This is a genomic window from Tessaracoccus aquimaris (assembly GCF_001997345.1).
GTDB lineage: Bacteria > Actinomycetota > Actinomycetes > Propionibacteriales > Propionibacteriaceae > Arachnia > Arachnia aquimaris.
Genome location: NZ_CP019606.1, coordinates 171,193 through 228,317, shown reverse-complemented (window position 1 = coordinate 228,317; position 57,125 = coordinate 171,193). Strand labels below are relative to the sequence as shown.

The 57,125-nt window shown below is 69.1% G+C and carries 51 protein-coding genes, 1 tRNA gene and 5 pseudogenes (1 of these 57 running past the window's edge); 20 read left to right on the top strand and 37 right to left on the bottom strand.

What is annotated here, in order from left to right:
- Positions 1-91 precede the first annotated feature (91 nt).
- The 3 genes from nrfH to BW730_RS01015 all read right to left on the bottom strand — a co-directional run bounded on the left by nrfH (position 92) and on the right by BW730_RS01015 (position 2,073).
- Positions 92-487 carry a cytochrome c nitrite reductase small subunit gene (nrfH, locus tag BW730_RS01025; protein ID WP_226996961.1) on the bottom strand — a complete coding sequence of 132 codons (396 nt, stop codon included), beginning with the start codon at positions 485-487 and terminating at the stop codon, positions 92-94.
- A 177-nt stretch (positions 488-664) separates the two neighbouring features.
- Positions 665-1,348 (bottom strand): DUF6891 domain-containing protein, encoded by a 684-nt coding sequence (locus BW730_RS01020; RefSeq protein ID WP_077684683.1) that lies wholly within the window; start codon positions 1,346-1,348, stop codon positions 665-667.
- 221 nt (positions 1,349-1,569) lie between these two features.
- Complete coding sequence (locus tag BW730_RS01015; protein ID WP_237268010.1) at positions 1,570-2,073, bottom strand: RIO1 family regulatory kinase/ATPase domain-containing protein; 504 nt, start codon at positions 2,071-2,073, stop codon at positions 1,570-1,572.
- Between the two features lie 39 nt (positions 2,074-2,112).
- On the opposite strand from BW730_RS01015, the gene BW730_RS18920 reads away from it, so the two are divergent.
- Positions 2,113-2,409, top strand: a complete 297-nt coding sequence (locus BW730_RS18920) for a hypothetical protein (RefSeq protein WP_226996959.1) — start codon at positions 2,113-2,115, stop codon at positions 2,407-2,409.
- A 186-nt stretch (positions 2,410-2,595) separates the two neighbouring features.
- Here BW730_RS18920 and BW730_RS01010 read toward each other — a convergent pair whose 3' ends face one another.
- Together BW730_RS01010 and BW730_RS18730 are read right to left on the bottom strand one after the other, a co-directional pair.
- Positions 2,596-3,564, bottom strand: a complete 969-nt coding sequence (locus BW730_RS01010) for an alpha/beta hydrolase (RefSeq protein ID WP_077684681.1) — start codon at positions 3,562-3,564, stop codon at positions 2,596-2,598.
- Positions 3,565-3,567: 3 nt separating this feature from the next.
- Positions 3,568-3,794, bottom strand: a pseudogene (locus BW730_RS18730) (DUF3073 domain-containing protein).
- Positions 3,795-4,096: 302 nt separating this feature from the next.
- Between BW730_RS18730 and BW730_RS01000 the strand changes: the two are divergent.
- Both BW730_RS01000 and BW730_RS00995 read left to right on the top strand, forming a co-directional pair.
- The gene (locus tag BW730_RS01000; protein WP_077684680.1) at positions 4,097-6,310 is read left to right on the top strand and encodes an NADP-dependent isocitrate dehydrogenase; all 2,214 of its coding nucleotides are present in this window, start codon (positions 4,097-4,099) and stop codon (positions 6,308-6,310) included.
- A 71-nt stretch (positions 6,311-6,381) separates the two neighbouring features.
- Positions 6,382-8,547 (top strand): glycosyl hydrolase family 95 catalytic domain-containing protein, encoded by a 2,166-nt coding sequence (locus BW730_RS00995; protein WP_077684679.1) that lies wholly within the window; start codon positions 6,382-6,384, stop codon positions 8,545-8,547.
- Here BW730_RS00995 and BW730_RS19895 read toward each other — a convergent pair.
- Both BW730_RS19895 and BW730_RS19890 read right to left on the bottom strand, forming a co-directional pair.
- Positions 8,537-8,953 carry a biliverdin-producing heme oxygenase gene (locus BW730_RS19895; protein WP_158522443.1) on the bottom strand — a complete coding sequence of 139 codons (417 nt, stop codon included), beginning with the start codon at positions 8,951-8,953 and terminating at the stop codon, positions 8,537-8,539. The genes BW730_RS00995 and BW730_RS19895 overlap by 11 nt on opposite strands.
- The gene (locus tag BW730_RS19890) at positions 8,911-9,189 is read right to left on the bottom strand and encodes a biliverdin-producing heme oxygenase (RefSeq protein ID WP_145952666.1); all 279 of its coding nucleotides are present in this window, start codon (positions 9,187-9,189) and stop codon (positions 8,911-8,913) included. Before BW730_RS19890 ends, BW730_RS19895 begins: the two co-directional genes overlap by 43 nt.
- Before the next feature lie 145 nt (positions 9,190-9,334).
- On the opposite strand from BW730_RS19890, the gene BW730_RS00980 reads away from it, so the two are divergent.
- From BW730_RS00980 to proS, 6 genes are all read left to right on the top strand, one after another.
- The gene (locus BW730_RS00980; protein WP_077684676.1) at positions 9,335-10,126 is read left to right on the top strand and encodes an SDR family NAD(P)-dependent oxidoreductase; all 792 of its coding nucleotides are present in this window, start codon (positions 9,335-9,337) and stop codon (positions 10,124-10,126) included.
- Positions 10,123-10,620, top strand: a complete 498-nt coding sequence (locus BW730_RS18385) for a hypothetical protein (protein WP_077684675.1) — start codon at positions 10,123-10,125, stop codon at positions 10,618-10,620. The genes BW730_RS00980 and BW730_RS18385 overlap by 4 nt, the downstream gene beginning before the upstream one ends.
- A complete protein-coding gene (locus BW730_RS18380) occupies positions 10,521-11,063 on the top strand; it encodes an AMP-binding protein (RefSeq protein WP_335340891.1) in 543 nt (180 codons plus the stop codon). Before BW730_RS18385 ends, BW730_RS18380 begins: the two co-directional genes overlap by 100 nt.
- 303 nt (positions 11,064-11,366) lie before the next feature.
- Complete coding sequence (locus BW730_RS18910) at positions 11,367-13,172, top strand: glycoside hydrolase N-terminal domain-containing protein (protein WP_226996952.1); 1,806 nt, start codon at positions 11,367-11,369, stop codon at positions 13,170-13,172.
- Positions 13,173-13,237: 65 nt separating this feature from the next.
- Positions 13,238-14,668: a glycosyl hydrolase family 95 catalytic domain-containing protein gene (locus tag BW730_RS18905; RefSeq protein ID WP_226996951.1), complete on the top strand. Its 1,431-nt coding sequence runs from the start codon at positions 13,238-13,240 to the stop codon at positions 14,666-14,668.
- Between the two features lie 109 nt (positions 14,669-14,777).
- On the top strand, positions 14,778-16,187 hold the full coding sequence (gene proS / locus BW730_RS00960; RefSeq protein ID WP_077684673.1) for a proline--tRNA ligase: 1,410 nt from the start codon (positions 14,778-14,780) through the stop codon (positions 16,185-16,187).
- Between the two features lie 63 nt (positions 16,188-16,250).
- On the opposite strand, the gene BW730_RS00955 is transcribed toward proS, so the two are convergent.
- From BW730_RS00955 to purF, 8 genes are all read right to left on the bottom strand, one after another.
- Positions 16,251-17,099 carry a carbohydrate ABC transporter permease gene (locus tag BW730_RS00955; protein WP_077684672.1) on the bottom strand — a complete coding sequence of 283 codons (849 nt, stop codon included), beginning with the start codon at positions 17,097-17,099 and terminating at the stop codon, positions 16,251-16,253.
- The gene (locus BW730_RS18900) at positions 17,096-17,491 is read right to left on the bottom strand and encodes a carbohydrate ABC transporter permease (protein WP_237267978.1); all 396 of its coding nucleotides are present in this window, start codon (positions 17,489-17,491) and stop codon (positions 17,096-17,098) included. The genes BW730_RS00955 and BW730_RS18900 overlap by 4 nt, the downstream gene beginning before the upstream one ends.
- A gap of 14 nt (positions 17,492-17,505) precedes the next feature.
- Positions 17,506-17,823, bottom strand: coding sequence for a hypothetical protein (locus tag BW730_RS18895; RefSeq protein ID WP_226996948.1), 318 nt, complete (start codon positions 17,821-17,823; stop codon positions 17,506-17,508).
- A 133-nt stretch (positions 17,824-17,956) separates the two neighbouring features.
- Entirely contained in the window at positions 17,957-18,262 is a 306-nt protein-coding gene (locus BW730_RS18890) for a hypothetical protein (protein ID WP_226996946.1), read from the bottom strand.
- The gene (locus BW730_RS00945; protein WP_237267977.1) at positions 18,247-19,272 is read right to left on the bottom strand and encodes an ABC transporter substrate-binding protein; all 1,026 of its coding nucleotides are present in this window, start codon (positions 19,270-19,272) and stop codon (positions 18,247-18,249) included. The genes BW730_RS18890 and BW730_RS00945 overlap by 16 nt, the downstream gene beginning before the upstream one ends.
- Complete coding sequence (locus tag BW730_RS18885; RefSeq protein ID WP_226996944.1) at positions 19,248-19,589, bottom strand: hypothetical protein; 342 nt, start codon at positions 19,587-19,589, stop codon at positions 19,248-19,250. Before BW730_RS18885 ends, BW730_RS00945 begins: the two co-directional genes overlap by 25 nt.
- 283 nt (positions 19,590-19,872) lie before the next feature.
- A complete protein-coding gene (purM, locus tag BW730_RS00940; RefSeq protein ID WP_077684671.1) occupies positions 19,873-20,913 on the bottom strand; it encodes a phosphoribosylformylglycinamidine cyclo-ligase in 1,041 nt (346 codons plus the stop codon).
- Complete coding sequence (gene purF, locus BW730_RS00935) at positions 20,910-22,340, bottom strand: amidophosphoribosyltransferase (RefSeq protein WP_077684670.1); 1,431 nt, start codon at positions 22,338-22,340, stop codon at positions 20,910-20,912. The genes purM and purF overlap by 4 nt, the downstream gene beginning before the upstream one ends.
- A 33-nt stretch (positions 22,341-22,373) precedes the next feature.
- Here purF and BW730_RS18375 point away from each other — a divergent pair, with 33 nt between their 5' ends.
- The 5 genes from BW730_RS18375 to BW730_RS00915 all read left to right on the top strand — a co-directional run bounded on the left by BW730_RS18375 (position 22,374) and on the right by BW730_RS00915 (position 30,135).
- Entirely contained in the window at positions 22,374-24,197 is a 1,824-nt protein-coding gene (locus BW730_RS18375; RefSeq protein WP_158522442.1) for an ABC transporter permease, read from the top strand.
- Positions 24,119-25,777 carry an FtsX-like permease family protein gene (locus BW730_RS00930; RefSeq protein ID WP_158522441.1) on the top strand — a complete coding sequence of 553 codons (1,659 nt, stop codon included), beginning with the start codon at positions 24,119-24,121 and terminating at the stop codon, positions 25,775-25,777. Before BW730_RS18375 ends, BW730_RS00930 begins: the two co-directional genes overlap by 79 nt.
- A complete protein-coding gene (locus tag BW730_RS00925) occupies positions 25,774-28,419 on the top strand; it encodes an ABC transporter permease (protein ID WP_077684668.1) in 2,646 nt (881 codons plus the stop codon). The genes BW730_RS00930 and BW730_RS00925 overlap by 4 nt, the downstream gene beginning before the upstream one ends.
- On the top strand, positions 28,416-29,441 hold the full coding sequence (locus tag BW730_RS00920; protein WP_077684667.1) for an ABC transporter ATP-binding protein: 1,026 nt from the start codon (positions 28,416-28,418) through the stop codon (positions 29,439-29,441). The genes BW730_RS00925 and BW730_RS00920 overlap by 4 nt, the downstream gene beginning before the upstream one ends.
- A gap of 61 nt (positions 29,442-29,502) precedes the next feature.
- Positions 29,503-30,135 carry an ABC transporter ATP-binding protein gene (locus BW730_RS00915; protein ID WP_193432396.1) on the top strand — a complete coding sequence of 211 codons (633 nt, stop codon included), beginning with the start codon at positions 29,503-29,505 and terminating at the stop codon, positions 30,133-30,135.
- 236 nt (positions 30,136-30,371) lie between these two features.
- On the opposite strand, the gene BW730_RS00910 is transcribed toward BW730_RS00915, so the two are convergent.
- From BW730_RS00910 to BW730_RS00890, 5 genes and pseudogenes are all read right to left on the bottom strand, one after another.
- Positions 30,372-30,773, bottom strand: coding sequence for a DoxX family membrane protein (locus BW730_RS00910; RefSeq protein WP_077684666.1), 402 nt, complete (start codon positions 30,771-30,773; stop codon positions 30,372-30,374).
- Positions 30,774-30,925: 152 nt separating this feature from the next.
- Entirely contained in the window at positions 30,926-31,174 is a 249-nt protein-coding gene (locus BW730_RS18880; protein WP_226997176.1) for a TOBE domain-containing protein, read from the bottom strand.
- 381 nt (positions 31,175-31,555) lie between these two features.
- A pseudogene (locus BW730_RS18875) lies at positions 31,556-32,637 on the bottom strand (ABC transporter permease); the annotation flags it as partial.
- A gap of 110 nt (positions 32,638-32,747) precedes the next feature.
- Complete coding sequence (gene modA, locus BW730_RS00895; RefSeq protein ID WP_077684665.1) at positions 32,748-33,536, bottom strand: molybdate ABC transporter substrate-binding protein; 789 nt, start codon at positions 33,534-33,536, stop codon at positions 32,748-32,750.
- Positions 33,533-33,928 carry a TOBE domain-containing protein gene (locus tag BW730_RS00890; protein ID WP_077684664.1) on the bottom strand — a complete coding sequence of 132 codons (396 nt, stop codon included), beginning with the start codon at positions 33,926-33,928 and terminating at the stop codon, positions 33,533-33,535. The genes modA and BW730_RS00890 overlap by 4 nt, the downstream gene beginning before the upstream one ends.
- Before the next feature lie 79 nt (positions 33,929-34,007).
- Between BW730_RS00890 and BW730_RS00885 the strand changes: the two genes are divergently transcribed.
- Positions 34,008-34,511, top strand: a complete 504-nt coding sequence (locus tag BW730_RS00885; RefSeq protein WP_077684663.1) for a MogA/MoaB family molybdenum cofactor biosynthesis protein — start codon at positions 34,008-34,010, stop codon at positions 34,509-34,511.
- 55 nt (positions 34,512-34,566) lie between these two features.
- On the opposite strand, the gene BW730_RS00880 is transcribed toward BW730_RS00885, so the two are convergent.
- Positions 34,567-35,529 (bottom strand): hypothetical protein, encoded by a 963-nt coding sequence (locus tag BW730_RS00880; protein WP_077684662.1) that lies wholly within the window; start codon positions 35,527-35,529, stop codon positions 34,567-34,569.
- Positions 35,530-36,338: 809 nt separating this feature from the next.
- Here BW730_RS00880 and BW730_RS00875 point away from each other — a divergent pair.
- Entirely contained in the window at positions 36,339-37,223 is an 885-nt protein-coding gene (locus tag BW730_RS00875) for an alpha/beta fold hydrolase (protein WP_077684661.1), read from the top strand.
- Between the two features lie 89 nt (positions 37,224-37,312).
- Here the strand turns inward: BW730_RS00875 and BW730_RS00870 are convergent.
- Positions 37,313-37,385: transfer RNA gene (locus tag BW730_RS00870), tRNA-Pro, on the bottom strand.
- Between the two features lie 224 nt (positions 37,386-37,609).
- Between BW730_RS00870 and BW730_RS00865 the strand changes: the two genes are divergently transcribed.
- Positions 37,610-39,049, top strand: coding sequence for an HNH endonuclease signature motif containing protein (locus BW730_RS00865; RefSeq protein WP_077684660.1), 1,440 nt, complete (start codon positions 37,610-37,612; stop codon positions 39,047-39,049).
- A 207-nt stretch (positions 39,050-39,256) separates the two neighbouring features.
- Here BW730_RS00865 and BW730_RS00860 read toward each other — a convergent pair whose 3' ends face one another.
- Entirely contained in the window at positions 39,257-39,652 is a 396-nt protein-coding gene (locus BW730_RS00860) for a RidA family protein (RefSeq protein WP_077684659.1), read from the bottom strand.
- A gap of 123 nt (positions 39,653-39,775) precedes the next feature.
- On the opposite strand from BW730_RS00860, the gene BW730_RS00855 reads away from it, so the two are divergent.
- Complete coding sequence (locus BW730_RS00855; protein WP_077684658.1) at positions 39,776-40,738, top strand: helix-turn-helix transcriptional regulator; 963 nt, start codon at positions 39,776-39,778, stop codon at positions 40,736-40,738.
- Between the two features lie 35 nt (positions 40,739-40,773).
- Here BW730_RS00855 and moaC read toward each other — a convergent pair whose 3' ends face one another.
- The 14 genes and pseudogenes from moaC to BW730_RS00790 all read right to left on the bottom strand — a co-directional run bounded on the left by moaC (position 40,774) and on the right by BW730_RS00790 (position 55,007).
- The gene (gene moaC, locus BW730_RS00850) at positions 40,774-41,244 is read right to left on the bottom strand and encodes a cyclic pyranopterin monophosphate synthase MoaC (protein ID WP_077684657.1); all 471 of its coding nucleotides are present in this window, start codon (positions 41,242-41,244) and stop codon (positions 40,774-40,776) included.
- Positions 41,245-41,254: 10 nt separating this feature from the next.
- Positions 41,255-42,457, bottom strand: a complete 1,203-nt coding sequence (locus BW730_RS00845; RefSeq protein WP_077684656.1) for a molybdopterin molybdotransferase MoeA — start codon at positions 42,455-42,457, stop codon at positions 41,255-41,257.
- Positions 42,454-43,188, bottom strand: coding sequence for a HesA/MoeB/ThiF family protein (locus tag BW730_RS00840; protein ID WP_077684655.1), 735 nt, complete (start codon positions 43,186-43,188; stop codon positions 42,454-42,456). Before BW730_RS00840 ends, BW730_RS00845 begins: the two co-directional genes overlap by 4 nt.
- The gene (locus tag BW730_RS00835) at positions 43,179-43,604 is read right to left on the bottom strand and encodes a molybdenum cofactor biosynthesis protein MoaE (protein WP_077684654.1); all 426 of its coding nucleotides are present in this window, start codon (positions 43,602-43,604) and stop codon (positions 43,179-43,181) included. The genes BW730_RS00840 and BW730_RS00835 overlap by 10 nt, the downstream gene beginning before the upstream one ends.
- Positions 43,605-43,699: 95 nt before the next feature.
- Positions 43,700-45,090, bottom strand: a pseudogene (locus BW730_RS00830) (MFS transporter).
- On the bottom strand, positions 45,087-46,361 hold the full coding sequence (locus BW730_RS00825; RefSeq protein WP_077684653.1) for an MFS transporter: 1,275 nt from the start codon (positions 46,359-46,361) through the stop codon (positions 45,087-45,089). Before BW730_RS00825 ends, BW730_RS00830 begins: the two are co-directional and overlap by 4 nt.
- Positions 46,362-46,425: 64 nt before the next feature.
- The gene (gene narI, locus BW730_RS00820; protein ID WP_077684652.1) at positions 46,426-47,187 is read right to left on the bottom strand and encodes a respiratory nitrate reductase subunit gamma; all 762 of its coding nucleotides are present in this window, start codon (positions 47,185-47,187) and stop codon (positions 46,426-46,428) included.
- Positions 47,184-47,795: a nitrate reductase molybdenum cofactor assembly chaperone gene (narJ, locus tag BW730_RS00815; RefSeq protein ID WP_077684651.1), complete on the bottom strand. Its 612-nt coding sequence runs from the start codon at positions 47,793-47,795 to the stop codon at positions 47,184-47,186. The genes narI and narJ overlap by 4 nt, the downstream gene beginning before the upstream one ends.
- Entirely contained in the window at positions 47,792-49,372 is a 1,581-nt protein-coding gene (gene narH, locus BW730_RS00810) for a nitrate reductase subunit beta (RefSeq protein ID WP_077684650.1), read from the bottom strand. The genes narJ and narH overlap by 4 nt, the downstream gene beginning before the upstream one ends.
- Positions 49,372-53,081, bottom strand: a pseudogene (locus BW730_RS00805) (nitrate reductase subunit alpha). Before BW730_RS00805 ends, narH begins: the two are co-directional and overlap by 1 nt.
- 68 nt (positions 53,082-53,149) lie before the next feature.
- A pseudogene (gene mobA, locus BW730_RS18865) lies at positions 53,150-53,688 on the bottom strand (molybdenum cofactor guanylyltransferase).
- A 55-nt stretch (positions 53,689-53,743) separates the two neighbouring features.
- Complete coding sequence (locus BW730_RS00795) at positions 53,744-53,983, bottom strand: MoaD/ThiS family protein (RefSeq protein ID WP_226996938.1); 240 nt, start codon at positions 53,981-53,983, stop codon at positions 53,744-53,746.
- Between the two features lie 53 nt (positions 53,984-54,036).
- Positions 54,037-54,288, bottom strand: coding sequence for a GTP 3',8-cyclase MoaA family protein (locus BW730_RS20110; RefSeq protein WP_335340872.1), 252 nt, complete (start codon positions 54,286-54,288; stop codon positions 54,037-54,039).
- Positions 54,285-55,007, bottom strand: coding sequence for a GTP 3',8-cyclase MoaA (locus BW730_RS00790; RefSeq protein ID WP_335340871.1), 723 nt, complete (start codon positions 55,005-55,007; stop codon positions 54,285-54,287). The genes BW730_RS20110 and BW730_RS00790 overlap by 4 nt, the downstream gene beginning before the upstream one ends.
- Before the next feature lie 119 nt (positions 55,008-55,126).
- On the opposite strand from BW730_RS00790, the gene BW730_RS00785 reads away from it, so the two are divergent.
- Both BW730_RS00785 and BW730_RS00780 read left to right on the top strand, forming a co-directional pair.
- Entirely contained in the window at positions 55,127-55,783 is a 657-nt protein-coding gene (locus BW730_RS00785; protein WP_158522440.1) for a helix-turn-helix transcriptional regulator, read from the top strand.
- Between the two features lie 159 nt (positions 55,784-55,942).
- Positions 55,943-57,125, top strand: the 5' portion of a protein-coding gene (locus tag BW730_RS00780; RefSeq protein WP_158522439.1) for a metallophosphoesterase. Its footprint extends 290 nt past the window's final position; only the first 1,183 of its 1,473 coding nucleotides appear in the window; the start codon lies at positions 55,943-55,945; the stop codon falls past the right edge of the window.

Sequence of the window (57,125 nt, the reverse complement as noted above, 5' to 3'; positions counted from 1 at the left end):
TCCGCCGCCCCCCTTCTTGGGGGCCGGAGCCTGCTCGGGTGCAGTGCTGTCTTCTGGCTGCGTCTGGGGGCGTCGCTATCCGCCATGTCCCTCACCTTTTCCTGTGACCGACGTCGGAGTGGCATGCGGTGCAGTCGACCTGCTCGCTGCCTCTTGTCATTCGTATATCGCTGGTGAACTCGGAGTGACAGTAGAGGCACGCCTCATTGGTCACGGCCCGGTTGGAATCACGGATCTCGATGTTCTCGGGGTACTGGCCGGTGGTGAACTTCAGCCCGTGCCAGAACCCGTTGTCTGCCTTCACGAGGTACTTGGAGATGATGTTGTCGTGCGGCGCGTGGCAGTCGTTGCACGTCGCGACGTTGGAGTGGCTCCCCGCAAGCCATGCGTCGTAATGGCCTTCCATCACGTGGCAGTTGGCGCAGGTCGCCGGGTCGTTGCCGAGGTAGGAAATACCCCGCGCGTAGACGAAGGTGAAGAGGCCCACGCCGATGAGCGACCCACGACGAAGACACCCGCCGCGATGAGTAGGTTCTTCTTCGATATGCGGGACAACATGCGCTTGAGCCGTGCCATCTCTCCTCCTACGACGCATAGTAGTAGAGAGGGTGATGGTGGCTCAGCCGACCCCTCGATTAGCCGGGAAATTCGGCCAAAGGGTCAGTCAGACGCTGCTGAAGCGCTCGACGTTGCGCAGCAGGATGCGGGTCGCGAGGTCGCCGTCCCAGACCACCTCGACGCCGTGACGCTCGAGCACCGGGATCGCCTCGCGCATCAGTTCGACGGTGGTCCGCTCGTACATCGACTCCTTGTCGGCGTCGCTCATCGGTTCCCATTCCTCGAAGGGGATGTAGGCGTCAAGGAAGGTGCCGTAGTTGAGGTAGGTCGTGCCGGAACTGGCGATGCTGTCGGTGTCCTGCTGGTGGTAGGCGAGGTAGCCGCGCCAGGTGCGCGACTCGTCGCGCTCGTCGAAGATCTCGGCGCTCAGGCAGGTCCCGCAGCAGGTGAAGTCCTCCCGCCCGAGGATGCCGATCCCCGCCAACTCCTCGAAGGCCTCTGAGAGCGCCGACGTCGGCGCGCCCCCCAAATCGGCCTGCTGCTCGCGTCGACGGGCAACGACGTCGGAGACGAAGGCCTCCACCTGATCCTCGGTGAGCCCGCCCTGATCGGGGTGATCCTCACTGACGAGGTAGTCCTCGAGGCGCCACAGGTAGGAATCGATCTCGGTCTCGCCGCGCAGCACGGTCCCCCACACGATCCGTTCAACCTCGCGACTCTCCTCCGCATCGAGGTTCCAGTCGGCGGGGGCGGCGTAGCCATCGAACGGCACGTTCCAGGGATGCGTCATGGCCGCAAGTCTGTCAGTGGACCGGGGCATCTCAGGCCGCCGACGGCGACGGGTTTCGGACCCCTCGACAAGCTCGGGGAACGGGACCGCTCGGGGAACGGGACGGCTCGGGGAACGGGACGACTCGGGGAACGATCGAATCCTGAGCCCCGCACGCCCCCAGCACGTGACAGTTCGCGCCGGGGGCGTCGAGGGCCGTGCCGCGATCGGCCTCGGACGGCTCAGTACAGCACCGCCACCGCCTCGGCGAAGAGCGACTCGGCATCCGCCTGGGCTCGACGGGCGGCGAACCAGGTGGCGACGTTGACGATGTCCCTTCGCAGGTAGTCGAAGCCGTCGGGGTTGACCACGACGTCGACGAGTTGCGGCAGGTCGATCACGACGAGCTGACCGTGCGGCGAGCCGTCCACACCGGGGGCAACCAGCAGGTTGTACGGCGACAGGTCTCCATGGGTGTGACCGGTCGCCGCGAGGGCCAGGACGATCTCCCGGAACTGTCGCCACAACGTGTCCAGCGCCTCGGGGTCGGGGCGAACCTGGGCGAGCCGCGGCGCCGCGTTGCCCTCACCGTCGTCGATGAACTCCATCAGCAGTTCGTTCGAGTCGAAGCTGACCGGAAACGGGACCCGGACCGGGGACGGCTGCAACTGCACGAGTGCGCCCCACTCGGCGCGCGCCCACATCCCCGCGACGACGGTGCGGCCGAACGCGGTGCGGTTCGCGATCGCCCGCTGTTCGCGCGACTTCTTGTGACGACGCCCCGCTTGATAGCCATCGTCGCGGCGGAAAAGTCGGTGCTCGATCGATCGGTAGCGCTTGGCTGCGAGGAGGCAGGATCTGCCGTCAGGGCCGACCCGTTCGACAAGGTGGACGTCTGCCTCCTTGCCCGTCTTGAGGACGCCGAGGTCGGTGTCGAAGGCGTCGCCGCTGGTGATCAGCCAGTCGGGCCATGGTGCTGGGCCGCGGACGAGGCCGGGCTCGTCCCAGGTGGTCCACCTGTCGCCGCCGGGTGGGGCGCGACGGACACGTCCCAGACGGGGGTGGAGCGGTTGGTGTTGTAGTGGTGGTTCTCGGGCTCAGGCCACTGCGCCTGCGAGTGTGTCGAGGACACGGAAACTCCAGAAGGTCGAAGAGGATGCCGCCTCAAAGCGGCTGGAAATGGAACGCGCACGGGCGTCGACAAGGATCATCGCTCGACCTCCTCTCCGTAACTCTCGGTGGACCTCAGCGTCCACACGGCGATGCTATCAGGACGCGTACGCGCCGAGGAAGCGGCGGTACTGGTCGAAGACCCGGGCCCGCACCTCGGGGCGCGAGAGGACCAGGTCGTGCAAGCCGTCGGTGATCCGGGCCAGGACGACCAGGTTGCCGAGCCGAGTGGCGCGCTCGGCGATCCGGTCGACATCGAGGACCGTGTCAGCGCTCAGCATGTCGTCCTCCCAACCTCGGTGGAAGTTGGTGCGGGTCGAGGTCGCCAGGAGCACCGGGCAGTCGATGTGCAGCCCGGCCGCGACACGTGCGTGGCCCTGCATGATGGCCGAGAGCCAGCCGATCCGGACGTGGAACGCGGGATCGCCCTTCAGGTTGTGGTTGTACACCCACTCGCCGTCCTGGTCCGCGGCGATGGAGCGGCGGTAGAAGCCGTTGTCCGCCATCGGGACGACCGTCGTCGGAGCGACCGCGCCTGCCGCGCTGAACATCGGCTGCGCCGTCGGGCGGAGCATCGGGTTGGCCTGCAGTTCGAGCCACGGAGAGTTGAGGATCACCGCGGCGAACGTCTCCGGTCGCTCGTTGGCGTACAGGGCGCCGATCAGCCCGCCCGTCGAGTGGGCCATCAGGACGATCTCGTCGTGCCCGTCCGAACGGACCACCTCCAGGGCCGCGTCGAGTTCGACGAAATAGTCGTCGAGTCTCGACACGTAGCCCGCCAACTGCTTCGGACGCAGGGAGCGGCCGTAGCGGCGCAGGTCGATGGCGTAGAAGTCGTACCCGAGCGCGTCCATCTCGTCGCCGAGATGCGACTGGAAGAAGTAGTCGCTCCACCCGTGCACGTAGAACACGGCCCGTGACCTGCTTGGCGCCACCCGGCGCACCAGCGTCGCCACCAGCGTTTGCTCGGGTTCGAGTGCGTAGGTCGGTTCGTCGGGCAGTTCGATCGTGAACTGCTCGTAACCGTCAAGCTCCGAGTCGGGCGCCCACTCAGGCACGTGCGTCACGGGTCACGACGAGCGGCGCTCGTCGCCTGCATCGTCAGTGCCGTACTCGTCGTCGTAGTCCGCGTACTCCTCGGCCATGTCGGCATAGGAATCGGGATCTCACCGACGTCCGTGACACTCTCAGCGCCTCGGAGCTCTCGCTCCAATGACGCAAAATCGGTGTCTATCGAGCGATACTTCAGATCGCGAGCCACCTTGGTCTGCTTCGCCTTTGCACGGCCGCGCCCCATATCGGGTCGACCCCCTTGCCTTGTCCCTCGCGGACTTGCCGCGGAATCTGTCACTAACTCGTGGGTACAGGCTACCCAATCCGGCGTGTTAGTCCAAAGAACGCACGCCGTGGCGCGGCGTGCGTTCGCTCACAACCGAACCCACGTCGCCGTCGGCGTATCGGGCGGGACCCACGAGCCCGCGGCCACAGCCTATCGGGCCCCGCCGTCCGCCTAGCGGGACCCTGATTGGCGAGTCTGCGGGGTACCTGGCACGCCGGTAAGCTGTGCGGCAATCCACCACTCAGGAGTCGAAAACGAAAATGGGCAAGATCATCTACACCCTCACCGATGAGGCCCCCCTGCTCGCCACCTTCTCGTTCCTTCCGATCATCAACGCCTTCGCCGGCAAGGCGGGCGTCGAGGTCGAGACCCGCGACATTTCGCTTGCGGGCCGGATCTTGGCCCAGTTCGCCGATGTGCTCCCCGAGGAGCAGCGCGTCCCCGACGCGCTGACCGAGCTGGGCGAGCTCGCGAAGACCCCCGAGGCCAACATCATCAAGCTGCCCAACATCTCGGCATCCGTGCCGCAACTCAAGGCCGCGGTCGCCGAACTGCAGGCGCAGGGCTTCGCGATCCCGGACTACCCGGAGGACCCGTCGACCGACGAGGAGCGCGAGACCCGCGCCCGCTACGACCGCGTCAAGGGCTCAGCGGTCAACCCGGTGCTGCGCGAGGGCAACTCCGACCGCCGCGCGCCCGAGTCGGTCAAGAGCTACGCGCGCAAGAACCCGCACCGGATGGGCGCCTGGACGGGCGACTCCAAGACCTCGGTCGCCACGATGTCTGCCGACGACTTCCGCCACAACGAGCAGTCGGTCGTGCTGCCCGCTGACGACGTCCTGAGCATCGTCTTCACGGGCGCCGACGGCTCGGAGCGGACCCTCAAGGACGCGCTCCCTGTCAAGGCTGGCGAGGTCGTCGACGCGACGGTGCTGCGCGCCGCGGCGCTCGACGCGTTCCTCGCCGAGCAGGTCAGGGCCGCCAAGGAGTCGGGCGTGCTGTTCTCGGTTCACCTGAAGGCCACGATGATGAAGGTCTCCGACCCGATCATCTTCGGCCACGTCATCAAGGCCTTCTTCCCGGAGGTCTTCGCGGCCTACGGCGACGACCTGGCCGCCGCGGGGCTCTCCGCGAACGACGGCCTCGGCGCGATCCTCGGGGGCCTCGACGCCCTCCCCAACGGCGCCGAGATCCGGGCGGCCTTCGACAAGGGCCTGGCCGACGGCCCAGCGCTTGCGATGGTCAACTCGGACAAGGGGATCACGAACCTGCACGTGCCCTCCGACGTGATCGTCGACGCCTCGATGCCCGCCATGATCCGCCAGTCGGGCCACATGTGGGGCCCCGACGGCGCGGAGGCGGACACGCTCGCCGTGATCCCCGACTCGTCCTACGCCGGCGTCTACCAGGCGGTGGTCGAGGACTGCATCGCCAACGGCGCCTTCGACCCGCGCACGATGGGCACCGTCCCCAACGTGGGCCTGATGGCGCAGAAGGCTGAGGAGTACGGCTCGCACGACAAGACCTTCGAACTCGACGCCGACGGTATCGTCGAGGTCCGCAACGCGGCTGGCGAGGTCCTGATGAGCCACGACGTGCACGCCGGCGACATCTGGCGCGCCTGCCAGACGAAGGACGCCCCGATCCAGGACTGGGTCAAGCTCGCCGTCGGGCGCGCCCGCGCCACGGGATGGCCCGCCGTGTTCTGGCTCGACCCCGAGCGCGCACACGACCGCAACCTGATCGAGAAGGTGCGCACCTACCTGGCCGACCACGACACCGAGGGTCTCGACATCCAGATCCTGAGCCCGGTCGAGGCGACCAAGCTGTCGGTCGAGCGGATCCGACGCGGGGAGAACACGATCTCCGTGACCGGCAACGTGCTGCGCGACTACCTCACGGACCTTTTCCCGATCCTCGAGCTTGGCACCTCCGCCAAGATGCTGTCGGTCGTCCCCCTGATGGCGGGTGGCGGCCTGTTCGAGACCGGCGCGGGCGGCTCGGCCCCCAAGCACGTCCAGCAGTTGGTGGAGGAGGACTACCTGCGCTGGGACTCGCTCGGCGAGTTCCTGGCGCTCGCCGCGTCCTTCGAGCACCTGGCCCAGACCGAGGGCAACGACCGCGCCGCGATCCTGGCGGCGACGCTTGACCGCGCCACCGGCACGTTCCTCGACACGGACAAGTCCCCGACCCGCAGGCTCGGCGGCATCGACAACCGCGGCTCGCACTACTACCTCGCCAAGTACTGGGCAGAGGAGTTGGCGGCGCAGACCGAGGACGCCGAACTGGCGGCGATCTTCGCGCCGGTCGCCGAGTCGCTCGGGGCCGACGAGGACGCGATCGTCGCCGAACTGCTCGGCGTGCAGGGCAAGCCCGCCGACATCGGCGGCTACTTCCGCCCCGACCAGGCCAAGACGGCGGCCGTGATGCGGCCGTCGGCGACGCTGAACCAGATCGTCGACGCGCTCGCCTGATCGACCCTGGAAGGCCCGGCGACCCAAGCGGACGCCGGGCCTTCTTCTGCCCTAGAACCGAAGGTCGCACCATGTTCCAGCCCTCCGCTCCCCGCACCTCGGCCCGCACGCTCTGGTACGAGGCGCCCGCGCTCGCCTGGGACTCCCAGGCGTTGCCGATCGGCAACGGGAGGCTCGGCGCGATGATGTTCGGCGGCGTCGGCGTCGAAGTGATCCAGTTCAACGAACAGAGCCTGTGGAGCGGGGTCGCCGACTACGACAACGCCTCCGCGGGCCTGGCTGACGACGGCTACGACACGGGCGAACTCGGCTTCGGCTCGTACCAGAACTTCGGAACGCTGACCCTCACGTTCGACGGCGCCGCCGACGCGGCCGACTACCGGCGCGCGCTCGACCTGGACACGGGGCTGCACTCGACCTACGCCGTCGTCTCCGGGGCCGCCCGGCTCGGCGAGGCGTTCGCCTCGCGCGACGCCGACGTCGTGGCGGTGCGGTACCGCTCCGGGGCTCCGTTCGGCGTCACGCTGCGCCTCGACTCCGCGCAGGACGGCGCTCCGACGACGGCGACGCCAGGGCGACTGGCCTTCCAGGGGGCGCTCGCCAACGGGATGCGGCACGCGGCAGAGGTGCGCGTCGCCTCCGACGGCACGCTCACTGTCGACGGCGACCTGCTGAGGGTCGCCGACGCCACCGACCTGGTGCTGCTGCTCGACGCCCGCACCGACTACGCCATGGACCGTGCCGCGGGGTGGCGTGGCACCGACCCGCTGCCCGTGCTCGCCGCCTCGCTCGACGCGGCGTCCGCCCGAGGATGGGACGACGTCCGTAAGGCGAGCGCGGCCGACCTGGCCGACCTGCTCGGCACCGTCTCCGTCGACTGGGGATCGACCTCACCCGCGGTCGGCGACCTGCCCACCGACCGCAGGCTCGCCAGGTACCGCGACGGCGCCGCCGACCCCGAACTCGAGCAGGTGCTGTTTCACTACGGGCGCTACCTGCTGGCGTCCTCCTCGCGGCCCGGCGGGCTGCCCGCCAACCTGCAGGGGTTGTGGAACGACTCCAACACCCCGACGTGGGCGAGCGACTACCACACCAACATCAACATCCAGATGAACTACTGGGGAGCCGAGGTCACCGGCCTGTCCGGCAGCCACCGGGGCCTGATCGACTTCGTCGCCGCCATGGCGCCGTCGTGCCGCGATGCAACCCTTGCCGCGTTCGGGCCGGTGCGCGGGTGGACGGCCCGCACCTCACAGAGCCCGCTCGGCGGCAACGCGTGGGAGTGGAACACCATCTCGAGCGCGTGGTACATGAACCACGTCTACGAACACTGGGCCTTCGGCCGAGACGACGGGTACCTGCGCGGGGTCGCCCTGCCGCTGGTGCGGGAGGTCTGCGAGTTCTGGGAGGACCGCCTGAAGGCCCTTCCCGACGGCACCCTGGTCGCGCCGGAGGGATGGTCGCCGGAGCACGGGCCCCGCGAGGACGGCGTGATGCACGACCAGCAGATCGTCTGGGACCTGTTCCAGAACTACCTCGACCTGTCTGCCGCCGCTGGCGGCGAGGACCCGTACCGGGAGCGCGTCGCCGACCTTCAGGCGCGGCTCGCCCCGAACCGGATCGGCTCGTGGGGGCAGTTGCAGGAATGGCAGTCCGACCGCGACGATCCGGCCGACCTGCACCGCCACACCTCGCACCTGTTCGCCGTCTATCCCGGGCGTCAGATCACCCCGGCGACAACGGATCTCGCGGAGGCGGCGCTGACGTCGCTGGTGGCCCGCTGCGGCGCGCCCGACGGGTCGGTCACCGAGGACACCGTCGCGGGCGACTCGCGCCGATCGTGGACGTGGCCGTGGCGGGCGGCGCTGTTCGCGCGTCTCGGCGATGGGGAGCGCGCCCACGCGATGCTGCGCGGGCTGCTGAAGTTCTCCACGCTGGAGAACCTGTGGGCCGTGCATCCACCGTTCCAACTCGACGGCAACTTCGGGATCACGGGGGCCCTGGCCGAACTCCTGTTGCAGAGCCACGACGGCGTCGTGCGCCTGATCCCGGCGCTGCCAGGGGCGTGGGCCGAGGCCGGATCATTCCGGGGCCTCCGCGCGCGCGGTGGGCTGCGGGTGAGTGCGCGCTGGCGCGACGGCGTCGTCGAGTGGTTCGAGGTGGTGGCCGACCGACCGGGTTCGCTCTCGGAGGTCGACGTGATCGTCAACGGCGAGCGGCGCCGCGTCAGTCTCTGAGGGACTCCAGTTCCTCGAAGAGCGCCTGGTTGCAGCGGAAGGCCACGACGGCCTCCTCCACCGCCGCGTCGGACTCCTCGTCACTCAACGGCGCGCCGTCGAGCAGTTCGCGGTAGCGGTCCTTGCAAGGCTTCACCTTCTCGATGCCCTCGAACTGGTAGAAGGAGATGCCCGGCTGCCCCGACTCGATCCCGAGCGCGCGGCCGAAGATCGAGCCGAGCGCCTGGCCGCCGGACAGGTCGCCAAGGTAGCGGGTGTAGTGGTGGGCCAGCAGTCGCGCGGGCTGGTCCGCGACGTCGCGGATCCGCTCGGCGTAGGCGATGGCCGCCGGAAGCAGCGGCACCTCGGCCTCGCCGTCGGCGCTCAGCGCGGCCAGGTCGACGCGGAGCGCCTCGAGGCGCTCCAACTCGGGCGCGTGGACGCCCGCGAAGTGCGGTTCGTCGGCCAGCGCGCGCGATGCCCCTCGAGCGCCTCGTAGACGGCGACCAACTGCCGGGTCAGGCCCCGCAGGTCGTCGCGGTCGACGTCACCCTTGATGAGACGCGCCATCAGCGGGGTCTGCTCCGCCTCCTCGTGGACGGTGCGCGTCTCCTCGCGCAGGCGGGCTGCGAGTGCGGTGCGGTTCTGAACGCCGGCGGTCATCGCGACCACGTCCTCTCGTCGTATATTTGGTAAGGATTGCCTCACCTAATTGAGCTCCAGTGTGACACATGCAGGGACACCCTGTCTCCTTGATGGGGTACACGGTGTCGCTATCTGAGACCGGGGCGCCAGATAGCCTCTCCCCATGAACCGGAAACAGCCCCCTGACCTCGACGGGAAGGTCGTGGTCGTGACGGGTGCCAGTTCGGGAATTGGCCGCGCCTTCGTCGAACGCGCAGCCTGCCCGGGGGCGAGGTTCGTGCTCCTGGCACGGCGACGCGACCTGCTGGACTCACTTGCCGAGGAGGTCCGCGGGCGCGGCGGGGTGGCGCTCGTGCAGAGCGTCGACCTGCGCGACGCCGACGCTGCGCGGGCGGCCGCCGACCGCTCGCTCGGCGAGTTCGGCCCGCCGGACATCGTGGTGGCCAACGCGGGACTGTCGATCGCCCGCTCGGTCGCCGCGACCGCCGCGCGGCCCGACTCGATCACGCGCAGCGCCGCCGTCAACTTCGTCGGGCCCGTCGCACATGCCCTCCCCCTCGTCGAGGCGATGCGCGAGCGCGGCGCGGGCCACCTGATCGGCTCCTCGACGACGAACGCGCGCCTGACGATCCCCGGCTGGGGCCCTTACGTCGCCTCGAAGTCCGCGTGGGACGCCTGGCTGCGCACCGCGGCCGCCGAACTGGCGCCGCGCGGGGTGGCCGTGACGATCCTCGCCTTCCCCCTCGTCGCGACGGACATGGCGCGACCAACGCTGGCCGGCCGCCGCGCCATGCGCGCGGAGGACGCGGCCGACTGGATCGCCGAGGCGATCCGTTCGAGGCGCCCCCGGATCGCGCCATGGTGGCTGCGGCCGGCGGAGGTCGCCCACGCCGTCGCCCCGACGGCGCTCGCCCGCGCGATCGGGCGATCCTCTGAGCGCCTGTCGCAGCCATGAGCGAGGCGCGCGGCGGTTGGTCGCCCGCCCTGCTTGCCGCCGCCCGGATCGCGGTCGGCGCCGCCACCGCGCCGCCGTCGGCCCCCGCGTGGACCGACGCACGCGGCACGCTGACCCGCGCCGGCCTCGCCCGACGCGTGCGGGCCACGGCACGCGCTCTCCCGCCAGGCCCGGTCGTGGTGTGCTCCGAGGATCAACGCGCCGTCGCCGTCGAGTCGCTCGCAGGGCTGCTGGCGCGCCGCTCGGTGCGGATCGTGCCGCCGTCGGCGGGCGCGACCGCCCTCGAGTCGGCCAGGCGGTCGAGGGCAGGCCGCGGTGTCTCGTTCTTCACCTCCGGCTCGACGGGCGACCCGACGCTGCGCCACACCAGGCGCGGCCCCTCGCCACGGCCCAACTGGTCTCGCCTCTGGGGCTGCTGCCGCTGCCCCGCCATCCGAGCGTCGGGTGCCTCTCCCCCGTCGACCACGGCCACGGCTGGAGCGCTCTGTTGCTGACCCTGCTGCTGGGCGGCCACTTCCTCTCGGCCACCGACGGCGCCGCGCCGATCCGGGCAGCGGGCCGCGTCGACCTCCTCACCGGGGTGCCGCTGCTGCTGCGCGAGTTCGCCTCGGCCGCGACCCGACCGAGGATCGGGCTGGTGCTGAGCGGGTCCGACCGGCTCGACGGCGCGGACGACCTGGCCGCGAGGCTCGGCGCCCCCGTCTACGACGCGTACGGCTCGACGGAGGCGGGCACCCTCTGCCTCGCCTCACCTGAGGATCGGCGCCGCTCCCCGGCACCGTCGGCAGGCCCCTCTCGGGGGTGCGGGTCCGCGAGCGCGACGGGGTTCTCGAGGCCCGCTCCCCGATGCTCGGCGACACCGTGTTCCGGGGCGACCGTGGCACCATCCGCGACGGACTCGTGCACGTCTCCGGACGGGCGGACCGGAGCGTCGTGACGGGGGCGTCGTCACCGACCCGGCCCGGCTTCGAGACGCACTCCTGGCCGTCGAGGGTGTCGAGTCGGTCGACCTCGAGGCCGTCGGCGACCGGCGCTTCGGGTCGCGGCAGGCCGCAACCCTGCGAACGCGCTCTCCCCTCGACCCCGACGACATCCGAGCCCGGATCCGGGCGGAACTCGGCTCCGCCGCCACCCCCGTCACGATCAGGATCGTCCGGATCGACCCCTGAGCGGTCGACAAAAGCACGACAAATTACCGCGACCGAGCAATGCCGCCTCGACACGCGGTCGACAAGGCTTTATGGCCGATCGTCCGAAAAAACACAGACACCGTTCTCAACAAAATGATCGATTGCTAACGTTAACTGCTAGCGCTAACATTGCCGTCGACACCGTCGATGGTCCCCCGAGTGAGCAGAGTCGCCCCACCAAGGAGGAGCCCCATGCAGGGTCCAACAATTTCCCGACGCCACGCACTTCAGTTCGGCGGTGCGGCAGCAGCCGCCACCACGCTGCCCCAGTTCCTTGCCGCCCGACCGGCCTCGGCCGACAAGCCGAGGCCCACCCCAACCTCACACTCGACCGGCACCATCCCCCGCCCGGTCGTCTCCCCAGGTCGCTGTGGTACGCGATCCCCGCCTCCGACTGGGAGAAGCAGGCGCTGCCCATCGGCAACGGACGCCTCGGCGCCATGCTCTTCGGCCATCCCGATCAGGAGACGGTGCAGTTCAACGAGCAGAGCCTGTGGGGCGGCCTCAACAACTGGGACGGCGACTACGACACCGGCGTCACCGGCTTCGGGTCGTACCGCAACTTCGGGTCGCTCTCGCTGTCCTTCACGGGGCGACCGGAGGTCACCTCGCCCGGCGGCCCCTACGAGGTCTCCAACAACGAGACCGTCGAGCGGTCCTACGACGGCTCCTCCAGCACCAAGTGGTGCCTGATCGGCCCACCGGCCCACGTGTTCTGGCAGGCCAAGCTGCCCTCCCCCACCGTCGTGACGTCGTACTCCATCACGTCGGCCAATGACGTGCCCGCCCGCGACCCGCAGGACTGGGTCTTCGAGGGCTCCAACGACGGCACCACCTGGACGCCGCTTGACTCGCGCTCCATCGCGCCGTTCGAGCAGCGCCAGCAGACCAAGACCTTCGAGTTCAGCAACTCGACGGCCTACCGCTACTACCGCTTCGACATCTCGCCCAAGCCCGGCGTCAGTCACTTCCAGCTCTCCGAGATCTCACTGGGCGGCGTCAGCCTGGCCGACGGCGACACGCTGTTCGTCTCGTCGCCGTCGGGGCACGCCGACTCGCTGGTCGGCAGCATCGACAACTCGACCGGGACGGTGTGGTCGGCCAAGGGCCGCCCCGTGTGGCAGGCGCAGTTCGGCGCGGCCCGCCGGATCACGGGCTACTCCGTCACCAGCGGCACAGGCTCGGCGGCCAAGGACCCGACTGCGTGGACCTTCTCCGGCTCGAACGACGCCCTGACCTGGACCGAACTCGACGCCGCGAGCGGCGTGTCCTTTCCTGGTCGGGGCGCCGAGGTGGCGCGGACCCTGACGTCGCCCGCGCAGTTCGCCTACTACCGTCTCACCTTCGAGGCGGGCGCCCGGATCGAGGTCGGCGGCATCGCGCTGCTCGCCCCCGGGTACAGCACCCGTTCGCAGTCGATCGTGGTCGACTACCGGCGCGCGCTCGATCTGCCGAGCGGCGTGCACACCACCCACTTCGCGACGTCAAACGGCACCGTGCTGCGGGAATCGTTCGCCTCGCGGGACGCCGACGTGATCGCGCTGCGCTACACGACCGACCAGCCCGGCGGCATGACCACGACGCTGCGGCTCACCTCGGCTCAGGACAACGCGCCGACGGTGGCCGACGCCGCCAAGGGCCGGATCAGCTTCGCGGGCACCATGGCCAACAAGCTGAGCCACTCCGCCGCGATCGACATCGACACGGACGGCACCATCACAGAGAGCAGCGGTGCCCTCGTCATCGCGGGCGCGACCCGCATCCTGCTGTTGCTCGACGCCCGCACCGACTACAAGCTCTCCGCGGCCGACGGTGGCGCGGCAAGGCCCCGAAGCCACAGGTCGACGCGACGCTGAAGGCCGCGTCCAGGCTCGGGTACGCCAGGCTGCGTAAGGACCATGTCAAGCAGGTCGGCTCGGTCATGAACCGGGTCTCCGTCGACTGGGGATCGAGCGACGACGACGTGCAGGCGCTTCCGACCGACCAGCGCCTCGCCCGCTACGCCAAGGGCAAGCAGGACCTCGTGCTCGAGCAGATCCTGTTCGACTACGGCCGCTACCTGCTGAGTGGGTCGTCGCGTCCCGGCGGGCTGCCCGCCAACCTGCAGGGGCTGTGGAACAACTCCAACAGCCCCGCCTGGGGATCGGACTACCACACCAACATCAACGTCCAGATGAACTACTGGGCCGCGGAGGTGACCGACCTCGGCGACTCGCACACCGCGCTCGTCGACTTCATCCGCGAGGTCGCCGTGCCAAGCCGGGTCGCCACCCGCAAGGAGTTCGGTGACGTGCGGGGCTGGACGGCGCGCACGTCGCAGTCGATCTTCGGCGGCAACGGGTGGGAGTGGAACACCGTCTCCAGCGCCTGGTACATGAGCCACGTCTACGAGCACTGGGCGTTCACGCAGGACAAGCGCTACCTGAAGAACGTGGCGCTGCCGATGATCAAGGAGATCTGCCAGTTCTGGGAGGACCGCCTGAAGGCCCTTCCCGACGGCACCCTGGTCGCACCGGACGGGTGGTCGCCCGAACACGGCCCCCGCGAGGACGGCGTCATGCACGACCAGCAGATCGTCTGGGACCTGTTCCAGAACTACCTCGACTGCTCCACCGCCCTCGGCGGAAAGGACCCGTACCGCGCGAAGGTCGCCGACCTGCAGAAGCGCCTGGCGCCGAACAAGATCGGCAGTTGGGGCCAGTTGCAGGAGTGGCAGAGCGACCGCGACGACCCCAACGACCTGCACCGTCACACCTCGCACCTGTACGCCGTCTACCCGGGGCGTGAGATCACCACCCAGACGCCCGAGTTCGCGGCGGCTGCGCTGGTGTCGCTGAAGGCGCGCTGCGGCGAGAAGGCGGGGGTGCCGTTCACGGAGGAGACGGTCTCCGGAGACTCGCGACGCTCCTGGACGTGGCCGTGGCGGGCCGCGCTGTTTGCCCGCCTCGGCGAGGCGGAGCGGGCCAGGATGATGGTGCGCGGCCTGCTGCGGTTCAACACCTTGAGCAACCTGTTCGCGAACCATCCGCCCTTCCAGATGGACGGCAACTTCGGCATCACGGGCGCCGTGTCCGAGATGCTGCTCCAGAGCCACGACGGGGCGATCCGCCTGCTGCCCGCGCTGCCGAAGGACTGGGCGCAGAGCGGCTCGTTCACCAACCTCCGGGCCCGCGGCGGCTACCGCATCAGCGTCCGCTGGGAGAAGGGAAAGGTCGTCTGGTACGACGTGGTCGCCGACCGCGCCCCGAACATGAGCAACGTGGTGGTGGTCGTCAACGGGCAGCGCCGGAAGGTCAAGCCCGCCAACGTGAAGGCAGGCAAGCCGATGCGCGACCTCGGGCCCGCCAAGTAGGTCCGGCCGACCCAGCTGGCCCCGACACTGTCTCCGGTGTCGGGGCCTTGTCGCGTGCGGAACCGCCGGGATGGGCGCGGCGCCTGACGTGCGCGCCTAGGGTGGAGTCATGGCTGGACAGGTACTGACCCCGCAGGGCGAGGACTTCCCTCGCTGGTATCAAGACGTCGTCGCGAGGGCCGAACTCGCCGAGAACGGCCCGGTGCGCGGCACCATGGTGATCCGCCCCACGGGTTACGCCATCTGGGAGCGCATCCAGGCGGAACTGGACGCGCGCATCAAGGCCGCAGGCGTGGAGAACGCCTACTTCCCGCTGTTCCTGCCGCAGTCCTACCTGGCGAAGGAGGCCGAGCACGTCGAGGGCTTCAGCCCCGAACTCGCCGTCGTCACGCACGCGGGCGGGAAGGAGTTGGAGGAGCCGGTCGTGGTGCGACCCACCTCCGAGACGATCATCGGCGAGTACATGGCCAAGTGGGTCAACTCCTACCGCGACCTGCCGCTGCTGCTGAACCAGTGGTCGAACGTGGTGCGCTGGGAGATGCGTCCGCGGGTGTTCTTGCGCACAAGCGAGTTCCTGTGGCAGGAGGGCCACACGGCGCACCGCACGCAGCAGGAGGCGGCCGCGTTCGCGGAGAGGATCCACCGCGAGGTGTACGAGGACTTCATGACGCAGGTGCTGGCGATCCCCGTGATCCGGGGCAGGAAGACGGCCGCCGAGCGCTTCGCGGGCGCCGTCAACACCCTGACGCTCGAGGCCATGATGCGCGACGGCAAGGCGCTGCAGATGGGCACCTCGCACGAACTCGGCCAGAACTTCGCGCGCGCCTTCAACATCGTCTACCTGTCCGACCAGGGCAAGCAGGAACTCGCCTGGACGACGTCCTGGGGAAGTTCGACCCGCATGATCGGCGCCCTGATCATGTCGCACGGAGACGACAACGGGCTGCGTCTCCCGCCGCGACTGGCCCCCGTGCAGGCGCTCGTGATGATCGTCAAGGACGGCGAGGGCGTGCACGAGGCCGCGCACCGACTGGTCGACGAACTGCGCCACACGGGCATCCGGGCCAAGCTCGATGACCGGGTCGACGTGGCCTTCGGGCGCAGGGCGGTCGACGCGGAACTCAAGGGCGTTCCGCTGCGCCTGGAGATCGGCCCGCGCGAACTGGCGGACGGCAAGGTCACGCTGGTGCGTCGCATCATGGGCGGCAAGGACGTCGTCGCGCTCGACCAGGCCGCGGCGCTGTCCGCCGAGGCCCTGCTTGTCGACCACCAGGCCCTCTTCGACGAGGCGGAGGTGCGCCTCGACCTTCGCACCGAGGACGTCGAGTCGATCGACGACGCGATCGCGGCCGCCCAGAAGGGCCTCGCCCGCATCCCGTGGGCCAAGTTGGGAGTGGAGGGCGAACGCCACTTGGCGGCCTCGTCGATCACCGTGCGCTGCCTGGTGCGCGACGACGAGACCATCCCCGTCAGCGACGACGACCCCGAGGCCTACGCCGTCGTCGGCCGCGCCTACTGACCGACCCGGAACGCACGAAGAGGGCCAGGCCACCCGCACCGGTGGCCTGGCCCTCTCGTCCGGTCAGCCCTTGACTGCGCCCGAGGTCATGCCGCGGACGAAGAACCGCTGCATGCTGAAGAAGATCACCATCGGGACGACCATGGACACGAACGCCCCCGCCGTGAGCAGTTCCCAGCCTTGGCCCTGAGTGCCCATGATCGACGACAGGGACACGATGACCGTGGCGTTCGCCGGCTTGAGGAACATCAGGGCGATCAGCAGGTCGTTCCACACCCACAGGAACTGCAGGATCGCGAAGCCCGCGACCGCGGGCATCGACATCGGGAGCACCAGCCTCCAGAACGTCTGGAAGTGCGAGGCTCCGTCGACCTTCGCCGACTCGATGATGGAGCGCGGCAGGGTCGTCATGTAGTTGCGAAGCGTGTAGATCGCAAGCGGCATGCCGAACCCGGTATGCAGCAACCACACCGCCAGGAACTGTCCGGAGATGTTGATCCCGCGGGGTCCGAACAGGTCAAGCATCGGCTGCAGGGCGACCTGCAGCGGAACGACCATGACGGCCACGATCGTGATGAAGAGGAAGTCACGACCGCGGAAGTCCAGGAAGGTGAACGCGTAGGCCGCGAACGCCGCCAGCAGGATCGGGAGCACCGTCGCCGGGATCGCCACCGCGAACGAGTTGATGAACGACGCTCCCATGTCGGTCTTCTCGAAGACGCCCGCATAGTTCTCCGCCGTGAACGGCCCGAGCAGCCCCGTCCACCAACCGCTGGTGTTGATCAGGTCGATGTTGCGGACGCTCGTCACGAGCAGGCCGATGGTGGGGATCAGCCACAGGATGCACAGCAGGGTCATCACGATGATGGAGACCCAACTGCGTCGGTACTCGGTGTCCGGTTGCTTGCTCATCGCTCAGCCTCCTCACGTCGGAAGTGCCGCACCTGGAAGATCAGCACCGGTAGGACCGCAATCAGCAGGATGACGACGATGGCCGACGCCTTGCCCGCGTTGCGTTGCACGAACAACTCCTGGAAGAACATGTTGGCGATCACGTTGGTCTTGAAGTTGCCGTTGGTCATCACGTAGACGATGTCGAAGATCTTCATCACCATGATGAAGACGGTGACGAACACCGTGATGATGGTGCCGAGCATCTGGGGAAGGATGATCAGGAAGAAGATCTTGAACTCGCTCGCCCCGTCGATGCGGGCCGCCTCGAGGGTCTCGTCCGGCACGTTCTTGATCGCCGTCGACAGCAGCACCATCGCGTAGCCGACCTGCAGCCACACGACGATCACCATCAGCAACAGGCTGTTCAAAGCCCACTTGTCGACGGTGAGCCACGACTGGGGCTGGCCGCCGAGTGACTTGACGATGGCGTTGAGGAGACCGATCTGGGTGTCTCCCGACTTGTAGTCGTAGATGAAGCCCAGATGGTCGAGGCGCCGACGAACGAGATCGCCATCGGCATGAAGATCAGCGCCTTGGAGACCGCCTCGCCCTTGGGTGCCAACCGGTCGGCCAGCACCGCCACGAGGAGGCCGATGACCACCGTCGAGGCAGGCACGATCAACAGCCACAACACGTTGTTGCCGATGGTCCGCAGGAACTCCTCGGACCCGAGAACCTCCACGTAGTTCTTGTACCACGGGACGCGTAGGCGGTGGAGTCCTTGTTCGCGAACGAGTAGTTGATGGTCTGGATGGTCGGGTACAGCAGCAGAAGACCGATGGTGAAGTAGCCAGGCAGGATCCAGGCGTACGGCATCAGGAACTGTCCGATGCGCCCGGCAGGCCTTCGACGAAGACGTTCATGCAGTAGAAGAACAGGAACGCCCCACCGATGCCGAGCACCATCGCAAGGAGCGCCTGGACGATCTTGTCCAGCACCGGGACACCCATCGCGAACCACTGCGGGTAGTAGGCGAGGGCGAGGAACCCGTTGCCGACGAACCAGCCGACCAGGATCATCGCGACGGCGCCGACCAGGATCCGTTTCGGATCGGCCGACCTTTGAGCCTTGTCCGGCGGTGCGACCGCCGACTCGACGGCGACGCTCATGATGTCGGCCACGACTTCTCGATGTCGTCGGCGACCTGTTGCGCGGTCTTCTCGCCGGACGTGAATGCCACCATCCCGCTCCAGAAGGTGCCGCCGCCGACCGCGTTGGGCATCAGGTCGGAGCCGTCGTAGCGGAACACGTCCGCCTTGGAGGCCATGTCGGCGATCCGTCGGGTCGTCTCGTCGGGATAGTTGGCCTGGTCGAAGGTCTTGTGCGGCGAGAGCCAGCCGCCCGCCTTCGCCCATTCGGCGCCGAACTTGTCGCTCGTCAGGTACTTCATGACGGCGATCGCGTCGGGGTCGTCGCCGTTGAACAGCGCGGCGATGTCGCCGCCGCCCAGGATCGGCTGGCCCGCGTAGCCGCCCTCGTACGGCGGGAACACGGCCGTTCCGACCGCTGTGTCGAGTTCGGCGGTGACCGCCTTGGGCAGCATGCTCGAGACGAAGTTGCCCTGCCGCATCCAGTAGCACTTGGGCGGCGACTCGAACGCGGGGTTCATGGCGTCGCCGAAACCGGTGGCCAGGATGCCGGTGCGCCCGCCGTAGCTGTTGCCGTCGGTGAGCAGCAACTTGCCCATCTCCTCGAACGACTTGACGATCCGCTCATCGTTGAAGGGGATCTGGTGCTTGGTCCACTGGTCGTAGACGTCCGGCCCCCACATCCTGAGCACCAGTTCCTCGATCCAGTCGGTGCCCGGCCAGCCCGTCGCGGGGCCGGACTCGAACCCGACGCACCAGGGCGCGGTGCCGGAACTCTTGATCGTGTCGCCGATCTGCTGCATCTGCTGGACCGACTCGAACTCCGTCGGGTTGCCCGTCGCCTTGTACGACTCGGGGTACCAGACGATGGACTTGACGGCCATCCGCATCGGCGCCCCGTAGTAGCGCCCGTTGACCCGTGCCGCGTCAAGGAAGCCGGGGATCAGGGTGGCGTTGATGGCATCGAAGTCGAGGTAGGTGTCGATCGGCTGGATCTGCTGCGCCTCCACCTGCTCGATCAGGCCGCCCGGTTGCGGGAACATCGCGATGTCGGGTGTGTCCCCGAGCGCGACTTGGCCTTGATCAGAGTCGTGAAGTCCTGCGAGCTTGCGTACTCGATCGTGATCCCGGACTCGCTCTCGAACTGCTTGAGCGATTCCTCGAAGGCCTTCGCCTCGTCGCCGCCGAACGCCCCGAAGAGCGTGACGACCTTGTCGCCGTCCGCGGAGCCGCCCGAGGCGACGAAGTCTCCCCCGCCTCCCCCTGCCGTGCGCGGGTTTGGATCCTGCAGACAGCCGGCGAGCAGGACGGTCACGGCGATTGCCGCGCCCACCAGTGCCGTGCGTCGTTGTCGGCCCATCGTTACCCCTCCCTCAGGCCCCGACGTTGGGGCCCGGTCCTCGACTTGAGAGTGCTGACGCTAACAGCCTTGTCCGCGCCATGTGGGATTTCTTCTGCACTTGTCAGCGACAAACGGCCGACGGTCGCGTCGGCGCGTCCGAGCCGCGGCATCCGATGACGCTGAGACCACCTCCGGGGTGGGCTGATCAGGCGCTGGCTTGGGGTTTCACCCGCGCAGCGCCACTCTCACCCGCAGGGGTGTGTTCGACGCGAGGCTCGTCTCCTGGCGCCGGTCGGCCGGCTCAGACGAGGCGCGCGGAGCCCTCTCCTTCTGCCGCCTCGATCACGCCGAGCTGCCACGACCACACGCCGCGCGCCTGCAGGGCCGCCATCGCGGCGGGAACCTGGTCCTGAGGCAGGATCGCGACCATGCCGACGCCCATGTTGAGCGTCGCGTCGATGTCGGCCTGCGAGACGCCGCCGACCTGCTGCACCACCTGGAAGATCGCGGGAGGGGTCCAGCTCGACCGGTCGAGCACCGCCGCCATGCCGTCGGGGATCACGCGGGCGAGGTTGTTAGCCAGGCCGCCGCCCGTGATGTGGCTCATGGCGTGCACCGTGACCTTCGAGATCAGGTCGAGCACGTCGAGCGCGTACACCTTTGTCGGCTCCAGGAGTTCCTCGCCGAGCGTGCGGCCGAGCTCGTCGACGTGCTTGTCGAGCGACCAGCCCGCCTCTGTCAGCAGCACGTGGCGCACCAGCGAGTAGCCGTTGGAGTGCAGCCCGGAGGCCTTCATGGCGATCACGGCGTCGCCGACCTCGACCAGGTGAGCGCCGAGGATTGAGTCCTTCTCAACGACCCCCGTGGTCGCGCCTGCGATGTCGTACTCGTCGGGGCCGAGCAGGCCCGGGTGCTCGGCGGTCTCGCCGCCGACCAGGGAGCAGCCAGCCGCGACGCAGGCGTCGGCGATGCCGGAGACGATCGCCGCGATCCGCTCCGGGACGACCTTGCCTGTTGCGATGTAGTCGGTCACGAACAGCGGCTCCGCGCCGCTGACGACCAGGTCGTCGACGAGCATCCCGATCAGGTCGAAGCCGATCGTGTCGTGCTTGTCCATGGCCTGCGCGATGGCGACCTTGGTGCCGACGCCGTCGGTGGACGACGCGAGCACGGGGTGCCGGTAGCCCTTGAGGGCGGAGGCGTCGAAGAAACCCGCGAAGCCGCCGAGGCCGCCGAGCACCTCGGGGCGGCGGGTCCTCGCGACGGAGGCCTTCATGAGTTCGACGGCGCGGTCGCCCGCCTCGATGTCGACGCCTGCCGCGGCGTAGGCACTCTGGTTCACTTTGCTTCCTCCAAGTTCAAGAGCTCGGCTTGGGCCGGCGGGATCGAGATGGGGTACTTGCCGTCGAAGCAGGCTCGGCACAGTTGGTCGGCGGGGACCTGGGTCGCCTCGGTGAGGCCCTCAAGCGAGATGTAGCCGAGCGAGTCGGCCCCGAGCGAGCGGCGGATCTCGTCGACCGTCAGCCCGGGCGCGATCAGCTCGGCCCGGGTGGCGAAGTCGATGCCGTAGAAGCATGGCCACTCGACCGGCGGCGAGGAGATCCGGATGTGGACCTCCTTGGCGCCCGCCTCGCGCAGCATCCGCACCAGCGCCCGCTGGGTGTTGCCGCGCACGATGGAGTCGTCGACCACCACGAGCCGTTTGCCCTCGATCACCTCTCGCAAGGGGTTGAGCTTGAGCCGGATGCCGAGTTGGCGGATCGTCTGGCTCGGCTGGATGAACGTCCGGCCGACATAGGCGTTCTTGACAAGGCCCTGCCCGTAGGGGATGCCGGAGCCCTGCGCGTAGCCGATCGCCGACGGCGTGCCAGACTCGGGGACCGGGATCACCAGGTCGGCGTCGACGGGGTACTCCTCGGCGAGCTTGTGGCCGATCCGCACCCGCACCGAGTGCACGCCGTGGCCGGCGATGGTGGTGTCCGGGCGGGCCAGGTAGACGTACTCGAAGATGCAGCCCTTCGGCTTGGCCTCCGCGAAGCGCTGCGTCCTGAGGCCCCGCTCGTCGATGGCGATGAACTCCCCCGGCTCGACCTCACGCACGAAGGAGGCGCCCACGATGTCGAGGGCTGCGGTCTCCGACGCGACGACCCAGCCGTTCGACAGCCGGCCGAGCACCAGCGGGCGGAAGCCCTGCGGGTCGCGGGCGGCGTACAGGGTGCGCTCCGTCATGAACGTCAGGCAGAAGGCGCCCTTGAGGCGCGGCAGCACCTGCATGGCGACCGACTCGAGCGGCTCGTCGCCGAAGCTGGCCATGATGGCGGTCACCAGCGACGTGTCGTTGGTCGAGTCCATGGTCTTCTTCTCCGGCACCTTCTCCGACGGCGCGAGCTCGGCCAACCAGGCCTCGAGCTCGTGGGTGTTGGTCAGGTTGCCGTTGTGGGCCAGCGCGAGGCCGCCCTGCTGGGTCGCCTTGAACGTCGGCTGCGCGTTGTGCCACACGCTGGCGCCGGTCGTCGAGTAGCGGGTGTGGCCGATCGCGAGCCGGCCGGGAAGGGACTTCAGCGTCGCCTCGTCGAAGACCTGGCTGACAAGCCCCATGTCCTTGTAGACCATGATGCGGTGCAGGTTGCTGACGGCGATGCCTGCGGACTCCTGCCCGCGGTGCTGCAGCGCGAACAGCCCGAAGAAGGTCAGTTGGGCGACGTCCTCCTCGGGGGCCCAGACACCGAATACGCCACACTCTTCCTTCGGTCCCTCGAAGCTCTGCACGCGGCAACCCTACCTCCCCTAGGCTGTCGTGACATGACGACGTGGTGGGCCTGGGCAGCACGCCGCCTCCGCGCAGGCCGAACCCTCGTCGCCGTCCTCTTCGCGGTCGTGATGCTCACGACGGCGATCCTGGCAGGCTCGCTCGGCAACTCCGGCCTGCTCGCCACCCGCGCCGCGCACGCGGCCCTCGCGAACCCGGTCACAGGCGATGCGGGCATCCAGATACAGACCCGGATGGGTGACGACGCGCAGCAGCAGGACACCCTGGTGCGCGACACTCTCGCCAAGAGCTTCTCCCCCATCCCCATCGACGTGTGGACCTCGCTTGTCTCCGAGCCGCGCAGCGCCAGCGTCGACGGCACCGCGCTGGCCGGGCGGGTCGTGATGTGGTCCGCGCAGCAGTTGGCAGAGCCGAACCTCGTCCTCACGGACGGCACCTGGGCGAAGGGCCCCGGCGAGGCGACGCTGTCCTCGGCCGCAGCGGGGCTGCGCGACATCGCGGTCGGGGCGAGCATCGACGTCGGCGGACAGAGCCTCACCGTCACCGGCCTGTGGCGCCCGAGCGACCCGTCGGCCGCCATGTGGCTGGGCGACCCCATGCTGCGCACCGGCGCCTCCGGCGAGGACGTCGGCCCCCTCGTCGTGGCGCCCGAGGTGCTCGCAGCGAGCGGGTCGCCGTTCATCCGATGGGTCGTCGTCCCCGACGGCGCCGCCATCAAGCCCGCCCAGTTGCCGATGCTCACCGAGCGCGCGGCGAGCGCCGCGAAGGCCGTCGAGGACGCCGATGTCTCGGGGCGCGGCGTCGTCGTGACGGGCGATCTCGCCCCGGCGGCGGAGCAGGCGGCCCGCGAGTCGGCAAGCGGTGACGCGTTCGGCTTCCTGCCCGTCTCGGTGCTGATCCTGATCGCCATCGTCGGCCTCACCCAGGTCGCGGGCCTGCTGTCCGCCTCCCGCGAACCGGAGGAGTCGCTCCTGGTGGCCCGCGGCGCCAGCCTGCGCCAGATCCTCGGAGTCGCCGTCGGCGAATCCCTGCTTGTCGGGCTGCTCGGCTCCGCGGTCGGCACCGGCCTCGCGCTGCTGGTGCTGCGGCTCGCTGCCGGCGACTGGAGCCAGACCCGCACCGTGGTGATCGGCGGCCTCGCAGGCCTCGTGATCGCCGCGCTGTGCCTGATTGGCGTCAACGCGCGCTCGGCTGTCCGCAGCGCGCGGGGCTTCCTTCCCCGCCGCGACCGGGCACGCAACGTGGCGGGCGCCGCCCTGCTGGTGTTGACCTTCGCGCTCGCGGTGATCTCCACCTGGCAGTTGCGCAGCGCCCAGAGCTTCGTCAGGGTCGACGACGAGGGGAGGGTCCGCCTCGACGTCATCTCCGCTCTGTCCCCCGCGCTGCTGCTGGCCGTGTCCGCCGTCGCCGTCCTGGTGGTGCTCGCGCCGGTCACGCGCCTGGTCGAGGCGCTCACGCACGCCACCCGGGCGACCGGGGCGTGGCTGGCGGCGGCGCAGGTCGCACGTGGCCTTGTCCTGCAGGCCGTCGCGGTCGTGCTGACGGTGCTCGCCGTCGGCACCGCCACCTTCGCGTCCGTGTTCGGGGAACCGCGACAGCGTTGCTTGACGACATCGCGCACCTGCGGCAGGGCGCGCCGCTGCGGGTCACCGTCGACGAGAGCGCCGACCGGGCCCCGGACGCGCTGCCGCCCATCGGGAAGGTCGCCGGGGTCACCGACACGACGCCGGTGTGGCGGGCCGACACTGCCCAGATCGGCGACCGGTCGCTTCCGCTGGTGGTCGCCTCCCTCGAGAACCTGGACCGCATCGCGCTGCTCCCGGCCGGCACCCGACTCCCATCCGCGGACGAGATGAGAGTCAGTTCCACGGGGCCGGCCGCCCTGCCGATCCCCTCCGGTGCGGGGACCCTCCAGGTCACCCTCGGCGCCCGCGCCTTCCTCGACCCGTGGCAGGCCGCGCAATTGGCGAGCACCCCGCGGCAGTGGGCGCTCAACGGCGAGTCCGAGGTCACCGCCGCCAAGGGAGCCGAACTCCTGCAGGACTACCTCACCCCCGCCAGCGCCTCGGTGACGCTCCTGCTTCGCGACACCGTCACGGGTCTCAGTTACCAACTGTCCACCGAGTCGGTCACCGTCACCCCAGGCCCGATAACGCTCGACGACCCGGTGACCACCGCCGTGCAGCCGGATGCCTCTGCCAGCGCCACCTTCGACCTCGAACTGCCTGGCAACGTCGGCCTTGTGCTCGACGGCGTGCGCTTCGACCTGTCGGACTCGGCCTCGGGGCTGCGCTCGGTTGACTACACGATCTCGCTCGCCGCCGGCGGGGCCCCACTGCTGGGCGCCGCCACGGCCAACTGGTCCTCCGGCACCGCCTACCCTGCGGACCAGTTCCGGGGCTACGACGCCCTCATGGAGGACGCGCTCCCGCCGACCCTCCGCGAGTTCACCGTCGACGGCACCGACGGCATTCAGGGCACCTACCTCGAGGTCAACGCGCCGCCGCTGCCCCGATCGGTGATCGACCCCTCGTCGGCGACCTGGAGCCTCACGACCCGGATGAACCCCGGCGAGGGCGGACAGAGCACCGCGAACATCTGGGTAGGGCCAGGGCTCGCGTTCACCGGGTACGACCCAGGAGGTGTGTACCAGGCTCCCGAACGGCCGCGGCCGAGGGTTCCGGTCGCCGTCACCGCAGAAACGTCCGAGGCGACGACGCTCACCGTGGGCGACGAGGTGGAGATCGACGCGTTCGGGGGCCGCATCCCGGGCGTGATCGCCGCAGTCACCGACGTGATTCCCGGGGTGCCGGGCGATCAGGGCGCGCTGATCGACGCCTCCGCGCTCGCGCAGACCTACACGTCGAAGGGGCAGACGATGCCCTGGCCCGATGAACTGTGGGCGGGCATCGACGGGGACCCCCAGGCAGTCCGCGCCGCCGCCGCCGACCTCCCCACCGTCAACTCCGTCTCCGTCGTCGGTGACCGTGCGGGAGGCGGTACTGCAGAGGTGGCGGCCAGCGCCCTCTGGGTCGCGGCCGGCTGTGCGCTGGTGCTTGCGCTTGCTGGCCTCGCGGCGTCGGCGGCGACCACCGCCAGCAGTCGGCGACCCGAGGTGGCGGTGCTGCGCGCCCTCGGCATGACGCCGTCGGCGCAGGCACGCAGCCGCGCGATCGAGAGCGGAGGGGTGCTGGTGCTCGCCACCGCGCTCGGTGTTGCCTCCGGGTGGGCGGTCGGGTGGCTCGTGGTGCGCCCCGTCGCGCTGTCCGCCATCCAGCAGGACCCGAGCTTCCAGGTCGCGCTGCGCTACGACTGGCGGCCCTGGCTGATCCTGCTCGCCGTCGGGGCGCTCGGCGCGGCGTGCATCGTCGCCTGGCAGGCCGTCACGGTGCGGCGCCAGGCGCTCGAGACCGCCTACCGGGAGGAGGTCCGATGATCGCCCTCCTGGTGCGCCAGTTCCGCGCTAGCCCGTGGCCGACGATCCTGCTTGCGTTCACCGTCGCCGTGCTGTCGCTGATCGCCACGATCATTCCCCGGATGAGCACCCAACTCGACGACCGGCAACTGGCCAGCAGCCTGCGCGACGTGTCGGCGGTGAAAGGCGACGTCTCGGGCACTTGGACGACCTACTCGATCGGCCACCTCGCCGATGGAGACCCGTGGCAGGGTCCGCGGGAGGCGGCGGAGACGACCCGGCTCGCCCAGCCGGAACCGCTGCGCTCCCTGCTGAGGCCCGGGCAGTTCCTGGGCGTCCAACCGGTGCGCACGGAATGGATCCCGCCGACGGAGACCGGCTACTACCGCGTCGAGGCCAACCTGCTGATCGACCCCGACCTGCCCGACAGGGCGACGCTGGTGGAGGGCGCGTGGCCGGAGATCGGCAGCGACTCGGCCCCGTTCCAGGTCGCGATGTTGACGACCTTCGCCGAGAAGGCCGATCTCAAGGTCGGCGACCGGCCCACCCCGAACCTGCAGATCACCGGCATCTTCACCGCCAATGATCCCGACGACACCCGCTGGGGCCACAACCCGTACGGGGTGAGCATCGGCGAGGAGGTCGAACCGGCCCTCGGCACGAAGCTGGTCGGAGGGCTGTTCATGGCCCCGGCCATCGCGGCCGGCGACCCGTCGATGCGGCTGCAGGACCCGTTCCGCTACGACGTGTACTTCGGGCTGAACGCCGACGCCGTCGCCGCGCGGGGCACCGACATCGCCGAACTCAGCGCCCAGCTGACGGGCATGCTCGCCAAGCGTTGGTCGCCAGTGCCGGCCCCCGCCGGCGACGAACCCGTCGGGGCCGACAACAACCCGATGGCGTTCCACTCGGAGCTCAACTCCCTCCTGGAGCGGCAACTGGCCCAGCAACGCACCACGCACACGCTGATCGCCGTCAGCGCGATCGGCCCGATCGGGGTGGGCATCGCGCTGGTCACGCTCTGCGCCCAACTGGTCCTGTACCGCAGGAAGACCGCCATCACGCTGCTGTCTGCGCGCGGCATGTCGCCCGCGCAGTTGCGCGGCCTCGTCGCGATCGAGGGCGCCGTCGCGGGCGTGCCTGCCGCAGTGCTCGGCCAACTCGTGGGACAGGCACTGGTCGACTCGCCCACCCACTGGTGGTCGTGGCCGCTCACGCTCACCATCGGCCTGGTGCCCGCCGCGGCGCTGGCCTGGGTGGCGCGGGACACGTCGCACCTTGGCCGCCGCGAGGTCGCCTCAAGCAGCAGCAGGTGGCGGATGGTCGCCGAGATCCTGATCGCCCTCGCCGCGGGCGGTGCGACGTGGCGACTGCTCACCACCAGGGGCGCCCAGGGCCTCGGCACCGACCTGCTCGGCGCCGCCGCCCCTGTCCTGTTGACGCTGCTTGCCTGCCTGCTGGTGCTGCGCGTCTACCCGGTCCCGCTGCGACTGCTGGTGCACGCCTTCAAGCGCGGACGGGGCTTCACGGGCTTCATGGGCTCGGCGCGCGCCCTGCGTGAACCCGCGGGCGGCGTCGCCCCGGTCGTCACCATCGTGCTCGGCACCACCATCGCCGTGACCGCCGCCTCGCTGCTCGGCACCATCGCCGCGGGCACCGAGCGGGCGGTGTGGAACGACAACGGCTCCTCGGTGCACGTCAGCGGCCCTCGGATGACGGAGGAGACGGCCGAGCAGTTGCGCGCCATCGACGGCGTCGACGCGGTCGCGCTGGTGCGACTGGGTTCGGACAACTCGGCGCTACGGATCGGCGACAAGGAGGTCCGGGCGCGGGTCTGGCTTTCCGACGCCAACCTGGCCGAGACCTACCTCGCCAGCCGGGACGGGTCGCCGCTGCCGTCCGCGGTGTTCGAGAAGGGTTCCCCGGTGCCGGTGGTGGTGGGAGGCTCGCTGATCCCCGGCGGAGGGAAGGGCACGCTGCAGGGCCTCGGCGACGTCGCCGTCGTGGGTCACCTCGAACTGCTGCCCGGCGTGACCTCGGCCGATGCGTGGGTGCTCGTCTCCACCGACAACTGGCCAGACAAGAACCTGTCGAGCGCCAAGACCGCCATCATCTCCGCGGCGCCCGGCGCCGACCTTGAGGCCGTGACGGCCGCCGTCAAGGAACTGATCCCGCTCGCCCACGTGACGACCACCGAGACCCAACTGCAGGCGCTGCGCGGCTCGCCAACGGTCGACGGGCTGTCGAGAATCTTCATCCTGCTGACGCTGATCACCGGCGTCCTGATGGTGCTTGCCATCTTCACGGCACAGATCATGACGGCCAACGACCGGCGAAGCGCCGCCGCGGTGCTGCGCACCCTCGGTCTCAGGCCAGGACAGTTGCGTGCCCTGACCGCCTGGGAACTCGGCCCGGTCGTGCTGGTGGCGCTGATCCTCGGCGCGCTCGTCGGGATCGGCATCGCGGCGCTGATGCTTGCCACCGTCGACTTCAAGGCCCTCACCGGCGGCGCGTTCACGCCCTCCCTGTACCTCGACCCGCGCTGGGTCGGCGGGGTGTGCCTCGCGCTGCTTGCGGCCACCACCCTCGCGGTCGGGTTCAGCGCCTGGCTGGCCGGTCGCACCAACATTGCCCACGAACTTCGCCTCGGGGAGGAACGATGACTGACGCTGCACGTCGCGGCATCCAGGGGGCGCACCGCTCCCATGGGGGCCCCGACATCTGGTGCGAGGACCTGGTCCGCATCCACACCACCGAGGGGATCGAGGTGCAGGCCCTTCAGGGGTTGAGCCTGACGGTCGAGCCGGGCGAGGTGGTCGCCATCGTCGGCGCCTCCGGGTCCGGCAAGTCGACGCTGCTGAACATCCTCTCCGGCCTCGACAAGCCCACCGGCGGTAAGGCGCGCGTGGCGGGCGAGGACCTGTCCGGCATGACGCCCAGGCAGCGCACGGAGTTCCGGCGCAGCGCCGTCGGGTTCGTGTTCCAGCAGACCTCGCGCAACCTGCTCCCCTTCCTGTCAGCGGCGGAGAATGTCGCGATGCCGATGGTGATCAGCAACCGCGGCGAGCGGCGCGAGCGGGCGCTGGAGTTGCTCGGGCTGCTCGGGGTCGCCGACCTGGCGGAGCGCAGGCCAGCGGAGATGTCGGGCGGTCAGCAGCAGCGGGTCGCGATCGCCACAGCCCTCGCGAACGCGCCTGCCGTCCTGCTCGCCGACGAGCCGACCGGCGAACTGGACGAGGTCAACTCGGCTCAGGTGCTCGACGCGATGCGCGACGCCGCCGAGCAGTTGGGCACCACTGTGCTGATCGTGACGCACGACCCGATGGTCAGCGACCATGTGGCGCGCACCATCCAGATCCGCGACGGTCGCACCTCCACCGAGGTGCTGCGCCGCACGGTCTCCGACGCCGACGGCACGCGGGAGGTCGCCGACGAATACACCGTCATCGACCGCAACGGGCGCATCCAGTTGCCCGCCGGGCACGTCCGCTCGCTCGGCCTGCACGAGCGGGTCCGGCTCGAACTGGAACCCGACCATGTCGGGATCTGGCCGGGCGCCGACTTCGAGGCGACCGCCGGCAGCAGGCACGCCGCGCCAGACGACGAGGACGACGAGGCGCCCGTCACCGCGTCGACCCCCAGCCGCGCCGCCTCGGCGGCCGACGACCAGGAGGACCCGTCATGACCCAGCCACCAAGGCTCGCTGGCCGCGACCTGCGCCGCACCTTCGGGCGGGGCAGGCGGAGGTGCACGCGCTCGTCGGCGTCGACATCGAGGTGCTCGGAGGGCAACTGACCGCGGTCACCGGGCCGTCCGGCTCCGGTAAGACGACGCTGCTGAACCTGCTCGGCGGCCTTGACCGGCCGACCTCGGGCGAGGTGGTTCTCGACGGCGCCGACGTGCTGTCCGCGATGAGCGAGACTGAGGTGCTCGCCGCCCGCCGCAGCCGGATCGGCTACGTGTTCCAGACCTTCGGCCTGATCCCCGTACTGTCGGCCGCGGAGAACGTGGAGGTCCCCCTGCGGTTGGCCAACGTCGATCCGGCGGAGCGGGCGGAGCGGGTCGCGACGATCCTTGACCGCGTCGGCCTCGCGCAGCACGCGCGCCAGCGCCCGCACGAGCTTTCCGGCGGTCAGCAGCAGCGGGTCGGCGTGGCCCGCGCGCTGGTGGCGGAGCCGGACATCCTGATCGCCGACGAGCCGACCGGCCAACTCGACTCGGACACCGCCGCAACCATCATGGACCTGATCGTCGAACTCACCCACGAGCGCGGCCTCGCCTCGGTCATCTCGACCCACGACCCGCTGCTGATGGCCCGCGCCGATCGCACCGTCCACCTGATCGACGGCGCCGTCGAGGTACTGGGATCCGCTGGTTGAGCCATGAGACGGCGCGCAGCGTCGCCTCATCGGTTCAAACTCCTTGCCCCCGCTGGTTGAGCCATGAGGCGGCGCGCAGCGTCGCCTCATCGGTCGAAACCTCTAGCGCCCGGCGCTGGGTCTGTCGGTGCGCGTCGGGCGTTGAGCAGCATTCACTCCTCGTTGGTGCTGGCGCCACGAAAACGCGGCGTGTCGCGCACCGAGCCACCGATACTGCTCGACGCCGGCAGCGTCGCTCAGGCGGCGGAGTCGCGCTTCCCGCCGCCGAACAGCACCAGCGCGAGGCCCCCGACGATCGCGGCGTTCTTGAGGAACTGGGTGAGCTGACCCTTGCGCGCGGCCGGATCCTTCTCCTCCCAGAACGCGTGCCCCGCGAGCGTGGTGGGCACCAGCGAGCCGATCAGCGCGGCCGCCGACACGCGCGGCAGGATGCCGAGCGCGAAGGTCGCACCGGCTCCCGCCATCACGGCGCCGTTCAGCTTCACGAGCGTGGCCGCCTCGTTCTCGTCCAACTCGACGCCGACGGCGCGACCCGTCTTCTCGACCATCGCGGTCCGACCGCCCGGCTCACGCATCGCCGCCTGCCCGCCGAAGACGAAGATCGAGCTGATCGCTGAGCGGGCGAGGAACGAGAACATGGGGAACTCCTTGAAGATTGAATCGGTGTCGGCTCGAGTCTAGGACGCAGCCGCAACGCGGTCCCAGGCGACGAGCGTCTGGACGGATCGTGCCGGTCGAGCCCTCATAACCCGACCGTCAGCATCAGGCCACCAGCATCAGGCCACCAGCATCAGGCCACCGGGTGGAGCGCCACCTGGGTCGCCTTCACGACGGCGACGATCCGGTCGCCAGGGGCGATGCCCAACTCCCGCATCGCGGACGGGGTGACGTCGGCCTGGATTCGTTGCCCTGCCACCTCGAGGCTGACCCGCTGCACGAGGCCCCTGTCCTCGACGCCGGTCACGACGGCAGGTAGTTCGTTGCGCGGACTGCCGTGCGGCGCGGACCGGAAGATGCTCACCGCTGCTGGCGGGAACACCGCGCGCGCCTCCCCCGTCGACAGCGCGGACTCGGCGATTCCCGCCACGGCCGACCCGTCGTCGAGGCGGACGGCGTCGTCGTCGACCCGGCCGTGCAGCAGGTTGAGTCCGACGAAGTCGGCGAGGAAGCGGCTGGCCGGGTTCTGGAAGACGGCATCGACGTCGGCCTGCACGACGACGCGTCCCGAGTCGAGGTAGGCGACCTGGTCGGCGAGAGCCAGCACGTCGAGCGGGTCGTGCGTGACCAGCACCGTCGTGATGCCGAGCAGCCTTGCCCGCAGCAGCCGACGCAGTTCCGGGGTCGCGGTGGCGTCCAGGGCCGCGAACGGCTCGTCGAGCAGGACCACGTCCGGATCGATGGCCAGCGCCCGGGCGATCGCGACCCGCTGCGCCTGCCCACCGGAGAGTTCGCGGGGCGGCGCCCGCCGAACCCGGTGAGGCCCACGGCCTCCAGTTCCTCCTCCGCCCTGCGCAGCGCAGCGGCCTTCGCCACGCCGCGCGACCTCGGCCCGAAGGCGACGTTGTCTGCGACGCTCAGGTGCGGGAAGAGCAGGGGGCGCTGTTCGAGGTAGCCGACGCGGCGCCGGTGCGCGGGAACCACGCCCCGCGCGTCCGCCACGACCACCCCACCCAGTTCGACGAACCCGTCGTCTGGGCCGAGCGCGCCCGCGAGCAGTTGGATGCAGGTCGACTTCCCCGCCCCGTTCGGGCCGATCACGGCGAGGAGCCGCCCCGGGCCGAGGGCGAGTTGAGCGTCGACGTCACGCGCCCGGACCCTCGCGTCGATCCGCACTGCGTCAGGCATGGCTCCCCAAGCTCGAAGATGGGTCGCGACGCCGACCACCAGCGCCGCGACCGCGAGCAGCACGACGGCGAGCGCGAGGGCGAGGTCGGTGTCGGACTCCCGCAGCAGGTAGATCTCCAGCGGCAGCGTGCGGGTGACCCCTTGCAGGGAGCCCGCGAAGGTGAGGGTCGCACCGAACTCGCCGAGCGCCCTGGCGAACGCGAGCGCCGTCCCGGAGGCCAGCGCAGGCGCCGCCATCGGGACGGTGACCCGCCAGAACGTGCGGGTCGGGGACGATCCGAGGTACGCGGCGGCCTGCTCGAAGTCCGACCCGGCCGCGCGCAGCGCCCCCTCGAGCGAGATGACCAGGAACGGCAGCGACACGAACGTCTGGGCGATCACGACCGCGACGGTGGTGAAGCCGATCTCGATGCCGAGCGCCGAGAGCGGCGCCCCGATGATGCCGCGCCGACCGAGGGTCGTCAGGAGCGCAAGGCCCGCCACCACCGGCGGCAGCACCATCGGGACCGTGACGACGGTGCGCGCCACCGTGGCCCATCGACCACGGGTGCGGGCCAGCACCAGGGCCGTCGGCACCCCGAGGATCAGCACCAGGAGCGTCGAGACGGCGCAGGTGACGAGGCTCAGCCGCAGGGCATCCAGCGAACGCTCGCTCACAAGCAGCCCCGGCAACTGCGCCCAGTTGGCGCGCCAGAGCAGCCCGATCAGGGGCAGGCCGAGCAGCCCGAGCGCGATGACGGTCGGGGCGAGCGCCCACCGGGGGTAGGTCACTTGGGCGCGCCGAACCCGAACGACGCGAGCTTCTCCAGGCCCTCCGCACCCGTGATGAGGTCAACGAAGGCCTTCGCGCCATCGGCGTTGGGAGCGTCCTTGACGACCCCGATCCAGTAGGTGTTCGGGTCGGCCTTCGCGCCCGGGATCTCGATCGTGTCGACCTTGTCGCCCGCCTGCTTGGCGTCGGTTGCGTAGACGAGGCCCGCGTCCGCCTCACCCGAGGTGACCTTGCCGAGCACGTCGGTGACGCTCGACTCCTCGGAGACGGGCTTGAGGGTCAGGCCCTCTGCCTCGGCGAGCCGACCGGTGGCCGCGCCGCAGGGCACCTCCGCCGCGCACACGACGAGCTTCTTGCCGTCCAGCGACGCGTCGAACCCGGTGATGCCCGCCGGGTTGCCCGCCGGGGTCACGACGACGAGGTAGTTGGTGGCGAACTGCTTCGGCTCGCCGTCAAGCAGCCCCGCCTCGACGGCCTTGTCCATGTTCTTCTTGTCCGCGGAGGCGAACACGTCGGCCGGGGCGCCGCCCTTGATCTGGTCGACCAGGCCCGAGGAGCCGTCGAATGAGTAGGAGATGTCCATGGCCCCCGAGATCTCCGGGAACACCTTGTTCAGCGACGCGGCGGCGAACACGATGACCTTGCCCGCGTCGACCGGGGCGCTCGCGACCGGCTGCGACGGGTCCGCGCTCGGCGCCTTCGAGGCCTCCGTGGTCGGCGTGGTGCCTGCCTGGCCGCAGGCGGCGAGGAGGACGGTTGCGGCGAGGATGGCGAGGCGCTTCATGCGCGGTTCCTTTCGATGGTGACATTGGTTGCCTTGATGACGGCGGTCGCGACGGAGCCGGGCTCGAGCCCGAGTTCCTCGACGGCCTCGGTCGAGATGAGGGAGACGATCCGGAACCGGCCGCACTGCAACTCGACCTGGCTCATCACCTTGTCGGAGACGACCCGGGTGACGAGCCCCGTCAGGTGGTTGCGCGCCGACCGGGCACCCTCCCCGAGCTTGTCGCCGTCGGCGATCTCCTGCGCGAGCGCGGCGAGTTCGGCGCCGTCGACACCCTGCCTGCCTGAGTCGTCGGTGCCGCCTGCGAGGCGCCCGAGCTCGACCCATCGGCGGACGGTGTCGTCGCTCACGCCGAGCAGGTCGGCGGCGGTAGAGATCCGAATGTGCGTCATAGTGCGACCCTATCAGCCGCATTTGCGGTTAATCCAATCCATTTGGTTCAACATCGGGGCGATGCCCTAGTCTGTCGCCATGAGCTATCGCGCCGCAGTGATCACCTGCTCGGATCGGGCAGCCGCCGACGTCTACGAGGACCGCTCAGGCAGGGTGCTGCGCGACGGTCTCGCGGCCCTTGGGTTCGACGTCTCGGACCCTGTTGTGCTGCCCGACGAGGCGGAGCAGATCTCGTTTGCGATCGGTCAGGCGATCGATGAGGGCGCCCGGATCGTGCTGACCACCGGCGGCACCGGGATCGGCCCGCGCGACGTCACCGTCGAGGCGACCGCACCGCTGCTCTCGTACCAGGTGCCCGGCGTCGCCGAGGCCGTCCGGGCGGCCGGGCTGGCCGTCACGCCGCTGTCGTGCCTGTCGCGCGGGCTAGCTGGCGTCGTCGAGTCGGGGCCGCAGCGCGCGTTCGTGTTCAACGCGCCCGGCTCACGTGGTGGGGCACGGGACGCGCTCGCGGTTCTCGGGCCGATCCTGACCCACATCGTCGAGCAACTCGACGGCGCGGACCACGACCTGACCCCCAGCTAGCCGTCTGTCCGCGGCACTTAGCCGTCGGCGGGCAACTTAGCCGTCGGGCTGCGACTCAGCCGTTCGCCCGCGAGAGCCAGGTGATCAGCAACTTCTTCTTCGCGGGCGACAGCAGCCGTCCCGGACTTCCACTCACCGACAGCTTCGCGTAGTCGTAGCGAAGTTCCGGGTGCGCGGCCTCCAGGTCGGCGAGCACCCGCGGAAACTCTGAGGGGCTCTGCGGTGGGACGACGGCCCCCGCGATGCGCTCGTAGGGGGCGCGGTCCTCGCGGTCGTAGGTGCCGACCGGCACGCCGCGCTCTTGGGGAGCGGCCCTGTCCCAGCCGAGCATGTCGCGGTTGGTCGTGCCGATGCGGATGCTCCAGGTGGTGTGGTCGCCCGGGAAGTTGGAGATGTCGGCCAGGATGATGGCCTCGAACCACTGTCGAGGACGCCTTCGAGCCTCCTCCGTGTCGGCTTCAACCGGGTCGAGACGAAGTGAGATCGACCAGTACTCGTCGGGCAGGTCCAGTCCGAGTTCGCGCGCCCACGCCTCTCCTGCCGTCTCCGGGAACTGGGCGAGCACGCCCTTGGCCGCAGCGTGCAGTCGGTTGGCGGCCTCGACCTCCGGGAACTGCTTGGCGAGGTACTGGATGTGTTCGGCCTGCTTGGCGCTCATCCTGGGCAGCAGGGCCACCACCTGGTCGACGCCGCGCAGCGCCATGGCCTCCAAGGCAGGGTCGGCCGCGCCGATCAGGAGCGCCGCGAAGGCGTGGTCGGCCTGCCGGAAGTCGGGGCCGAGCAGCGGGAGGGGGTTGTCGAGCTCGTAGGTCCGCACCGCGATGAACGCATCCCCGAGCGCCTCGACGACGGCGGGAGTCAGGACGCTCGTGACCCGCTCGGCGTCCTTGCGCTTGCCGGGGGCGCGGGAGTAGGACCCGATCTTCTTGGCGGCCTTCTCGAGTTCCCGCGCGGTGTCGGCAGGCGACGCCTGCGCCCTGGCGGTGAGGATACTGACGATCGTGGGGGTCTCTGACATGCGTGAAACCCTAGCCGAAGCCGCGCCCACTAGGCCTTCCATCGAGACTGTCGGCCAGGTGAACCATTCGCTCCCGAGGCCTGTCGAGGGGTCCGCAACCAACGCTCCCCAAGCTCGTCGAGGAGTCCGCAGCCAACGACCCCGAGCCAGTCGAGGGGTCCGCAACCAACGACCCCCGAGCCAGTCGAGGGGTCCGAAACCCCGCACCAAGTCGCGCGCCCAGCGAACGGCCCCGCCCGGCAAGGAGACGCAACCAGACGCTCACCGAGCTCGTCGAGGGGTCCGAGAACCCGCACCACAACCGGATGCTTCGACAAGCTCAGCGAACGGCCCCCGAGCTCGTCGAGGGGTCCGCAACCAACGATCCCCGAGCTGGTCGAGGGGTCCGACACCGCGCACCAAGTTACGGACGCTTCGACAAGCTCAGCGAACGGCGCCCGAGCTCGTCGAGGGGTCCGAAACCCCGCACCAACCCGGACGCTTCGACAAGCTCAGCGAACGACCCCCGAGCCCGTCGAGGGGTCCGCAACCAGCCGATCCCCGAGCCTGTCGAGGGGTCCGAAACCCCGCACCAAGTCGGGCGCCTCGACAAGCTCAGCGAACGATCCCCGAGCTCGTCGAGGGGACCAGGGAAGCCCTAGTCCCAAGGCCCGATCTCCGAGAGACTAGACACACTACGCAGACCTCGCCCGCCGCCGAGCGACTGCTCACGCTGCTGCAGGAGCGCGGCCGAGGGGATGGACTCGCCTCGAACGTGCGGCAGACGAGGGCGACGAGGCAGGAACGCGATCGACTGCAGAGGAGGCGTCATGAGTCATCTGATCCCGCCCGGAGCGAAGGAACGGTTCGTGGCGCTTCCGCAGGGCCAGACCCGGGTGCTCCTCGGCGGTCGTGACGATGGTGCGCGAACGCCGCTGCTGCTCATCCACGGCGGCGGCACCGATAGCGCCGGTATCTCATGGTTCCGTGCCTTCATCGCGTTCGGAGCCGATCGCAGGGTGGTCGCCGTCGACCTGCCGGGGTTCGGTGGCACACAGGAGATCCCTGCGCTGGGTGGCCCGCAGTCGATGGCCGATTTCGTCGTGGACGTCGCCCGAGCGCTCGGCGTGCCGAAGGCGGCGGTCGCCGGTGTGTCCATGGGCGGCGACGTCGCCCTCAACGTCGCTCTGCGCCATCCCGAGTTCACCGCCGCACTGATCCTGATCGCGCCGGGCGGGCTCACCGAACGCGTCGGAGGACGCGTCACTCATTTCTTCTCCTGGCTCGGCACCCAACTGCCGGACTGGGTGCTGCTGCCGCTGGCACGCGTCGCCAATCGTTTCACCGGCCTGGTGCTGCGGGCCATCGTCAAGGACCCTGCAACGCTCCCCTCCGAGGTGGTCGAGGAGTTCGTGCGTGAGTCACGAGCCCCCGGGGCCGGCATCGCCTACGGGCGCTACAACCAGGCCACGCTCGGCCGGAAGTCCATGCGCAACAACCTGCTCCCGCGGGTGCATGAGATTACCGCTCCGACGCTGCTGTTCCACGGGCAGGACGATCCGATGGTCAGCCCCTCCGACTCCCAACGCGCCGCCGAGTTGATCCCGGACGCACGGCTCGTGCTGGCCCCTGGCACGGGTCACTGGGCGCAACTGGAAGCACACGACCTCTTCGCCGAGGAGACCCGGCGTTTCCTTGCGAGTCTCGACGCGTAGTGCCGCATCGCATGGCTGCGGGGACCACAGAAGCACCGTCGGACATGATGGAGCCCAGGCGAAGGGCCAATCTCACCTGGGCTTCTGCGTCGGGCTGACAGGACTCGAACCTGCGGCCCCCTGACTCCCAGCCAGGTGCGCCACAAAGCGGCCCACAGCCCGCGGCATCGAGTCTCAGTTGCTCGGCTCCAACGCGGTGGTCAACTCGTCTGCCGACCTGTGCCCCTCGTGTGCTTGGGGCGTGGAGAACCTCTAGCCCCCCAGTCCACACCCGGACATCAGGGCGCCCTCACGACCATCAACCGTTATCAAACCGTTATTGACGCACGACCGGAGAACCCCTCACGACGGCGAAACTGTCGGACCTCAAGGGAATAATAGGCTCTATGTTCGATTCGTTGCAGCGGGGCAGCCAGGAGTTGATGGCAGCGCTCTGGCACGCGGCGACGACGCTCTCGGAGCACGACGAACGCGCGGCGAGGCTGGCCTCGGTCATGGAGACGCTCGAACAGATCCAGGCCCAAGCCGAGGGCCTCAAGCTGCACCTGCTCCACGAGGCGAACCTCGACGGCCTCGCCTCGGTGATCGACCAGCACCGTTCGACTCCGCGCCACGACAGTGCCCGCACCTCAGCCGACCTGCGGCTCGCCGACGACCTGTCGGAACGGTTCACCATGATCAAGGCCGCCCTCGTCGAGGGAACGGTCTCTGCGGCCCAGGCGTCGGCAATGGTGTTCGGGCTGAAGAAGCTTCCGACCATCATCACCGGCCGTGTCCTGGAGGTGTGCCAGGCCGAGCTGATCGAGTTGGCCGGCTCCTTCTCTCCTCACGAACTGCGGCACGCGGCCCTCGAGGTGTGGGCGCTGCTCGACCCGGAGGCGGCAGAGCACGAGGAAGGCGCCCGGCTGGACCGCGAACGGCGCCGCGCCGAGGCGATCCGTTCGGTGCGGCTGACCGACTCCTGCCACGGCTACATGACGCTGACCGGCAGGCTCCCCCTCGCCGACGGCGCGCTGCTCCAGGCCCAACTCGACGCGCTCACGCCGCCGCTGTCGTCGTACGCCTCGGAAGCCATGCCGCCCACCCGCGACGCCAGGCGCGCCGACGCGCTGATGAGTCTCGCCCACCACTCCGCGGCGGCGGGTTCGCTGCCAAGGCTCGGGCTGGACAGGCCAACGGTGTCGATCACCGTCTCGCTGGAGAGCCTGCGCGACGGGATCGGATCGGCCGACCTGATCGGCATCGACGCCGCCTCCCTGACCGCCGGTGAGGCTCGACGCCTCGCCTGCGACGCGAACCTGATCCCGGTCGTCCTGGGCGGCCGCTCGGAGCCCCTCGATGTCGGGCGTCGACGGCGGCTGGTCACGAGCGGCATTCGGGCGGCCCTCACCCGCCGCGACGCCGGCTGCGCGTTCCCGCACTGCACCATGCCTCCCGCGGTCTGCGAGGCCCACCACATCCAGCCGTGGCACGACGGCGGTGCTACGAGTCTGGACAACCTCGTGCTGCTGTGCCCGAGGCATCACCGCCTGGTCGAGCCCGACCCGCTCCAGTCGGAGGTCAGTCAGTGGCAGGTCTGGATCGACGCGGACTCCGGAGAGCCCTGGTTCCGGCCACCCGGACACATCGACTTCAACCGGGCTCCGCGCCAGCACCGGCGCCACAGGCTCCGCCGCCTCGAGTCCGACCTCGCGAACGAGTTTGAGATAAGGGACGCCCCAGCTGATGGGGAGGACTCTGCCCACACCCCGGCCATCCGATTCCCGGAGCCACACGAAGACCCGTGGCACCCGGACTATCGGGCTGGCCGGTCCGTGCCTTCCTGATCTCGTTGTCCCGACCGGGACGTTGATCAATCGTGAGACGGCGGCTGGGGCGTCTTCTCAGGCGGGATTCTCGGTGGCGAGGATCGGTCGCCCATCGATCCACATTTCGGCGTAGCGAGGCAGCGCGTGGGACATGGGCTCCTTCGGGCTTCGGACGGTCAGCAGGATTACCCTGCTGACCGTCCGAAATGAGTTCCAGAGGGGGCGCTATGCGACAGCGGTTCCTTCGAGCTCGACGATCTGGCCTGGGATCGCCAAGCGGGTGACGCCAAGCATCGTGGTTGTCGGGGCAACTCCTGCCGCCCCTAGCCTGCCTGCGAGCACGCCGTAGTGCGGTAACAGGGCGTCGACATCGGTGGTGTAGACGTTAAGGCGGACCAGGTTCGCCAGCGACATTCCCGCCTCGGCAAGCACGGCCTCGAGGTTCGCAACGGCCAGCGCGAGCTGAGCCTCAACGTCCCCGTCGTGCTCGGGCCGACCATCCTTGCTCATAGCTGTCTGTCCCGAGATGTACAGCGTCCGTGTCTCCCCTGAGATCGCTTCGCCCTGGTTGAAGCCCATCTCCTGCGACCACGTCACCGGGTTAACTGCCGTGCGTTCCATTCTTGCTCCGTTCATCCGTTCCGCAGCGCCCGGGCGCCCTATGGCCGCCGTGCTCAACACTGCACTACTACCCTCCGGGCAAATCACGACACCTTGTGTCGTGATTCTGGTAAAGATGGATGCATGCGAGCAGACCGACTGGTCTCGCTGGTGTTGTTGCTGCGCCAGCGAGGCCGAATGACCGCTGACCAGCTGGCCAGTGAGTTCGAAGTGTCCACGCGCACCGTGCTGCGCGACATCGATGCCCTCTCGACAGCAGGCGTCCCCGTCTATGCCGACCGTGGTCGACACGGCGGCTACTCACTCCTTCCCGGCTTCCGAACCGAACTGACCGGCCTGAACCATGACGAAGCGCTCGCGCTGCTCACAGCGGGATCAGACCGAAGGGAGGTCTTCGGTCTCAGTGCACCCCTAGCCTCGGCGATGCGCAAGGTCGTCGACGCGCTGCCCGAAGGGCACCAGATGAGTCTCCGCGATGCGGCCAAACGGTTCCTTGTGGAGCCGGAGACCGACCTACTCTCTCGCCCCGCCCCCAACGAGGACCTGGCCGATGGCGTCATGCGCGAGGTCCGGACCGCGGTGCTCACCACCCGCCGGCTGCAGTTCAACTACGCGGCACCCGGTAAGGCACCAAGTCGTCAAACCGTCGATCCGATTGGACTGGTCACCGTCCGCGGGCGCACCTATCTGCTGGCGACGAAGTCCGGAGACGATCGTACTTACCGTCTGTCTCGGATGCTCAACGCCAAAGCACTCCCCGAACCGGCGCAACGCCCAGTCCAAGCCGATCTCGACCGCATCTGGGCCGAGCGCACTGCACAGTTCCTTTCCGAGAACCACATCCGCGTCGTCGTCCGCATCAAGACGTCTCGGCGTGAGGACCTGCTGGAGAATGCAAGAGCTGTGCGGGCCGAGGACCCGGAACCGGATGACTGGATCCGCCTCGACGTGACCTTCGAAGACCTGCGCCACGCGGTGTGGGCGGTGTGGCGACTCGATACGGACGCCGAAGTTCTAGCGCCAGGGTCAGTCCGCGATGCGTTGTATGGGCGTGCCGAAGCACTGGCGGCACGTTATCGATCTTGAGTATCCGTCACGACTAAAGTGTCCGGTCAGTGCATCTACTCCCGCGACCAGTCCCCGGACCTACCGCCGGACTTGGCGACCACCTTTGCCCCGACGATCTCGCTCAACTTGTCGACGCCCTTGATCATGTCGACCACCGCCAGTGCGGCGACCGTCACCGCCGTCAGGGCCTCCATCTCGACGCCTGTGCGATCCGCCGTGCGGACCGTGGCCGAGATGTCGATGCCCTCGTCGACGATCTCGAGGTCGACGACGACGCCGTGGACGCCGATCACGTGTGCCAGCGGCAGCAGGTCGGGGACCTTCTTCGCCGCGGCGATCCCGGCGACCCGGGCGACCGCGAGCACGTCGCCCTTCGGCACCGTCCCGTCGCGCAGAGCCTGCACGACCTCAGCGCTGCAGCGGACCGACGCGACCGCGGAGGCGGAGCGGACGGTGGGGGTCTTGGCGGTGACGTCGACCATCCGGGCGTTGCCTGCGTCGTCGAGGTGCGTGAAGCGGGTCATGGGGCAGAGATTACAAGGCGTGGACGGTGACGGTCTCGCCCGCGGCGACCGTGGTGACGTCCTCTGGCACGACCGCGAGCCCGTCGGCCAGGGCAAGCGAGGCGACCAGGTGCGACCCCGAGCCCAACCGGTGCACGGGGGTCACCCCCTCCTCCGAGATCTTGACCGGCACGAACTGGCGGCGACCCTCCGGCCCGCTCCAGCCGACCGTCGCCGGGAGCAGTGACGACGGCCATGCGTCGCTCCACCCGCCCAGCTTTGCGAGCAGCGGCCGCGCGTAGACCCAGGCGGACACGAACACGCTGACGGGGTTGCCGGGCAGCCCCAGCATCGGGACGCGGCGACCGTCGGGCCAGGCGAGCAGCCCGCTGGCCTGCGGCTTGCCCGGCTGCATGGCGACCTTGTCGAACGAGATGTCTCCCTCGACGACCTGGCGGACCACCTCGAAGGCTCCGACGGAGACTCCCCCGCTGGTCAGCACCAGGTCGGCGTCGATGGCTCGCGCGAGCGCCGCGCGGAAGTGTGCCGGGTCGTCGGAGACCGACTCCACCATTGCGACCTCTGCGCCCCACCCCTCGCACAGCCCGGCGAGCAGGATCGAGTTCGAGTCGGGGATCTGGCCGAAGCCGAGAGGCTGACCCGCGGCGACGAGTTCCGACCCGGTGGCGAGCACCGCGACCCGTGGCCTGCGCACCAGTGGCACGGTGCCGTGCCCGAGCGAGGCGGCCGACGATGCCGCCGCGGGGCTCCACCGCAGACCCGCGGGAAGCACGACGTCCCCGACGGCCACGTCCTCGCCGCGGCCGCGCACGTGCCGGCCCTCCGTAACGACCTCACGCACCTCGACCGTGGCGGGCAGGTCCGCGGCGCCCGAGGGTTGGTCGGTCAGTTCGACGGGAACGACGGTGTCGGCGCCGGTCGGCATCGGGGCGCCCGTCATGATCCTGGCGGCCTCGCCCGGCCCGACCCAGGGGACCGAGGTGGCGCCCGCGGGGATGTCCCCGACGACCATCAGCCGCGCGCCTGGCTCGAGGTCGGCCGCGCGAACGGCGAAGCCGTCCATGGCCGAGTTGTCGAACGGGGGCACCGCGACGACCGCGGCGACGTCGGCCGCAAGGGTCCGCCCGTAGCCGGAGCCGACTGGCGCCTGCTCGGCGTCGAGGCGCTCCCCCAGCGCCAGCACGGCCGACAGGTGGTCCTCGACGCTCCTCATCGTGCCCTCCTCAGTGGCAGTTCTGCCCAGCGGCCAGCGGCGGCGTCCAGCAGCGCGACCCGGCCGACCAGCGGTCGCCCGATGCCCGCCAGCAGTTTGATGGCCTCTGTGGCCTGCATCGCGCCGACCTGGCCGACCATCGCGCCGAGCACCCCGATGTCGGTGGCCTTCGGGTAGTCGCCGTCGGCCGGTTCGACCGGGATCAGGTCGCGCAGGTACAGCTGGTCGCCGTGCGCGTCCGGGACGCCGAACACGGAGCACTGCCCCTGCATCCCGACGGCGGACGCCCAGATCAGCCGGGCGCCGACCGCCTCCGCGGCGTCGGAGAGCATGAACTTCGCGCCGAACGTGTCTGTGCAGTCGAGCACCAGGTCGTAGCCGGCGAACAGCTCCCTGGCGCGCTCTGCTGTCAGGTACTCGGGGATCACCTCGACGGTAACATCGGGGTTCAGCGCGCGGAGCCGCTCGGCCCCCGATTCGGCCTTGTTGCGGCCCAGTTCGGTGTGCAGCACCTGGCGCTGCATGTTCTTCAACTCGACGTGGTCCCCGTCGACGAGCGCGATCCGGCCGACCCCGGCGGCGGCCAGGTACGGCAGCGCCGCCGAGCCGAGCCCTCCCGCCCCGATCACCAGCACCGACGACGCGAGCAGCCGTTCCTGCCCGGCCACGCCCATCCCGACGATGTCGATGTTGCGGATGTAGCGCTCGCGCTGCTCTTCGGTCAGGGGCATTGCGACCACTCGTGCGAGCCGTCGCTCAGGTACTGCTTCTTCCAGATCGGCAGCCGCTCCTTGACGGTGTCGACCAGGTCGGAGGCGCACTCGAAGGCCTGCCTGCGGTGCGACGCCGCGACGGCGACGTACAGCGCCACCCCGCCGATCCCGAGCATCCCGACCCTGTGCTGGGCCGCGATCGCGTGGACGCCCTCGCGCTGCGCGAACTCCTCCGCGACCTCGCGCATCACGTCGGCCGCGGACGGATGCCCGACGTATTCGATGCCGGTGACGGACTTGCCGTGGTCGTGGTCGCGCACCACGCCTGCGAACGTCACGACGGCGCCCGCCCGGTCGTCACCGACGGAGGCGAGCAGCGCCTCGCAGTCGACGTCCTCGGTGGTGACATCTGCCACCGCGATCCTCGCCGTCACGGCATTCCTCCTCACATGCAGGGACGGGCCAACCTTATGCTCCGGAGGCGCGAAGTTCACGCCCCAGGCGGTCGGCCCGTCCGTTCAGCGACTGGTCAGCTCGGCTTCGGGGCGCCCTTGCGGGCGTACCTCCACCAGGTGATGGCGATGCACATCACGGCCCACACCGCGCCGATGATGTAGAACGTCGTGGCACTCATCAGCGTCAGCCCGACGCCGAACAGGAACGGGCCGAAGGCGGCGATCGCCGCGGTCCAGCCGATCACGCCGCCGGCCTGGCGCTTCTCGAAGATCATCGGCATCTGCTTGAACGTGGATGCGTTGCCGATGCCGGTGAACAGGAAGATCGCCAGCATGCCCCGAGGAACAGGTTGAACCCGCCCTGCAGCGACTCGGCGCTCGACGTATCGGGCGTCAGCGACGGGATCGTGATGAGGATCGACGCGAAGATGCCGATGCCGGAGATCAGCGTCCAGATGGCGCCGCCCATCCGGTCGGTCAGGGGCGAGAACAGCACCCGGGCGCCCGCGGAGATCAGCGGGCCGAGGAACACGAACTTGACCGGGTCCGGCAGCTCATAGCCCTCGATGAGCAGCTTCGCCCCCGCACCCGTTCCCTCCACGATGGCGGAGTTGCCCGCGCCGTACAGGTTGATCATCAGCAGCGCGAACTGGGCGGACAGGCCGGAGAAGGTGCCGAAGGTCATGATGTAGAGCAGGGTCATCCACCAGGTGTCCTGGTTCTTGAAGATGTCGAACTGCTGCTTGATGCTGGCCTTGATGGGCACCGAGCGCAGCACCACGTAGGACCAGACGGCAACCACGATGATGATCGGCACGTAGATCAGCGCCGCGTTCTGGTACCAGACCTCGACGGGCTGCTTGCTCGGCACCGTCAGCGTCTGGGAGCCGAGGAAGCCGAACATGCCGAAGCCGATCAGCCACGGGGTCAGCAACTGGACCAGCGAGACGCCGAAGTTGCCGATGCCCGCCTGGATGCCGAGCGCGGTGCCCTGCTTCGACTTGGGGAAGAAGTAGGAGGTCGACGGCATGAAGCCGGAGAACGCCCCGCCGCCGATGCCCGCCAGGAAGGCGAGCGCAAGCAGGCGCCAGTACGGCACGTGCGGGTTGGTCACCTCGAAGCCCCAGCCGAGCATCGGCAGGAGCAGCAGCAGCGTGGTCAGCGCGACCATCTTGCGGGTGCCGATCTTGGGCGGAAGGACCATCCAGACGAGCCTCAGCAGGCCGCCGGAGAGGCCTGGCATCGACGTCATCAGGAACAGTTGGTCCTTGGTGAAGTTGTAGCCGAGCGCGTTCAGCTTGGGGACGATGGCGCTCGGCAGGAACCATGCGACGAAGCACAGCGTCAGCGACACGGTGGTCACGGTCAGCGTGTTCCAGGCGAGCTTCTTGTCCCACTTGGACTCGTCTTCGGTGTCCCAGGAGACGAGCCAGTCTCCCTTGGTCTCGGGGGTGGTGGTGCTCACGAGCGAGCCTCCTCTAGGGGTCGGTCGATGGTGCCGGCGAGCTCAGGCGACTTGTCGTGCAGCATGCGGACGATGGTGACGTGCATCCAGACGGCGCAGATCGCCACCAGGATGAAGATGCAGAAGAACGTGCTGCTCGGGAAACCGGACCAGGTCTTGGTCGCGGCGAACAGCGGAGGGAGGACGAATCCTCCAAGTCCGCCGAGCATGCCGACGAGTCCGCCGACGGAGCCGACGTTGTCGGGGAAGTACTCGGGGATGTGCTTGAAGACCGCGGCCTTACCGAAGCCCATGGCGCAGCCGAGGATGAACACCAGGACCACGAACCACAGCAGCGAGATCTGGTAGTGCAGGTGCTGGCTCTGGCCGCCGTCGGGGTGGACGACGGTGATGAAGCCGTTGGGCATCATCAGGATGCCGCTGGAGAGCAGCATCAGCGCGAAGGTGAAGTACATCACCTTGCGGGCGCCGAACCTGTCGCTGAGCCAGCCGCCGACGGGCCGCAGCAGCGAGGCGGGGAAGATGAAGGTCGCCGTCAAAAGGCCCGCGACGGTCAGCGAGACGCCGAAGTTGTCGACGTAGTACTTCGGCAGCCAGGCCGACAGCGCCACGTAGGCGCCGAAGACGGCCACGTAGTAGAGGCTGAACCGCCACACGCGCACGTCCTTCAGCGGCGCGAGCATCTCCGACAGCGGCTTGGAGGCCCCTGCGGCGCGGTCCGGCTTGGGGACGATGATCCAGGTGAGGATGCCGACGATGACGAGCAGCACCGCGTAGATGACCGGGATCAGCCGCCAGCCGCCCTGGATGCCAAGGATGTAGGTCGACCCCGCGGTGGCGGCGATCAGGGGCGGGCCGATGAACTTGGTGACGGAGGCGCCGACGTTGCCCGCGCCGAACACGCCGAGCGCGAGGCCCTGGCGGTCCTTGGAGTACCAGGCCGAGTCCCATGCTGTGCCGACGGAGAAGAGGTTGCCAGCGAAGCCGACGAGGAAGGCCAGCACCAGCAGCATCGCGTAGTTGTTCGCGAACGACACCAGGTAGGCGGGGATCGCGGTGGCGAACAGCAGGAACAGCGTGATGGTGCGGCCGCCGAGCCGGTCGGCGAGGATGCCTGCCGGGAGTCGCCACATGGAGCCGTTGAGGACGGCGAGGGCCGAGATCCAGGACAGTTGCTGGTCGCTGAGGCCCAGTTCCTTCTGGATGGGGATGCCGAGGATGCCGAACATGAGCCACACCGCGAACATCAGCGTGAACGCGATCGTGGACATGGTGAGGACCCGGCCGGCCCCTTGCCCGTGTCGTGCACGGGGCCGACCTCGATGAGGTTCTTACTCACTTACGAACTTTCTGGTTGTCGCGGGTGCCGACCGGATCCCAGCCGCGACCCTTCGTCGTGGATGAGCGGCGCGCAGACACGGCATCGCGGGAGCGATAGACGATGTAGGGGCGGAAGAGGTAGTGGAAGGGTGCCGAGAAGGCGTGCACCAGGCGGGTGAACGGGATCATCGCGAAGAGCAGCATGGCGATCACGATGTGCGTCTGGAACTGCCAAGTTGCCGCGGCCATCGCGTCGACGTTGGGCTGGAACGTGAACAGGGAACGGAACCACACCGACACGGTCTCGCGGTAGTTGTGCTCCGCACCGGTAGGCGTCTTGTCGCCGGTGAGCGTGGCGAACATGCCGAGCCCGATGACGGTCGCGAGCACCAGGTACATGATCTTGTCGTTCCAGGTGGTCGCCTTGAACACGGCCCCCGTGGTGCGCCGCCGCACGATCAGCATGGCGAGCCCGACGATCAGGGCGACGCCTGCCAGCCCACCGCCCCAGAAGGCACCCAGGTGGTACATGTGCTGGCTCAGGCCGATCCAGTCGGTGAACGCCTTGGGGATCAGCAGGCCGACGAGGTGACCCATCAGCACCGCGAGCAGGGCGAAGTGGAACAGCGGCGAACCGATCTTGAGCAGCTTCGACTCGTAGAGCTGCGACGAGCGGGTCGTCCAGCCGAACTGGTCGTAGCGGTACCGCCAGATCAGGCCGCCGATCAGGACCAGGAAGGTGAGATAGGGCAGCACGCCCCACAGCAGGAACTTCACGGTTGGCTCCCTTGCAGTTGCGGGTAGGGAAGGAAGGTCGGCTCAAGACCGACGGTCTCCGTGGGAGGGGTGGTCAGCAGGTCGCGCACCTCGGCGCGGGTCTTGGGCGAGGGTCCGCCAAGCACGTCGCAGATGGCCTCGACGACGCCCGCGTGCGGGAGCTTGTCCTCCGTGAGCCCGATCCGCAGCAGCTCGAGCGAGGCGCGGTAGGCGTTGAGGATGCCGATGCCGAGCTCTGGCGCACCCGTGGCTGTGAACTCGAGCACCATCGGCAGATAGTCGGGCAGCTCACCGTCAAGGTCGACCACGAGGCCGGAGTCGCGGTAGGTCTGCTTGATGGAGCCGAGCACCTCGCCGCGGCGGCGGGTGTCGCCGTCGGTCCAGTACGTCAGGTGCAGCGCGTGCCTGCGGGACAGGTCGAACTCCTGCACGTGCCACGACTGCAGTTCCATCAGCGGCATCGATCGCAGGTGCGCGAGGGTGGGCGCGAACCGCTCCCCCGTGCCCGCCTCGGCGACGGCCTCCTCGATCAGGTCGAGCTTGTCGAGCAGGTCCTCGGTCGGGTAGCCCAGCAGCAGCGCGGCCGCTTGGAAGACGACGGCCCTCATGCCCCGCTCGCGTCCTGCTGGCGACGCTTGGCGTCGGCGTAGCTCTCGATGGCGACGGGCACCACGCGGCCCGACGACGACCCGAAGCCGCCGTCGTAGTTGTACGGGTCGGTGGCATCGAAGTCGACGGAGCAGCCCATCTCCTCCAGGTTGTGCGCCTGCTCCGAGTGCGCCTTCGGGATGACGTAGCGCTCGTCGTACTTGGCGATGGCGAGCAGCCGGTACATCTGCTCCATCGCGGCGGGCGTCAACCCGACGGCCTCGGCCAGCTCCGGCTGCCGTTCGCGACCGAGGGTCACGTCACGCATGTAGGAACGCATCGCGGCGAGCTTCTGCAGCACGCCGGTGACGACGTCCGCGTCACCTGCCGTGAACAGTTCCGCCAGGTACTCGACGGGGATCCGCAGCGCGTCGATGGCGCCGAACAGGTTGCCACCGGCCTCCGAGTCATGGCCCTGCGACTTCAGCAGGTCCACCACCGGCGAGAGCGGCGGCACGTACCAGACCATCGGCATCGTGCGGTACTCCGGATGCAGAGGAAGCGCGACCTTGAAGTGCTTGATGAGCGCGTACACCGGCGACTTCTGCGCCGCCGAGATCCAGTCGGTCGGGATGTCGTTGGCCTTGGCGTCGGCGATCACCTGCGGGTCGTTGGGGTCGAGCATCAGGTCGAGTTGGGCCTCGTACAGGTCCTTCTCGTCCGCGAGTGCCGCCTCGGTGACGCGGTCGGCGTCGTAGAGGATGACGCCGATGTAGCGCAGCCGGCCGACGCACGTCTCCGCGCACACCGTCGGGAGACCCACCTCAAGGCGCGGGTAACACATGGTGCACTTCTCGGCCTTGCCGGAGCGGTGGTTGAAGTAGATCTTCTTGTAGGGGCAGCCGGTGATGCACTGGCGCCAGCCGCGGCAGCGATCCTGGTCGACCAGCACGATGCCGTCCTCGGCGCGCTTGTAGATCGCGCCCGAGGGGCAGGCGGCCATGCACGATGGGTTCAGGCAGTGCTCGCAGATGCGCGGCACGAAAAACATGAAGGTCTTCTCGTACTCCGCCTTGATCTGGATGTTGGCCTCGTCGCGCAGCTTCCTGACGATCGGGTCCTCGTCGATGGTCTCGGCGATACCGCCGAGCGAGTCGTCCCAGTTCGCGGAGGCCTTGATGGCCAGGTCGTCGCCCGTGATGAGCGACTTCGGCCGGGCGACCGGGAAGTCGTCGCCGAGCGGCGATTGGATCAACTTCTCGTAGTCGTAGGTCCACGGCTCGTAGTAGTCGTCCATGCCGGGCTGCACCGGGGAGGCGAAGATGCTCAGCAGCTTCTTGAACCGCCCGCCGGAGCGCAGCTTGAGGCGACCTGACTTGGTGCGGACCCAGCCGCCCTGCCACTTGTCCTGATCCTCGTAGGTGCGGGGGTAGCCGAGGCCCGGGCGGGTCTCGACATTGTTGAACCAGACGTACTCGGTGCCTGCGCGGTTGGTCCACGCCTGTTTGCAGGTGACCGAGCACGTGTGGCATCCGATGCACTTGTCGAGGTTCATCACCATGGCGACCTGGGCCATGACGCGACGCTGCTTCGCCATCAGTACTGCACCTCCTGGGAGCGGCGGCGAACCGTCGAGACGATGTCCCGTTGCACGCCGGTGGGGCCGATGTAGTTGAACGCGTAGGCCTGGTGGGCGTAGCCGCCGATCAGGTGGGTTGCCTTGAGCAGGATCCGGGTCACCGAGTTGTGGATGCCGCCGCGGCGACCGGTGGCCTCCGACTTGGGCATGTCGATGGTGCGTTCCTGGGCGTGCTGCACGTAGCAGATGCCGTCGGGCAGCTTCGGGGTGACGACGGCGCGGGCGACGAACACGCCGTTGGCGTTTGTCAGCTCGATCCAGTCGTTGTCCGCGACGCCGATCGACTTGGCGTCGGCAACGCTCAGCCAGGCCTGCGGCCCGCCGCGTCCGAGCGACAGCATGAACAGGTTGTCCTGGTACTCGGAGTGGATCGACCACTTGTTGTGCACCGTCAGGTACCTGAGCGTGATCGCCTTCTCACCGTTGGGCCCGAGCTCTGGCTCGCCGTAGGCCGCGGACATGTCGAGCGGCGGACGGTACGTCGGCAGGTTCTCCCCTGCGTCCGTCATCCAGTCGTGGTCCAGGAAGAAGTGCATCCGTCCCGAGAGCGTGTGCCATGGCTTGAGGCGCTCGGTGTTGATCGTGAAGGCGGCGTAGCGCCGTCCGCCGGTCTCCGAGCCCGACCACTCCGGGGACGTGATCACCGGCTGGGGCGCGGCCTGCGTCTGCGCGAAGGTGATCAGTTTCTCCTCGGAGCCGAGCGACAGGTCGACCAGATCGCGGCCGGTCTTCCTCTCGAGGGTGCGGAAGCCCTGGGTCGCCAGCTCACCGTTGGTGGTGCCGGAGAAGGTGAGGATCGCCTCCGCCAGACGCGCGTCCGTGTTGATGGCCGGGCGACCCTCTGCGGGGCCCGACGGGTAGACGCCGTGCAGCTTCGCCAACCGGTCGACCTGGTGGCGCACGTCGTAGGTGATGTTCTTGACGGTGAAGCCCAACTTGTCGGCAAGCGGCCCGACGGTGGCGAGCTTGTCGGCGATCGCCGTGTAGTCGCGTTCGACGACCGCAAGCACCGGCAGGTTCTTGCCGGGCACAGCAGGCACGTCGGTGCCCCGCCAGTCGGGGACGTGGCCGCCAGGCTGCGCCAGCTGGCCGGGGGTGTCGTGCTGCATCGGCACCGCGACGAGGTCCTTGCGGGTGTCGAGCCGGCCCTTGGCCATCTCGGAGAGCTTGTGCGCCAACTCTGTGAACACGTCGTAGTCGGTGCGGGTCTCCCACGGCGGGTCGATCGCGGGAGTGAACGCGTGCACGTAGGGGTGCATGTCGGTGGAGCTGATGTCGTGCTTCTCGTACCACGTCGCCGCCGGGAGCACGATGTCGCTGAGCAGCGTCGAGCTCGTCATCCTGAAGTCGGCCGTGATGAGCAGGTCGAGCTTGCCCTCCGGCGCCTCCTCGTGCCACTTCACGTCGCGCGGTCGGTCGGTGCCGTGCCCGTTGGGCATCACGTTGTTGTGGGTGCCGAGCAGGTGCTTGTTGAAGTATTCGGCGCCCTTCGCCGAGGAGCCGAACAGGTTCGAGCGCCACAGGATCATGGTGCGGGGCCAGTTCTCGGGCGCGTCGATGTCCTCGACGGCGCTCTTCAGTTCGCCAGCCTTCAGCTTGGCCGCGACATAGGCCTGCGGCGACTCGTACTCGCCGCGCTCGACGGCGGCGGTGGCCTCGTCCGCGAGGTCGAGCGGGTTGACGCCGAACTGCGGGTAGAAGGGCATCCAGCCGAGCCGGTGTGCGAGCGCCATCGAGTCGGCGGTGTGCATGCCGTCGAGCGATCCGGTCGACAGCGGCGACTTGATCCGGTCGGCGGAGAAGCCGTCGGTGCGCCACTGGTCGGTGTGCATGTACCAGTAGCCGGTGCCGATCATGGTGCGCGGCGGGCGCGACCAGTCCAGCGCGTTGGCCATGTTGAACCAGCCCGTCATGGGCCGGCACTTCTCCTGGCCGACGTAGTGCGCCCAGCCGCCGCCGTTCTTGCCGATGCAGCCGGTCATCATGAGCAGCGCGATGATCGCGCGGTAGGTGACGTCGGCGTGGAACCAGTGGCAGATGCCTGCGCCGATGATGATCATCGTGCGGCCCTTCGACTCCTCCGAGTTGGAGGCGAACTCGCGGGCGGTGCGGATGCACGCCTCTGCGGGCACGGAGGTGATCTCTGCCTGCCAGGCGGGCGTGTAGGGCGACGTCGCGTCGTCGTAGTCCTTGGCCCAGACACCGGGGAGGCCCTCGCGCCCGACGCCGTACTGGGCGAGCATCAGGTCGAACACCGTGGTGACGAGCTTCCCGTCGACGGTGCGGGCGGGCACGCCGCGGTTGATCACGGAGCCCTCGCCCCTCGGGTCCTCGAAGCACGGCAGCGCGATCTCGACAGGCTGGCTGCCAGCCTCGCCGAGGAGGGTCAGGGCAGGGTCGATCTCGCCGAGTTCGAGGTTCCACTTGCCCTCGTCGCGCTCGTCGTAACGGAAGCCCATCGAACCGTTCGGGACGGCGGGGCGGAGGTTGCCTTGTCCCACATCACCGTCTTGAACGCGTCGTCGGTCTCGGACCGGTAGGTGCTGAGGTCCTCCGCGGTGAGGAACTTGCCCGGCACCAGGCCCTTGCCTTCGGGGTGCTCGACGAGTGTGATGAGCATCCCGAGGTCGGTGTACTGCTTGACGTAGTCGGAGAAGTAGTCGACCTTCCGGTCGACGAAGTTCTCCTTGAGGATGACGTGGCCCATCGCCATCGCGAGCGCCGCGTCGGTGCCCGCCTGCGCAGGCAGCCACTCGTCGGCGAACTTGACGTTGTCCGCGTAGTCGGGGCTGACGGTGACGACCTTGGTGCCGCGGTAGCGGACCTCTGCCATCCAGTGCGCGTCGGGGGTGCGGGTGACGGGGACGTTGGAGCCCCACATCATCAGGTAGGTGGCGTCCCACCAGTCGCCCGACTCGGGCACGTCCGTCTGGTCACCGAAGACCTGCGGGCTGGCGACCGGAAGGTCGGCGTACCAGTCGTAGAAGCTGGTCATGGCGCCGCCGATGAGGTGCGTGAAGCGGGTGCCGATGGCATGGCTCACCATGCTCATAGCGGGGATCGGCGAGAAGGACACGCAGCGGTCGGGGCCGTAGAACTTGATGGTGTTGACGTACGACGCAGCGGCGATCTCCATCGCCTCATCCCACGAGATGCGCACCAGGCCGCCCTTGCCGCGGGCCTGCTGATAGCGGCGCCGCTTGACGGGGTCGGTGGAGATCTCGCGGAACGCCTCAACCGGGTCGCCGAGGCGCTTCTTTGCCTCGCGGTACATCTCGATCAGCACGCCACGGCCGTAGGGGTAGCGCACCCGGGTCGGCGAGTAGGTGTACCAGGAGAAGGCCGCTCCGCGGGGGCAGCCGCGGGGCTCGTACTCGGGCCGGTCGGGCCCGGTCGTCGGGTAGTCGGTCTGCTGCGACTCCCACGTGATGATGCCGTCCTTGACGTACACCTTCCACGAGCAGGAGCCCGTGCAGTTCACGCCGTGGGTGGAGCGGACCACCTTGTCGTGGCTCCACCGGTCACGGTAGAAGACGTCGCCTGCGCGGCCCCCCTCACGGAAGACGGCGCGGCCGTCGTCGGTCTCGTCCCACTTCGTGAAGAAGCGGCCGAGCTTCAGCAGGGCCTCTGACGCCAACCCGTCGATGCGCGCGGAATCTGAACTCATGGGATGAGTTTTTCAGATCTACTACTGTTTGTCAGATTTAATTGAATTTACCATCACCCGAAGGGCTATCAGGCCTGGTCAGCAGCGGGTTCCGGAAAGCGAAGTCCGGCGGTTTCGGCCTGCTCTGGGGTGTCCACGTCGCCAGTGACATCCTTCTCTGCTGGGATCAGGATCAGGTCGAGGACGCGGAAGGTGCGACGCACCGAGCGGTCCCTCGACTCGCCCGCGAGCACGCGTCGGAGCGCGGCGAGCCGGTACCTGCCCGCCAGGTACTGCGGCCAGCCCTCACGGTCGATCAGCGCGACCCCGTCGCCGTCGAGGTCGTGGGCGCGCAGCAGGTCGACGATCTCTGCGGGGGCGACCAGGTCGCCGGCCAGGAGGTAGACCTCGCCGTCGTCGGCGTCGATGGCTCCAAGTGCCGCAGCGATGCCCGCGACGGGCCCGCCGAACGGCGGATCCTCCAGCACGAAACTGACGCCGTCACGGGCGACGTCCGGCCGCTCGGGGACGAGACGATGACCCGGTCGACGACCGTGAGCAGCGCGTCGACCCCGCGAGCGGCGAGCGACGTGTCGCCGTCGAGCAGCCGAAGCTTGTCGGTGCCCATCCGCGAGGAACGGCCGCCGCCCAGCAGCACTCCCCACGTCGCAGCCACGGGAGGCCTAGCCGCCCGCGAACGGGGGCAGCACGTCGATGCGCCGCACCTGGTCGAGCGGGGCGGACAGGTCGCCGACCCGGGCGCCGTCGGCGAGCAGCGAACTGACGCCGAGCACCTGCCCGAGCCGCTCATTACCCTCCGCGAGCAGCGCGACCAGCGTCTCGCCCGTGAGACCTGTTCCACCGACCTCGCGCTCGTCGACGCCCGCGGCCTCGGCCGCCCCCGCAAAGAACCTGACCTGCACGCCCACTCCTTCTGTCGTCTGCCCCGGGGCGGGTGCCCCTTGGCGGTGTGTCGTCAGCCGCCGATCGCGCTCATGGTGCGCTCCGGCTGCACAAATCCGATCTCGTTGATGCCGTGCGCCCTCGCCTTGCCGCCGTGCGCACCCGTCCAGGCCGCCACGAGGTCGTCGTCGCTCCCCCCGCCGCGCAGGATGGAGCGCAGGTCGGTCTCGCGCTGCGAGAAGAGGCAGGTGCGGACCTGCCCGTCGGAGGTGATCCGCGTCCGGTCGCACGCGCCACAGAATGGATTCGTGACCGATGCGATCACCCCAAGGCGACCGCCCGGCTGTCGCTGGTCCGGCGCGACCCCCAGAGTTCGGCCGGCGCAGAGCCGCGCGGCTCGTCGAGGGCGTGGAGCAGGAAGCGGCTCTCCAGCGCGGCCAGGATCTCGGCCGCGGTCACCATGTCGCCGCGATGCCACTCCCCTTTCGGCCCGAGCGGCATCTGCTCGATGAAGCGCAACTGGTAGCCGCGCTCCAGGCAGAACTGCGCGAGGGGGACGATGTCGTCCTCGTTGACGCCGCGCATGATGACCGCGTTGATCTTCAGCGGGGTGAGGCCGACCCTCTCGACGGCGTCGATGCTTGCGAACACGTCGGGGAGTCGGTCGCGGCGGGTGAGGCGGGCGTATCGCTGCGGGTCGAGCGAGTCGAGCGACAGGTTGACCCGGTCGAGACCCGCCTCCGCGAGCGCGTCGATCTTCTTGTCGAGGCCCAGCCCGTTGGTCGTCAGCGCCAGTTCGGGTCGCCCCTCTGCGCCCCGGAGGGAGGCCGCACCCGCGATGATGCGGTCGAGGTGGGGCCGAAGCAGCGGCTCGCCCCCAGTGAACCTGATCCGGGTGATGCCAAGCCGTTCGACCGCCACCCGCATCACGCGGACGACCTCGTCATCGGTGAGCGTCTCATCGGTGGGGAGCCAGGTCAGACCCTCGGCAGGCATGCAGTAGGTGCAGCGCAGGTTGCAGCGATCGGTGAGGGAAACGCGCAAGTCACGCGCCACTCTGCCGTAAGTATCAAGCAATTGGCTAAACTGCATGCAACAACCCTACCTTGGGCTTGGCCGACCCACGATCTGACCATGAGAGGGCCGGTGCCACAATGACAGACATGATCAGCACTCCACACGGACTGGGCCCTACTCGGGCACGTGTGCTTGCATTCCTTCAGTCGGCCTCCGAGCCCGTCTCCGTCATCGACGTCGCGAACGAGTTGGGGCTGCACAAGAACTCCGCGCGCTTCCACCTGGACGCGCTCGTCGAGGCAGGCTACGTCGAGCGGGCCGTCAACGCCACCGGTAGCCAGGGCCGACCGCCCCTGGTGTTCACGGCTACGAGCGAGTCCCCCACCATCAGCAACCTGCACCTGACCGAACTGGTCCAGGTGCTCATCTCGAGCTTCATCCAGCCGACCCCCGGATCCTTCGAACTGGCTGAGAGCGCCGGGCGGACCTGGGGCGCCGGCGTGGCCTCGCAGGAGGATCAGTCGGGAATCGCCCTGGCCGATCTGGCGACCCACCTCGGCGAGCGGGGCTTCGGGACCACCCTCGATGACGAGACCGTCACCTTCACCCGCTGCCCCTTCCGCGCGACGATCGCGCCGGAGCAGTTGCCGCTGGTGTGCGCGATGCACCGCGGCTTCCTCGACGGCTTCCTCGACGAGAGCGGCGCGGGCCTGGAGACCGCTGAGCTCGCCATCGGCCCGCGGATCTGCACCGCGACCTTCGAGGAGCAGGGCGCGGCTCGCGCGCACAGTTCCATCGCCTGACCTCGGCCACGCAGTACCCCTCGGGATCGGCCTATCCGCCGCGGCAGGCTGAGTCTAGAATTGAGCATCGGCGGCCGCCGTGCCGCCGCACAAGCGAAGTCACGTCGGCCCATGCCGCTCCCGACCGGTACCCGCCCCACGCGTTGGGAGGTGTCAGCGATGCAGACACTGCGCTCGGCCGCGCTCGCCATGACGGTCAGCCTGATGCTTGTGCTCCTTCCCGTGCCAGCGGTCGCAGAGCCCACCGAATGCTCCGACCTGGGCGTCGCCGTCGCGACGCTGACCGACCCCACGTCCGGCGCGACACTGCTCACCCAGTTCGGCCGGGAGATGGCAGGCGCTGTCGAGGAAGGATTCCACCTGGTCGACGCGACGGCCATGACCGTCTCGTCGCACCCCGGAGCCGACCGGGTCGGCGTCTGGCGGCTCTACCACCCCGGAACGAGGGACTTCACCTGGGCCGCCGAGGGTGCGGACCTGGTGGCGGCGGAGGCGAGCGGATACCGGCCGCAGTTCCTGCAGTTCTACGCGTCGAGCGTGCCCTCGCGCTGCACGGAGCCTGCGTATCGGATGGGCATCGGGACGGGGACCCGGGTCGCCGTCGGCGACGCCGAACGCGACGAACTGCTCGAGGGCGGCTGGTCGCTGCTCTCGGCGCAGCCCTTCTACGTGGGTCCGGGGGATCACGGCGGGAGGCCGACGCGGCAGGCAACGGCCCCGACCGAACCACACCCGCCGGTGCCGCCCGCAGGGGCAAGCGAGTCCTTCACCATCGCCGTGATCCCCGACACCCAACAAGAAACCTGGAGCGACACCGACACCCGCCTCGCCGACCGCTCCACCTGGCTCGTCAACAACGCCACCAAACTCAACCTCAAATACGTCACCCACATCGGCGACGTCGTCGACTGGGGCAACGCCGCCCCCGAGCAATACACCCGCGCCCAAAAAGGCCTCGCCCCCCTCAAAGGCAAAATCCCCTACTCCCTCACCATCGGCAACCACGACACCGCAGCCGTCTGCCAAGGCGGATCCGCCTGCCCCGGCGTCAACACCAACCTCGCCGTCCGCGACACCAAAGCCTTCAACACCGCCTTCCCCCTGAACACCTTCCCCACCATCAAGGGCGCCTACGAACCAGGCAAGGTCGACAACACCTACTCCACCTTCACCGCAGCCGGCCAAAAATGGATGGTCCTCAACCTCGAACTCTGGCCCCGCCAAGGCGCCATCGACTGGGCCAAAAAGATCGTCGCAGCCAACCCCGACCACAACATCATCATCTCCACCCACGCCTACCTCAACGGCGACGCCACCATCAGCACCAGCAACGGCGGCTACG

Excerpts from the sequence above, each read along its gene's own strand:
- BW730_RS00995 (WP_077684679.1), top strand. The coding sequence starts at position 6,382 with ATGTTCCAGCCCTCCGCTCCCCGCACCTCGGCCCGCACGCTCTGGTAC.
- BW730_RS00945 (WP_237267977.1), bottom strand. The coding sequence starts at position 19,272 with ATGTTCCCGCAACCGGGCGGCCTGATCGAGCAGGTGGAGGCGCAGCAG.
- BW730_RS18375 (WP_158522442.1), top strand. The coding sequence starts at position 22,374 with ATGACGACGTGGTGGGCCTGGGCAGCACGCCGCCTCCGCGCAGGCCGA.
- BW730_RS00845 (WP_077684656.1), bottom strand. The coding sequence starts at position 42,457 with ATGAGGAGCGTCGAGGACCACCTGTCGGCCGTGCTGGCGCTGGGGGAG.
- BW730_RS00925 (WP_077684668.1), top strand. The coding sequence starts at position 25,774 with ATGATCGCCCTCCTGGTGCGCCAGTTCCGCGCTAGCCCGTGGCCGACG.
- BW730_RS00980 (WP_077684676.1), top strand. The coding sequence starts at position 9,335 with ATGAACCGGAAACAGCCCCCTGACCTCGACGGGAAGGTCGTGGTCGTG.
- BW730_RS00920 (WP_077684667.1), top strand. The coding sequence starts at position 28,416 with ATGACTGACGCTGCACGTCGCGGCATCCAGGGGGCGCACCGCTCCCAT.
- BW730_RS00785 (WP_158522440.1), top strand. The coding sequence starts at position 55,127 with ATGATCAGCACTCCACACGGACTGGGCCCTACTCGGGCACGTGTGCTT.
- BW730_RS00865 (WP_077684660.1), top strand. The coding sequence starts at position 37,610 with ATGTTCGATTCGTTGCAGCGGGGCAGCCAGGAGTTGATGGCAGCGCTC.
- BW730_RS18885 (WP_226996944.1), bottom strand. The coding sequence starts at position 19,589 with ATGGGCCGACAACGACGCACGGCACTGGTGGGCGCGGCAATCGCCGTG.
- BW730_RS19890 (WP_145952666.1), bottom strand. The coding sequence starts at position 9,189 with ATGACCGCCGGCGTTCAGAACCGCACCGCACTCGCAGCCCGCCTGCGC.
- BW730_RS00860 (WP_077684659.1), bottom strand. The coding sequence starts at position 39,652 with ATGGAACGCACGGCAGTTAACCCGGTGACGTGGTCGCAGGAGATGGGC.
- BW730_RS18905 (WP_226996951.1), top strand. The coding sequence starts at position 13,238 with ATGAACCGGGTCTCCGTCGACTGGGGATCGAGCGACGACGACGTGCAG.
- BW730_RS18385 (WP_077684675.1), top strand. The coding sequence starts at position 10,123 with ATGAGCGAGGCGCGCGGCGGTTGGTCGCCCGCCCTGCTTGCCGCCGCC.
- BW730_RS00855 (WP_077684658.1), top strand. The coding sequence starts at position 39,776 with ATGCGAGCAGACCGACTGGTCTCGCTGGTGTTGTTGCTGCGCCAGCGA.
- BW730_RS00885 (WP_077684663.1), top strand. The coding sequence starts at position 34,008 with ATGAGCTATCGCGCCGCAGTGATCACCTGCTCGGATCGGGCAGCCGCC.
- BW730_RS00840 (WP_077684655.1), bottom strand. The coding sequence starts at position 43,188 with ATGCCCCTGACCGAAGAGCAGCGCGAGCGCTACATCCGCAACATCGAC.
- BW730_RS18910 (WP_226996952.1), top strand. The coding sequence starts at position 11,367 with ATGGCCGATCGTCCGAAAAAACACAGACACCGTTCTCAACAAAATGAT.
- BW730_RS00875 (WP_077684661.1), top strand. The coding sequence starts at position 36,339 with ATGAGTCATCTGATCCCGCCCGGAGCGAAGGAACGGTTCGTGGCGCTT.
- BW730_RS01020 (WP_077684683.1), bottom strand. The coding sequence starts at position 1,348 with ATGACGCATCCCTGGAACGTGCCGTTCGATGGCTACGCCGCCCCCGCC.
- BW730_RS00955 (WP_077684672.1), bottom strand. The coding sequence starts at position 17,099 with ATGAGCAAGCAACCGGACACCGAGTACCGACGCAGTTGGGTCTCCATC.
- moaC (WP_077684657.1), bottom strand. The coding sequence starts at position 41,244 with ATGACCCGCTTCACGCACCTCGACGACGCAGGCAACGCCCGGATGGTC.
- BW730_RS00910 (WP_077684666.1), bottom strand. The coding sequence starts at position 30,773 with ATGTTCTCGTTCCTCGCCCGCTCAGCGATCAGCTCGATCTTCGTCTTC.
- narJ (WP_077684651.1), bottom strand. The coding sequence starts at position 47,795 with ATGAGGGCCGTCGTCTTCCAAGCGGCCGCGCTGCTGCTGGGCTACCCG.
- BW730_RS18900 (WP_237267978.1), bottom strand. The coding sequence starts at position 17,491 with ATGGTGATCGTCGTGTGGCTGCAGGTCGGCTACGCGATGGTGCTGCTG.
- narH (WP_077684650.1), bottom strand. The coding sequence starts at position 49,372 with ATGGCGAAGCAGCGTCGCGTCATGGCCCAGGTCGCCATGGTGATGAAC.
- modA (WP_077684665.1), bottom strand. The coding sequence starts at position 33,536 with ATGAAGCGCCTCGCCATCCTCGCCGCAACCGTCCTCCTCGCCGCCTGC.
- proS (WP_077684673.1), top strand. The coding sequence starts at position 14,778 with ATGGCTGGACAGGTACTGACCCCGCAGGGCGAGGACTTCCCTCGCTGG.
- BW730_RS00890 (WP_077684664.1), bottom strand. The coding sequence starts at position 33,928 with ATGACGCACATTCGGATCTCTACCGCCGCCGACCTGCTCGGCGTGAGC.
- BW730_RS00825 (WP_077684653.1), bottom strand. The coding sequence starts at position 46,361 with ATGTCCACGATCGCGTTCACGCTGATGTTCGCGGTGTGGCTCATGTTC.
- BW730_RS01000 (WP_077684680.1), top strand. The coding sequence starts at position 4,097 with ATGGGCAAGATCATCTACACCCTCACCGATGAGGCCCCCCTGCTCGCC.
- BW730_RS00880 (WP_077684662.1), bottom strand. The coding sequence starts at position 35,529 with ATGTCAGAGACCCCCACGATCGTCAGTATCCTCACCGCCAGGGCGCAG.